A 57,671-nucleotide genomic window follows, 5' to 3' on the forward strand; every position below is an offset into this window, starting at 1 on the left:
ATTTTGAGGTGGGGGTCTTACTGCCCATTAAAGTGGGATAAAAAATCGTTACAGAAAAGTTACAAATCCATCTCGATAAAAAAAGATTGGCAAAGGCCAATCTTTTTTTATTATTCATTTCGAACTGGCTTTGGCGTTACACCTAAATGCTCATTTAATTTTTTTGAAATATCTTTTACATTTTTTTCGTTTGGAATGTAATAATAAATACCTCCGATACGTTTATCCGTACCTTCTATTTGCATTTTTTCCATTTCCAAATTAGATCCTGCCATATTTTTTGTAATAGCAAGCATATCATCAAAAGTTAAGTTCGTTTTCATATTTTTATCAACCGCATCAAGTAAAGAGCCCATTTTGCTAATAGATTGAACAGACATCGCTTTTTTAGCAATTGCTTCTATTACAAGTTGCTGTCTTTGACCACGCATTGCATCACTGTCAATTTTACGAGTTCTTGCAAGCGCAAGTGCTTGTTCTCCATTTAAATGTTGGTAGCCTTTCTCTAAATGAATCATACCCGCTTGGTCTTTACTATCTTGTTCAGTGAAAGTAACTGGTACATCAATATCAATACCACCAAGTGAATCGACGATTTGTACGAATGATTCAAAGTTAAACTTCACATAATAATCCACAGGAACATTTAAAAATCTTTCCACCGTATCTCGTGTACTTTCAACACCACCAAATACGTGTGCATGTGTAATTTTATCTAATTTCTTTCTAGATGGAATGTATACACGTGAATCACGTGGAATACTTACTAATTTAACTGATTTATCATCTTTATTAATTGTTGCTAATAAGAGTGCATCTGTGCGAACAGCTTCACCATATTGGCTTTTACGCATTTCGCTGCCGTCTACACCCATAATTAAAATAGAAATGTTATCCTTTAAAGGCTCAACTTCTTTATCTCGTTTTGATGATTTATCAATTTGTGCATACGCATCACTTACAACAGCTTTTGCTTTATTATATATTAATGATCCATATCCTACTCCTCCAAAAATAAGTAGGAAAAATGGAATTAAAATGAACCATTTTATTGACTTTCTTTTAGAACGTTTTTTACTGCTTCTCGTATTTTGTTCTAATTCAGAGCTCATTTTCATTCGCCTCTCTTTCTCTTTCCCTAGTATAATGTATGTCTAGCAATCTTCATATTGAATTTCCTTTCAATCACCTTACATTTTTGTAAGGTTACATGATAAATCCAATATGTATTCCATTTCACATTATACTCTCGTGCTTATTTTTGGCAAGTCACTATTTTTCAACTTCAAATATTTAGCATTTCGCATTTCCCAAAATTACCGATTTATAAATTCATTCATTTCAAATCGTTCAATTTCTCCATAAAGCGGAATAAAAAGGCAGCAAGAATAAAGAACAAAATTAGCAATACAATCCGTATGAGTATAGTAATGTACATTTCATATTATTTTTTCTCAAACGGTGTATACATTGTTTTCTTCCCATGATTATTAATGAAAGCGGATTTTGCTTTTAGTTTCGTCTTTTCTATTTCTATCTCTTCATTTGAGAAATTCACAATAATTTTAATATCTTTTCCATAAGAAGCAGATTGAACTAATTTATCTTCTGACAAATACGCAAAGTTCGTCATTTCTTCTTTTACTGCCTTTTCATGAACATCATTCCAAACTTTCAGGTGCTGCGTAATTTCTTGTTTATGCTTATTCCACTCTACTTCATCTAAGTGGTACAACGGAGGAACATTATACAATAATTCGTATAGCATACGGTTCCCGACCTCATCTTTTACTTTCAAACTTCCCCACTCCCAGTGGTGCGTTGTAATCACAGAATCATTGTATACTAATTTATATAATGGTACTGAATATACAGGATTTAAATACACTTGTTTATATTCTTCTTTTAACGGTACTTGTTTTGCATATTTTTCTGGAACATTTTGATTCGGTGACCAGTATCCCCCCACATAATACGGACTTGTTTTGTTTTTCCTCATATCTTCATCGTCCCATTTAATAACAGGTGTTTCAATGCCGTGCGCAAATGCAATCGTGCTACTTGCAAAGTCATTTCCACCTTCTGAGCCCACTACCATACCTTTTTCTTGCGCAATATAATCCATTCGTTGCAGTCTTGCTTTTAAATCTTGTTCTTGTGTTGTTATATGTTTTACCGAATAGTCATCATAAATTTCACCTGTCGCATCACAATCAATAAACCATGAATTATATTTAGGTCCATTTTGTAATATATCATTCATACGTTCCTTTACACTAGGCAGCGATAAAGTCGGGTTTAACTTGCGACCTCTTCCTAAAAATCCTTGCACCTTTTCTCCGTTTTTCTTCGTTACAGTAGCCTCTTCGTATAATGATGGGTCATTAAAGGATGCTGTGTTCCAATTTTTATCACTTTTTTCGTGAATGGAATGATATGAATCATACGGACCAACTAAATACCCCGTTTCCTTAGCTTTTGTCACGAAATTAGGTTGCATAAATCCTTGTTCCCAGTTCGGCAGACCAATCCACGCTTTTTCTATTCCTGCCTCTTTCATTTCCTTTAATATGTCCGTTCCATCTGCATTATCCCATTTACTTATCTCTTCAACCGCATCACCCAGTAGCGACTTTAATAAATGCTTATTTAAGCTATACAATTCTGTCTTCGTTAAGTGACCTACACCTTTTTTTATTAGCGCACTAGCTTCCTGATCAACGTTTTGGAAAATATCCTCTTTATAAAATCCCTTCATTGATAATACTTCATTTACATAACGCAAAATAACATTTTTTTGGTACTTATCAATGAAATCTTGTTTACCTACTTGATCAAATACATTCAATTCCCCAGGCTCCGAACTATTCTTTTGAATAAGTTCTTTTATATGGCTAAATACAGGACTATTTATTTGCTCTCTTATCTTTGGCCAATTTACATTACTGTCAGACAAACCATTTTGGTTCCAAAAATAAAAATAAGCCGCACCATAAAGTTTTTCAATCTCTTTATTTTTTCTAGCCTTTTCTTGTAATGTTTTAAATTCACCTTTTCCAGCAATATTATCCTTATACAGTTTAGCAATACTGACTGCATCATTATTTGTCACATATAATTGAAATCCATATGTTTTACTTTTATTTATACTCGGGAATTCATGTATAAAATCAAATCCTATTTTCGGATCCGAATGAAATTTTAATTCATTATTAAACATATTGTTTGCGATATATACAATGGAATATTTCGAACCATTTAACGCAAAAAACTTCATAGAAAATGATTCAGCAAATGAATATGCATCATCCTTTAAAAACTTCTTCCAATTTTCATCATTACTCGGAATTCTCTTCCCTTCCCATAACGGAAGTGTATAATTTTCAGCTTGTACTTTCGGCCATGTGAAGCTTTCTGCACCAATTGATTCCACTTCAATATTTAAGTGATCTTTTTTCTTTTCTACATTCACTTTTACTTTTTGATCTGGATATTCCCAAGATGTACGACCCTTGTCTTTTTTTACATTCGACACCTTCATTTTCGGTAACGGCTGTGACGCCTGTTCCTTTACACCATCATGTTCTACAGTTAACGTGAAAGTCTCTGGATTGACATCATAAGTAAACTCTTTATACGTCGCTTTCTTTATTTTAGACTCTTGAACAGTACTACTACCTTTTACATCACACCCGACTAAAGTCGAAAATGACATCGTTGTAAGAAGACATATTACTATCATTTTTTTCATCTTCTGCACCTCCACCACTGAATATACAGGGGCTTTGTTACAGGAATGTGGCAAAAAAATAGAACTAGCATAAACTAGCTCTATTTTACATATGGACAACTATAATTTGCATAAAGTATATGTAGTACAATAACCGTGTTTTTTTATACTCACTACTTATAAAAGCAAATCATTCTATATTATATACACCTATTNNAATAGGTGTATATAATATAGCCTAAAGCTAGCACTAAAATTACTAGCGCTGTGCCTTTCCAATTCATACCACCTGCCATATCAACTGGGCTACCTGTTTCAGCTCTGTTAAGTCCATCATGTAAAGAACCAGTAGGATTATTTTTCAATTCACTTTGCCTTATACGTTCTCTTTTTTCTTCCGGTGACTCTTGCTTCATAGGATCACCTCCAAATGAATACACACTTTACTAAATTATACATTATTACTTTTCTTTTATATGCCAACTAAAAAACTATTTACAACAAAAAAAGCTAGCAATGCTAGCTTTTTTATAGTTCTATATGTTCTTCTTTATTTACAGTAATTCCTTTATGATCGATTTCTAGCTCACACACTTTCATAGACGTAAATACTCTCGCTAATTGCTCAGCAATTTCTCGGCGCTTTTCATATGGTGTTAATATAAAAATGGATGGTCCTGCACCGCTAAGCGCTGTGCCGTATGCGCCAAACTCTTTTGCACATTTACGAATAGATGGTAATAACGGTACAAGCTCTAAACGATAGGGCTCGTGAAAATGATCTCTTTCCATCATTTCACCTACAACTTCCCATTTCTTTTGACAAAATGCCGCTACTAATACGTTACTAATCGCACTAGCCTTAACAGCTTCATGAAACGGAAACATATCTGGTAATACAGACCGGCTTTCATCTGTATTTAACTCTTCATTCGGAATAAGAGAAATTACGCCTAATTCCTTACTTTCAATTCTTACAACCGAAACATTCTTTCCATCAAGTGCTCCAATTACAGTCCCTCCTAATATAGAAGCAGCAACATTATCAGGATGTCCTTCAAAATTTGTAGCAATCTGTACTTTTTGATTCGTAGTTAAATTCAAATTGCCTAGTTGATTCGCAAGCTCTATCCCAGCTACAATTGCTGATGCACTACTTCCTAGACCTCTTGTTAGCGGAATGTTACTAGTAACTTCTATTATATGGGGTGATAAAGAAGGACATACTTTACATGCCGTACTAACAATTAAATTTTTATCATCTATCGGAATTGAATCATCAAAGGAATGGATTACTTGCCATTTATCAGCTTTCTCCTTTACTACTACATGTAAATATAATGACAACGCTATTCCTACTGAATCAAATCCAGGTCCAACATTCGCTGTACTAGCAGGAACACGAATACTGAATGGTATCACGACATAATCACCCCTTTAATATGCTCTTTAATTTGTTCTATATCATTTGAAACACTTGCAATATCCAATGTATTAGAAGAAATTGCGATATCAGGATCTTTTAAGCCATTTCCAGTTAAAACCGCCACAACTGTTTCTCCTTTTTTGATTTTTCCGGATTGAACATGTTTCATTACGCCAGCTAATGAAGCATTTGATCCCGGCTCAGCGAAAACTCCTTCCGATTTTGCTAATAATCTATACGCATGTAAAATTTCTTCATCTGATACCATATCTATTTCACCGTGAGACTGCTCAGCAGCCTCTACTGCATATGACCAACTTGCTGGGTTACCGATGCGAATCGCTGTTGCAATTGTTTCAGGTTCTTCAATGACATGTCCTTTTACAATAGCAGCTGCTCCTTCCGCTTCAAACCCGTGAATTCTTGGCTTCTTATAGCCTTTTTCTTTCTCATATTCACAGAATCCTTTCCAGTACGCTGTAATATTTCCAGCGTTCCCAACAGGAATCGCTAACACATCTGGTGCACTTTGTAACTGATCACAAATTTCAAACGCTGCTGTTTTTTGCCCTTCAATTCGATAAGGATTCACTGAGTTTACTAATGTAATCGGCTCTTCTGCAGCAATATTTCTTACAGCCTTAAGTGCATCATCAAAATTTCCTTCTATTGAAATGATTTCAGCTCCGTAAGCAACTGCTTGCGCTAATTTTCCATGTGCAATTTTCCCTTCTGGGATTACGATAATACATTTCATTCCAAGACGTGCCGCGTATGCTGCGGCCGATGCTGACGTATTACCTGTTGACGCACAAATGATTGCCTCTGAACCTTCTTCTTTCGCCTTTGCGACTGCCATTACCATACCACGATCTTTAAAAGAACCTGTCGGATTCGCTCCTTCATACTTACCGTATAACTGAATTCCTAATTGTTTTGATATATTTAATAACGGGATAAGCGGTGTATTCCCTTCCATTAAGCTCACATCAGGTGTATTTTCATTCACCGGTAAATAAGAAGCATACTGTTTTAATAATCCTTTATACATATTGTTTTTCCTCCTCAATAATGTAATAACTGTTTATTTCACTTGCGACATCTTCTATCGCTCCTAAAACTCGTTCAAATTGATACTTTGAAGTTTGATGTGTCACAACAACGACTTCTGCAAGTTCACGATTTAAAGGTAACTGAATCACTTCTTTTAAACTTACAGAATAATTAACGAAACATTCTGTTATTTTTTGCAACATCCCAGGTTCGTCTCGTAATGAAATACGTAAGAAATATTTCGAAACAACTTCTTCATCTCCCTGTAATTCATACGGTTCTGGCTCTTTTAACGCACTTTTATTTTTCGGAACTTGATTCATATTTTTAACGATTGAAATAATATCACTTACTACAGCAGAGCCAGTCGGTAACTTCCCAGCTCCAGGTCCGTAAAACATTACTTCCCCTACTGCTTGCCCGTGAACATATACTGCATTAAATTCATTATTTACATTTGATAATGGATGATGACTAGGTAAAAGAGTCGGTTCTACACTTAAATGGATAGCTGATCCTTGTTTCTCCGCTTTACCAATTAATTTCATAGTAAATCCTAACTTTTCAGCCATTTGTAAATCTTCTTTTTCGACCTTTCGAATCCCTCTTACTTGCACATCATCTAAAGAAACATTCATCGAAAAACCTAAGTTTGCAAGAATCGCTACCTTTCTCGCTGCATCTAGCCCATCTACATCCGCTGTTGGATCCGATTCTGCGAAACCTAATTTTTGCGCTTCCTGTAAAGCCTCTTCATACGACCATCCATTTTGACTCATCTTTGTTAACATGTAATTTGTTGTACCATTTACAATTCCCATTATTTTTTCAATTTGATCTGATGCTAATCCGTCTGTTAACCCTCTTAACACCGGAATACCGCCCGCTACACTTGCCTCATAACATAAATCACAATCATTATCGTTCGCCAGCTGGAGAAGCTCTGCACCGTATACAGCCATTAAATCTTTATTTGCTGTCACGACATGTTTCTTATTTCGTAAAGCCTTAACAATATGCTGCTTCGCTTCTTCAATTCCGCCCATTACCTCTACTACAATATCAATATTTGAATCATTTAGAACTTCATCGACATGACTTGTTACTACGATTCCATCAATGCAAACATCACGTTCTTTTTCTAAATCACGTACAACGACTGTCTTCACTTTCACTTCATACCCTGTATCAAGTGCAATTTTTTTATAATGTTCTTTCAAAATATGGACAACACCACTTCCGACCGTACCTAATCCTAACACCCCAACATTAATAACGTTATTCATCTTCTAATCTCCTCCTACAATTTTATTATTTATCTCTATCAATCACCTTGTTCTGCTTTTCAATCATGCAGGTGGTGGTTATTTCCGTACGTACAAATCGTTTCATGTTACTGCACCTCCCTTCAAAATAATAAAAAAACACACTCATCCCTAGGAAAGGGACGAATGTGTTTTCGTGGTTCCACCCTTGTTCCAACCTAGACGTATTTCTCCCTAGATTGCTCAAGTTCAGATAACGGCTGATTCCGTCAATAATTACTAGATTACTCGTTCACTATTGAAGTTCAAAGGTGGTAAAATCATTTCTCGTGTTAGGAAGCTCACACCCTTGGCTTCCCTCTCTGTAAACCGTAAAAATGATTCCGTGTCCTTATCGTTACTTTTTCGTTCATGTCTATTTGTTAACTTATTATAGTTATCAATTTTTTAAAAAGCAAGCCTATTTTTACTATCTATTTTCAAAATCATTTTTTATTATATTTTACAATAACATTATACCACTACCAATCAATTTACCTACTTTTTTGCTTTTACTCCTTATAAATCAATAGTTCATATAGAAATGTCCCATTCTAAAATGTTTACATATTCACCTTACAAAACTATATAAATAAAACTTTTTTAATACAATCTTTTCGTATAACTTTCTTCTAAAGAACGTGCAACATCCTCTTCTGAAGTATTTACTTTCGCATGCTCCAGCAACATTTTTGCTGCTGAAGGTAATTCTTTTTTATTCAACCAAGATTCTGGATCCCACATTTTCGAACGAATAAAAGCTTTTGCACAATGAATGTAACATTCCTCTATTTCAACAACAATTCCAAGTAGCGGATTGCGTCCATTTGCCTGCATTTCTTGCAAAATTTCTTCGTCGTTTGTTATATACGCTCGGCCATTTATTCGGAGTGTCTCCCCAAGACCTGGAATAAAAAAGAGTAACCCTACACATGGATTTGAAATAATATTCAAAATGGAGTCTATACGGCGGTTGCCTGGTCTTTCTGGAATAATAATTTTATTATTATTTAATACGTAAACAAATCCAGGTGCATCTCCTCTCGGCGAAGCATCGCACTCTCCTAATTTATTTGCAGTAGATAATACTAGAAAAGGAGATTTAGACAGAAAATCTACGCAATGATAGTCTAATGATGAAATAACCTTTTTCAAAGCTCTCTCACTTGGTTGCCCTAATATTTTCCGTAATTCTTCCTCTGTTGAAATAATTGATTTTATTTCCGCGCTCTCTATCCCCACTTATACCCTCTCCTTTTTCTTTATTTTTCCAAAATTCAATACAAATATTGTATAATAAAATTTGCAGAAAGGGGAATTTAAATGACAGAGTGGTTAACAATATTTGATACTGAAAAAAATATACTTGGGAAGAAATTACGTGATGAAGTGCATCGTGACGGTGATTGGCACGAAACATTTCATTGTTGGTTTGTAGAAAAAGATGATGAAGATATGTTTTTATATTTCCAATTACGCTCTAAAAATAAAAAAGAAGCTCCGAACATTTGGGATATTACTTCAGCCGGACATATTATGCATGATGAAGATGTACAAAGTGGTGGTCTTCGTGAAATTGAAGAGGAATTAGGCCTTTCTTTCCAAACGACTGATTTAGCATACAAGGGCATCTTTAAAATAGATTATGAAATTTCAAATCTTACGGATCGCGAGTTTTGTCATATGTATTTCCACAATGTCATCAATCCACTTCCATTCGCACCAGGTGAAGAAGTAGACGATGTGATGAAAGTACATGCCGCTTCATTTCTACAACTACTAAAAAGAGAGATTTCATCTTTTACAGCTACTTCTGTTTTGAACAATAAACCGATAACGATAACTTTTGATGATATTTATCCATATGATCTTGCATACTATGAATTTGTTGTTGAACAAGGAAAAGACTTACTAGAAAATAATAGTTTATAAATAAAATAGGACTCCTAGTATTATATTGCATGAAGTCCTATTTTTTCATTATTGTTCAAGTATTTTTAATCTACTCTCTACTCGTATAAATAAACGAATGATTAATAACAGCATAATCACCATAATCGCTATCATTGTATGTGGATATCTAAACAGTATACTAACAACACTTCCAATTAACATCATGATGAACCCGTTTTGCTTCATCACTTCTGCACTATACCTATTACCTGCATCCCATAATTCTTTATTTTTCATAGATCGTTTCGTACGATAACCATATGCCGCATTAATATCGATCGGTGGATTTTTTTGAAGGACAATCGCCGCAAGTATAAATATAATACCTATTAAAATACTCATCCCTATGTTTATTAGTGCATACATCAATTATATCCCCTCCTAACAACCTACAGCTTCATTATACGACATAATCCTGTTTTCTCCAATTTAACAACACATTCACTTCCGCTCTTTCGATGTTTGGAACATACTTGGCAGCGTTACAAAGCGCGCCCCTTTCGTTTTTAACTGCGGAATGATTTTGTCTAATGCATCTACAGATCCTTGTAAATGCCCACCTGGTGTTGAATGCTGAAGGATAACACTTCCAGGAAATGAATTCCCTAACACATTATTTGTAATTGTATCAGCGCTTACGCCTTTCCAATCAACTGTATCAACACTCCACTGTACAATCATAAAATTTTGCTCTGTTGCCCACTTCAATTGATCTTCAAGTATTTCACCATACGGAGGACGAATAAACTTCGGTGCATAACCAGCTAAACGATTTAATATTTCTTCTGTTTTTATAATTTGATTACGGTACTCAGCATCATTTACTCTCGCTAAATTCGGATGGCTATACGTATGATTGCCAATTACATGCCCTTCATTCGCAATACGCTTTACTACATTCGGAAACTTTTCTGCATTTTCACCAAGCAGGAAAAAAGTAGCTTTTACATTATGTTGTTTTAACTTATCTAATATTTTGGGCGTAAATTCTAAATCCGGCCCATCATCAAATGTAAGAGCAACTTCCGCTTTATTATACGGTCCTGAAAATGCGTACGCATATTTTTCGACCCAAGAAAATGGTGTCCACGATCCACGCTCATCTACTTTCATTTGTACTTCATAATTTTGAGGGATATATGCGTATGGTAATGAGCTTATATAGTCTCCATAATAAAATGAGTGATATGGCATATAAGCGTACAAAACATCTCGTTCTAGTCCCCATTGATATGGAGCAAACATTTTTGGTGAATAAAAATAAGACATAATAAAAACCTCCCTAAAGTTTCATATGTGATTCCTCTGCACTTTGTTAGAGAAATTCCTATTCATGAACAAAAATAAGACTGTCCGTCATTTGGACAGTCTTACTACTGACTATTATTAATAAATCGATGTACTATCTTTCGGTAAAGCTTTTACATGTTTTAAATAACTTGTCACTCTGTCATCATCACCTTGCGGGTACGAATATCCATAAGCGTTAGCAATTTTGTTCGCCACTTTCCTAAATAAATCACCCATGACAAAGAATGATTCCCATATGTTTTCATAATCTGCATTAGAAAATGTCTTTTTAAATTGCTCCCACATATCTTCTTCAAAATATTGCTCAAAATGCTTTCCAAATTTACCTGCATTAACTGTAAAGTCTGTTTTCATACCAATATGCCATTCTAGCATTACGATGAACATATCTCGCACTGGTCCTTCAAGCATTCCTTTTGCATAAGAAAGTTCCTCTCGCCATAACCCTTTTGCGATATTCGTACTACACCACCAAAATTCATTACAACAATCTAAAAACTCTTTTTCTGTAGGCTTTTTTACTAAGTAATCTTTATCACTTGCTGGTGGGAATGCTTCCAGAGAATTATCTTTATCTAGAAGCAGTTTACTTAAACTATCTTGTCCAACGAACTTTTTTATTAACTCAACTGGAACTAGCGTTAAATCAATCCGATTGCCATCCATGAACTGCATTAAATATGGAAACTTTCCGTCTTCATCTGGTGGAACTAACGACATTTCTTCTGGCATTTGTACAATCATTATTTCTCCAAATCTATGAATCCAATTATGATTAGACGTAAAAGAGCGTATACCTTTTACAACATAAATAATATCATAGTCTTGAAAACAATCTTTTTTTACATTTGGATTTACACGCGATCCATTCATGATGACAGCTCGAATTCTTTCATCCTCTATTGCTGTATTTATAATTAAATCTAACATTTCTTTTTCAGTTCTCATCTACTTATAGCCTCCAATTTTTTAATAGACAATATGGTGTTATGTATACTGGAGGTCCACGAGCTAATCTCGTTATACACGATACACGTTATAATTTTTGAAACTTCTTTTTCATCCCTTTTTCCTCCTTACATCACTCTTTTACAACTGCCATCCCTTTCAATTTCCCAATGCTTTCTACCATTCACTTTTAATTATACCGAAAATTCTGTCTCGAATACAAAAAATAAAGAAGGGACATCTACCCCTTACAGAATAGATATCCCTTCTTTTAAAGTTAAATTTAATTCCTATGGATTAGTAGACCAAAGCCCAGCAGATTTAATAAATGTACGTTTATTTAATTTCAGCTGCGCTACGATAAATTCTGCAATATCTTCTGCTTGCATTACTTTATCAGGGTTTCCATCAGTTAATCCTAAATCTACAGCCATATCAGTTGCTACTGTACTTGGAGTTAAAGCTGTTACACGAATGTTATGTTTGCGAACTTCCATCGCTAACGATTCTGTTAAGCCAAGGACACCAAATTTAGAAGCACTATATGCACTTGTTACAGGTGCACCTTTTTGTCCTGCTGTAGATGAAATGTTAATGATATCACCAGATTGTTGTTCAATCATGCTTGGTAAAGCTGCGCGAGTTGCATAGTATACACCCATTAAGTTTACTTGAATGATTTTTTCCCAATCAGCAACGTCTAGTTCTAAAAACTTACCGAATTTAGAAATACCAGCGTTATTAATTAAAATATCGATAGATCCTAAACCATTTTTTAACGTTTCAATCGCAGTCGTTACTTCTTCGTATGAAGAAACATCAGCAGTTGCAATAACAGCTTTTACACCTTCTGCTTCTACTTCTTTCGCTACAGCTTTTAAGTTTTCTTCTGAACGAGCTAATAAGCCTACATTTACGCCTTCTTTCGCTAATGCGATTGCTACAGCGCGACCAATCCCTCTACCTGCTCCTGTAATTAAAGCATTTTTACCTTGTAATAATTCTGCCAAGTATAACACTCCTTAATCATCTCAGTTATGTATTATATTAAAATTGTATCTATGTTTATGTAAAAAGGCAATGATGCACTTTCATGTGCGTAGGTTACTTGTAGGTAACTATAGAAATTTTTTATTTATAATTCTCATGTTTTTCCATAATTAATATAAAACAGAAATAAATCTCACGTAGGAGGGTGTATGTGTATGAAAAGAAAAAAGTGGTTCTTGTCACTAACTGCAGTCGGACTATGCATCATATTTTTGGCTATGTACTTTATATTTGGTAATCCACTACATTATAAAGTAATAGAAAAAGATACTAACGAATATCTCCATACTATAAAAGGATATAAGCAACAAGAAATACAAAGCATAACCGGAAAATATACTCCTCTTTATAATATCGGCTATTATGCAAAAGTCGTATTTAAAGACGAACCTTATTTTACATACTCTTATACATCCGATAATAATAAAAAAATAATACAAGACAACGGCATTTTAGGAAGACATACTGAGTCATTTGAACATCTTAATTTAAACTGGTCGTTGTTTGACCAGTTAGTAGATGGTATTCATACAAACTTGCAAGGAAGAGGTTTAAGAGAAAAGAAAGATTATTCTATACGACACGTTCAATTCATTGATATAGATGACGATAAAAACGGTGCGGAAGCATACGTTGACTTTAAGAAAGATAAAGAATCCGATTACTCATATCGTATGAATAGCGAAGGAAAAGCTTATCAATATAATTGCAGTAACGGTAAATGCATTTTTAAAGAGAAATAGTGTTAGAAGNNCTTCTAACACTATTTCTCTTCATGATTTGGCATACGCACAATGAATTCAGTACCTTTTCCTTCCTCACTCTCAACTTTTATTTCCCCATGATGAAGGTCGAGTACTTTCTTTACAATAGCTAAACCTAAACCACTTCCTCCATAGGCTCGATTTCGCGAAGAATCCGCTTTATAAAAACGCTCAAAAATATGTTGTTTCTGTTCTTCTGATATACCAATTCCTGAATCACGGATACGCACTTCCACTACTGTCTCATGTTCCTTTAACTGAATAGTAATCGTACCACCGCTTGGAGTAAATTTAATACTATTATGAATTAAATTAATCCAAACTTGACTCATACTTTCTTGGTCAGCAGTTATATGCACTTTTTCTAAATCAAGGTCTAATTCAATTTCTTTCTCAGCCCAAAGCGGTTCACTATTTAATACAACTTGTTTTAGCTGTTGATCTAATCGATAAGTTACTCTTTCTGGTATGTACTCTTCCGACTCTAAAAGAGTTAGTTTCAGTAAATTTTGACTTAGTTTAGATAATCTCGTCGTTTCTGTTTCAATAATGGTAAGATAATGATTTCTTTTTTCTTCGGAAAGATTATCGTCTTGTAGTGCTCTAGCAAATCCTTTTATAGACGTTAATGGTGACTGTATTTCATGAGAAACATTCGACACAAATTCCTGACGCATTTTCTCCATTGCGTTTAGTTCATCTGTCATATCATTTATACTTTTTACGAGTACACCAATTTCCCCATCATACTTTTCTTCATTTCGTATTTTTACGGAGAAGTCCCCTTTTGCAATTTTTTGTATCGGTTCAATAATTGTCCAAATCATTGCCTGTCGCTTCGGTCTCATTAATACTGCAATTAATATCCAAAGAAGAATCATAAATACAAAACTGAGTATGTCACTAATGAGATACGTAACAAAAGGAGATAGATTTATTTCAAGGGCTTCCAATATACTAGATGATACGTAAAAAGCTGTAGACCAAATGATAGTAAGAAAAGAAAAGAGTGCTACTATCGCTCCCGTTACTTTCAACACCTTCAACTTACTCATTTGTTTTCTTTTCCTCATTTACTTACCTCTAAGCGATATCCTAAACCCCTTATTGTTTTAATACTAAAATTCGACTTCTCTTCTTGAAACTTCTCACGTAACCGATTTATATGAACATCTAGTGTACGTTCATTTCCTTCAAAATCATATCCCCATACATCTTCAATTAATTGCTCTCTCGAACAAGTTCTTCCTACTTTAGAACTTAAAGTAAAGAGCAATTCGAATTCTTTTAGCGGCAACGTAACAGTTTGTTCTCCAATTGTAACTTCAAATGTTTTACGATTTAACAGTACATTTCCAACTTGAATTGATTGCGACACTGTAATTTGGTAACGTTTCAATAAAGCCTTAACTCTCACTACTAATTCCATCGGATCAAACGGTTTTACAAGATAATCATCCGTGCCCAGGTGGAATCCTTTTACTTTTTGAGACGTTTCCCCTTTAGCAGTTAACATCAAAATCGGAATATCATAGTACTTTCTTAATTCAAAACATAAATCAAATCCATCCATATTCGGCATCATGATATCAAGAATAACCATATCGACTTTCACTTCATCTATTTTCCGAAGTGCATCTAGTCCATCAATTGCTTCATATGTTTGAAATCCTTCCCGCTCTAAAAATACAGAAACGAGTTCTCTAATATGTGGATCGTCATCTACTATTAAAATTTTTGGTATCAAAGAAGCCATCTCCTTTCTACGTAGCATCTTTTATATAACTTTTAAAAATGAATCATCAGCGGAGTATAAGCTCCACTGATGATTCATTTTATAATGCACCCTCTTTAATTTTCAATTGTTGCGTTGCAAATTCACGATACATATCATGCGTTTGTAGTAATTCATCATGCGTACCACTTCCTGTAAGATTCCCTTTTTCAATAAAGATAATTTTATCTGCATCTACAACAGTAGAAAGTCTATGTGCAATAACTAACGTTGTTCTCCCTTTCATTAAGTTATTTAATGCTTTTTGAACGACGGACTCGGACTTACTATCTAAACTTGAAGTTGCCTCATCTAACATAAGAATTTGTGGGTTTCGAAGTAACGCTCGGGCTATCGCAATTCGCTGTCTTTGTCCTCCAGAAAGCTTCACACCACGTTCTCCGACTTCTGTTGCATATCCATTCGGTAAGTCATGAATAAACGCATCAACATATGCCATCGCTGCTACTTTTTCAATTTCTTCATCTGTCACCTCACCCTCAACACCGTAACAAATATTATCACGAATCGTTCCATCAATTAACGGACTATCTTGTGATACGTAACCGATTTGACGTCGCCATGATTGTAGTGAATAACTCTTAATTGAATCTTTTCCTAATTTAATGGCACCGCTAGTTGGTTCATAAAAACGTTCTAATAATGAGAATAACGTCGTTTTCCCGCTACCACTTGGTCCTACGATCGCTGTTACTTTTCCTGATTCAATTGTGAAATCAATATTCTTTAACACTTGCTCTTCTTCGTTATACTCGAAATGAACATTTTCAAGAACGATTGGCTGCTTAGCATTTGTGACTTTCACACCTGTTTCATGATCTTCTACTTCATATTCTAAAATTGTATTAATTCTTTCCGTTGCACCAATTGCCTTTTGGAATTGTGTAAAGAACATAGATAATTGACTCATCGGCATTATAATTTGAACTAAATATAAAATAAACGCTACAAGTTCACCTGTAGTTAATGCACCGCTAGAAACACGCATTCCACCATACCCTACGATAATAACAAGCAATGCCATTAAAACAAACGACATAACTGGTGAAATTAACGCTTGCACTTTTCCTTCTTTCAAACCAAATTGCAATAACTTTTCGATACCTTTATTTCCAGTTTCATATTCTCTTTTTTCTGTGTTCGAAGATTTCACTAAACGAATTTCTGATAACACTTGTGTTAATACACTAGTAAAAGAAGCCGTTTCATCTTGAAGTGCTTTTGAAATCTTATACATTTTTCGTCCAAGTGGAACTAAAATAAGTACTGATAATGGAATAACCGTTAAAAGTAAAAGTGTCATTTTCCAATCTAAAACAAATAGTACAATTAAAGATCCGACAATTGAAATACCACCTGTTAATAAGTTTGACAAATGCTCAGAAATTAACGTTTTCACAACGCCTGTATCATTTGTCATACGACTAATTGTATCGCCTGTTCTATTTTGATCATAATAAGTTACCGGTAAAATAAGCACCTTTTTCCACAAACGTTCTCTCAGTCCAGCTACAATCTTCTGCCCAATATAATTTAATAAATATATAGATAATCCTGCAGCTATAGTTTGCATGATAAAGAATGCAACTAGCCCAACAATTTGCCCTGTACTAATTGACGAAAGTGAAAAATTATCTACTAACCCTTTCGTTAACATCGGAATAAATAAACTTGCTCCTGTAGAAAGTAAACTCATGAATAACGCAAAAATTAATATCCCTTTCGGAGGATTTGTATCTTGAATAAGGCGTAAAAACTGCCTCCAGCTCCCTTTTTTCTTCATTTCATTTTTAACTTCCATTCCTGTTCATCTCCTCGTGTTAAACCAAACTGTTCTTTCTAAAAGTAGAATACAATACGAATGTAAACTGAATGTAAACACACTTTTTCTATTTTTACAAAATATACATACAAACGCATCTTTACAACAGATATAAATATCTGATATTATTACCTAGTGCTAAATGTTATTCTATGTGAATGATAAATAATCAATTTACAATACTATATAAATCTCCCGTTATTGAAAGGAGTATCCTTTTTGCAAACAAATATACATTCCGAAAAGGAAACAATTATTTTTATTCATGGATTAGTCGGCAATCGTCGTGCCTTCAAAAAAGAGCATAAACGATTTTCCGCCTCTTACAACGTTATTACTTATGACTTATTAGGTCACGGCGATGATAAAGGAGAAGCTATCGAATTTTCATTACAGCGTCTCGTAGATCAATTATTGAATTTATACGAAAAAGAAGGCATTCAAAAGGCTCATATTTGTGCTTTAAGCTACGGCTGTTATATTTCTACTATTTTTGCACAAATGCATCCAGAAAAAGTTTTGAGCATTTGTCATATTGGCGGACATTATAATAACCCTTCCATTTTATATAACGTATTTCAAAAATTTTGGGAGAAGCGAGGAGACGATTACTCTAAATGGCTCTCTCAATACGCAAATACCATTTTTCCAAGTGGCATACTAAAAGCAAATCCGTTCGCAGTCATTTCAAGAAATATTTATTACCGTTTCGGATTGCAATTACATTCATCAATTATTGCCCAATCATTACGACACCGATTAGAATTCGATTTGAAATCGAAATTAAAATCACTTCCCCATCCTATTCTATGGGTAATGGGTGAACATGATCATCTCTATAAATCTTGCCTTTTTGATTTAAAGTCTATTCTTCCAAACGTTTTATATAAAGAAATACCGCTTGCAGGACATGCAGCTAACTTGTTTCGTCCGAACTACTTTCATGACCTATACGCTCGATTTTTAAATGGGAAGTTACAGTAAAAACTACTACACTCCCAATTTATTCAACCATAAAAAGGCTTCCCAAGTTTCCCTGGAAAGCCTTTTCTCTATACGAAAAGTATATAAAACTACTTTTTCTTAGTATGCTTTTGTGTAACCTAATAGGTGCTTGCTCCAGTAAGAGTTGCTTACAGAACTAATACGTACACCAGTTGCATCAGTTTCTGCACTAATGAACTGACCGTTTCCTAAGTAAACGCCCATGTGAGAAGGACCTGATTTATAAGTATTTTGGAAGTATACTAAATCACCTGGTTGTGGATTGCTAGTTTTTGTTTTAGAGCTCCAGTATCCAGCAACTGTTTGACGAGCGCCTTTATGACCAGTTTGATTTAATACGTAGTGAATGAATCCACTGCAGTCAAAACCAGCAGGTGTTGTACCAGCAGTTCTGTATGGTGAACCATTTAAAGATCTAGCGAATCCAGCGATTGAAGATGTATCTCCACCTGTTGTTGGTTTTTGTACGTCTTTACCTGGTTGTTGAACGTTATTTGTAACGTTATTGTTATTTGTAACGTTGTTTACTCCGCCTTTTACAAACTTAACGAAGTCTGCACTTACGTAACCTGTACGGCCGTTATGGTTAATTTTGTACCAACCATTTTCAGCGCCAGTAACGTTTAATACTGTACCGTTTGTTACACCACCGATTACAGCGTTGTATGTAGCTGGGCCTGTACGTACTTTTAAAGCACCAGTGTTAACAACATAAGAACCACCAGTTTGAACTGTAGTAGTATTGTTGTTGTTTGTAGTTGGTTGTTGTGTTTGGTTAGATACAGCAGAACCACCTTTTGTTACGAAGTCTTTGCTTACGTATCCAGTTCCACCATTGAAGTTGATTTTAAACCAATCTTGTACTTCTCCAACAACTTGTACTGTTTTACCTTTATTTACAGAGCCTAATACTGTATGAGATGTACTTGGGCCTGTACGTACGTTTAGTGAAGAAACGTTTACTGTATAAGTACCAGTTCCTTGTTGAACAGTAGTTCCTGTTTTACCACCAGTCGTTACGAAGTCACCACTTACATAACCAGTTTGACCGTTTACAGTTACTTTGAACCAACCGTTTTCTTGTCCAATTACTTGTAGTACTTGACCTGATTTCACTTTAGAAATCACGCTATGTCCTGTACCAGCACCTGAACGAACATTTAATACATCAGCATTTACTGTGTATTTTAAATCAGATTTTGTTTCTACAGTTTTTGTTTCAGTTACAGTCGTTTGATTTTGAGTTTGATTTTGTCCATTAATTTCTTTTAGCGCCTCATTTGAAACTTGTGCCTGAGCAGAATCCATACCTGGAACTGCAACACCCACTACAGAAGCTGCTGCTAAACCTGCAATTACTTTTTTCATAAGTTGTCTTTACTTCCTTTCCCTACTATCCTCTTTAAAAAAATTATAAACTTAATACTTTACAATATTATTAAAGTAAAATATTCATTAAGTTCCATTTTTTAACAAGAGTTTTATTTTTCACACAGAGTTCATTTTAAATGAATGAAGTGAAATCCGTGTGAACTTCATGTGAACTTTACCATTAAACTTAATGTTTTTGCAATGTTTTTTTCAAATTTCTTATGTATTTCATTGAAAATTCGACATTCCATTTATTATCTTAATATGCATTCTCCTATCTCCCCGGAAAAACTCTATTAATCTAATACAATGCAAAGAGTCTATCTCCTAGTAAAGTCACCTCTATGAAGCATACTCTTATCATGACAAAAAATGCTTTTTTTATCAATAGCATAATATTTTTAGAAAACTATTTTCGATACTATCTATCGCTTTTAAAAGATTTGACGATTTGTAAGATTTATCTTCAAAAATTCTGTTCTAATTTGACGAAAGTACACATTCCGCTACCCATTTTTAACTGTCTATGGAATTTATAGGGTATTTATATTATCATATATATAGTAGCGTTTTAATCTATACACATTTTATTTACCCTACACGGAAAGCAATTGAATTTTAAGATGAGAGTTTTATTGCTTGCAAATAGTGGAATCAAAAGGGAGGTATATTTATGAAAAACATAATAGATGATCCTATAAATAAAAATATAGAACTGTACTATGCTTTTTTTCAATTCATTTCAATTATTACCTTACAAAAAATATCAACTATTGAAACACGTAAAAAAGAATTAAAAAATCAGATGAAAAATTCCTATCAAAAAAATCCTTACTACTTATAAAAAGGTGAACAGNNCTGTTCACCTTTTTATAAGTGGCAAAAACCCGATTGGTTCAACTAATAATTAGTGGAGGATAAACAATTCCCCCACTCGCTCCTACATTATTTATAAATTTTCACACGGTTTTCTAAAGGCTGGTATTCTTTTTCACCTGCAGGTACAACCGGTTTACCAAACGGCATTTGCGCAATAAGCTTCCAATTTTCTGGAACTCCCCATTCTTTTCTCACTTCTTCATCAATTAACGGATTGTAATGTTGCAATGTAGCACCAAATCCTTCAATTTCTAAAGCTGTCCAAATTGCAAATTGTAACATTCCAGAGGATTGCTGAGACCAAATTGGAAAGTTCTCTTTGTATAATGCAAATTTTTCTTGCAGTTCTTCCACCACTTCACTATCTTCGAAGTATAGAACTGTTCCATAACCACTTTTAAATGCATTCATTTTTTCTTCCGTAGAAGCGAAGTTATTTTCAGGTACAATTTTTCGTAACGTTTCTTTCGTAATATCCCATAACTTATCGTGTTGTTCTCCAAGCAAGACGACAACGCGAGCGCTCTGAGAGTTAAAAGCTGAAGGTGTATGTTTTACAGCATGATAAATCACTTCTTGAATTTTTTCATCAGAAACTACTTGTTCTTTACTAATTGCGTAAATAGATCTTCTGTCTTCAATTGCTGAGTAAAAATCTTTTGCCATCATAATTCCCTCCAATTTTCATTTGAGGCTTTTTCCTATGTACACATCATATGCCCCTCAAAACTTATCATTAATAAGTTTCTAACTTTATAATATAAACAAACAATAATAAACTCAAATAATAACACTCACATTTTTTACCTTTTTACTTTATTAGTGCTAAAAAATAAAAGGCAATTTGTTGTTACCGATAGTACGTAACAACAAATTGCCTTTCTTATATGATGATACAGCTCAATATTTTACTTAATTAACTAAGCCAAACGCATAAGACATTAGCTTATTCGTCTCTGTAAAACGCTTCGTTTTACCTTTTGTTCCCATAACAACTGTAATAATACGAGTATCACCTTGTTTTGCTGTACCCGTAAAACAATACCCTGCGCTATCTGTGAATCCTGTTTTTAATCCGTCTATTCCTTCTATATATAAAGCTTTATTATTTTTATTTAACATATCATTTGTACTTATAACATTAATATTATTAAATGCTAACTGACTTTGACGTAAGTGAGTCACTTCTAATATTTCCGGGTAATCTTTTATAAGATGATACGCCAAGTTTGCTACATCACCAGCCGTCATTTTTGTTTCACTTCCATCTGGCTCCTGTAATCCAGAAGCATTTGCAAATTTAGCATGTTCCGACATTTTTAACTGCTTTGCTTTTGCATCCATAAGCTGAACGAAATCTTTCTCCGATTTTGCCATATGTTCTGCTAAAGCCACAGCTGCATTATTAGCTGACTCAATCATTAATGCATGATATAAATCTTTAACAGTTAATGTGTCATTAACTTGTACTGGGATTCTCGCTCCCTCTGTTTGTGCCGCCTTCGCACTCATTTTCACTGGATCTTCCCAGCGAACTTTCCCGTTATGTATACTCTCTAGTAGGAGATACGCTGTCATCATCTTAGACATACTAGCCGGTGCAAAAGCTTCATTTTCATTATATTGATAAATAATATCTCCATCACTCGCATCGATAATCATAGCCGCTTTTGCGTCAATTTCTGGTGGGATGTACTTTGGCGGGACTACTTTTTCAGTAAATCCTGCTTTAGGTAGTTCTGCCACTTGCAAAGGTTTTCCCTCTACATTCGCTACGCTCTTTTGATTTCCTTGGAATAAGAACCAACATATCCCTAAAATAATGACTAATAGGACTGTAATCCTTCCCCATCTTAACCGATTCATTTCAAAACTCCTTTAGCAAACCTTTTATACACTCACATTTAACCTTAACAATAATTCCTTTATATAGTCAAGGTAAAAGGTATATTTATTCATATAAAGCAATGATTATTTTAATTTATTTATGTTAAACTTACAATATTGAAACGTAAGAATATTCAACAATAAAATCTCGTAAATAAAGCGAAACTTTAATCACCCTCACCAATCGGGATACCCGTCAAATAGCGAGATAAAGTGAAACTTTAATCAGTGGGGGTTTTCTTCATCCCNNCACCTAACTTCTTTGCTTTTGCTGAATTCTGAGGTGGGGGTCTTACTGCCCATTAAAGCGGGATAAATTATTTAATAGAAGGGATTCATACAAATGCTACTTCCAAAATCATTAAAATACGGAGACACAATTGGGATCTACTCCCCTTCTTCACCAGTAACCTACACTTCTCCAAAAAGATTTGAACGAGCAAAATCTTACTTACAACAGAAAGGGTTTCATATATTAGAAGGTTCATTAACAGGCCGATATGATTTCTATCGTTCGGGTAGTATACAAGAGCGTGCTGAGGAACTGAATGCTTTAATAAGAAATCCTAATGTTTCTTGTATCATGTCAACAATTGGTGGCATGAATTCAAATTCAATATTACCTTATATTGATTATGATGCTTATCTAAATAACCCTAAAATAATGATTGGGTATTCAGATGCAACTGCTTTATTACTAGGAATTCACGCCAAAACAGGCATCCCTACATTTTATGGACCAGCTCTCGTCCCTTCTTTTGGCGAATTTGAACCTTTTGTTGATTGCACATACAAATATTTTGCTGAAACTTTACTACATGATCATTCCCTTCCTTATCATATAAAACAACCATTATTTTGGTCAGATGAATTTATTAATTGGGAAGAAAAGACGAAGGAGAAAGAACTTCGACCAAACGATTGGATTTCAGTAATTGACGGAAAAGCTACTGGACGTATTATTGGTGGGAATTTAAACACGATACAAGGAATTTGGGGTAGCCCTTATATGCCACATATTCAAGAAGGTGACATTCTCTTTATTGAGGACAGTTCAAAAGATGCAGCTACTATTGAAAGAAGCTTTTCATTCCTTAAAATTAATGGTGTATTCGATAAAATTTCAGGGATCATTCTTGGAAAACATGAGCAATTTGATAATTGTGGTACAAATCGAAAACCTTTTGAAATACTATTAGAAGTACTTCAAAATCAAAGAATTCCTTTTCTAGCAGACTTCGATTGTTGCCATACACATCCAATGATCACCATGCCTATCGGTGTTCAAGTAGAGATGGATGCAACAAATAAAACGATACATATCGTAGAATCTTGGAAAAAATGAATACATGGCTTCTATTGTTTTACAATAAAAGCCATGATACTATATAATTCGGAATGTGAAAGATTAAACTAAATACGTTCCAATACCTATCATTAGAAAAATTAGGTATAAATATATATTTATATGTAAAAGAGAGTGAATAAATGAAACCAACTATTAAAAATTACTTATTTTTACATGTAGCTTTTTTGATATATTCTATCATTATGGTTTACATGAAATGGGCGGCTAAATTTCCCATTGCTTCAATCTCATTTTTTATTGCTTATTTCGGACTAGTTATACTTTTATTTGGTTATGCAATTTTATGGCAACAAGTAATTAAACATTTCGAAATATCAAAAGCATATTCACATCGCGGGATTATTATATTATGGTCAATGCTTTGGTCAGTATTTCTATTTGGAGATACGATTCAGTGGAATCATTTACTTGGTGCAGCTATTATTATCGTCGGAATTGTGGTGGTGACAAAAGATGAATAGTTATATATTATTATTTATTTTCGGGATAATTTTAGCTAATTATTCACAAATATTATTAAAAAAAGCTACTTTGCAACAATACGATTCTAGAATAAAAGAATATGTGAATCCTTATGTTATTATCGGCTACTCTTTATTTGTAATTAACGCTGGATTAAATGTTATTGCCATGAAGGGCATGGCATTAAAACAAGCATCAGCATTAGAATCCTTAAGTTATATCATCATATTAATTTTCGGTTGGTATTTCCTAGGAGAAAAAATAACAAAACGTAAACTCATCGGCAACATGATTATTATCGTTGGTGTAATCGTTTATTGTATCCAATAGTAAAAAGCTCCGTTNNAACGGAGCTTTTTACTATTGACCTAAATTTTGCACCTTATCTTTCAAATCTCGAACTTGATCTACCGTCTGCATAAGCTCAGAGTTTTTAAATTGCTCTACATCCACTTTTCCTTCTTCTATCTTTGTCATCGCCGTATCAATTAATGTATTTAACTTTTCGTTATATCCGACAATTTGCTGATGAAGATCCTTCGCTACATCAGGTGGCGTTAATTCATTGAATGCAGGTATGTCTTGTTTAATTTCACTAAGCTTCGTTTCTAATTCTTTTCGAGCCTCGCTATCATTAACAGCCTTTTCTGCTAATGCTGGTGCATCATTTGCAAATGCACTTATTTCATTTACATAGCCTGTCGCTTTTTGCGCATAATCTATGGAGTTCTTTCCTTGTTCTACTAGTGAACATCCCATTAATCCAATTGAGACTATACATGCTAATAAAATTGATTTTATTTTCATTGTAGGCTCCCTTCATTTTTATAATTGTCTGCAATTTTTTCTATCATAACTTCTAGCTAAATTACTTAAAACCTTTTTCAAATAGCTATCTATCCTCTTACATGCCCGATTACAGTTACAACATCTATTTCTATATGTACGCTAATAATATCTTCAATTATATCCATATATCCTTGTCCTATAGCTGTTCCATAGTGTAATGTAAGCCCCTTCTTTTCATACACTGACTTTGGCACTGAAAAAATAAATCTCCTCAAGTTCCTTTCATCAGCTGGTTCCATAATTAAAACAATCCCATCCTCATCAAACATATACGCTCGCCCTCCAACTTTACATTCACTATGGCTCAGTATTGCCTTGGTCAGCAAAATTTAAAACATAATAAATTAAGATACATTCTGCTTTATCATAAAGTGAAACTTTAATCAGCCCTCACCAATCGGTTTTTTACTGGCGGCGAGTCCCCAACCTAACTTCTTTGCTCTCGCTGAATTTTTGGGTGAGGTTTTACTGCCCGGCAAATAGCAGAATAAAAATAAAAAGCATTCATTCTTTTTTATTAAGAATGAATGCTTTTTAAAAAATCAATTTCTAACTCTAGCATCTTTTTTTGACGAGGTTTTACTTTTCTTACGGGAACTCCCGCATAAATATACCAATCATCTAAACTCTCTTTTACCATACTCATCGCACCGACTGCCGTTCCTTCTCCTATAGTTACATTTGGAAAAATAATAGAATTAGCACCAATAATCGCATGTTTTTTTTAAATAACTTTTTCTGTTTTCACATTCCTATATTGACTCGGAACAGTTGGTCCCATTAAAGTATTTCCACTGAAATCATCAAGTACTGCATATACGATTGTTTTAGCTGAGATATTTGCAAAATCATGCATTTCAATCCCAACTTCCCCTCCATATAACGCTGTATACGCTGATATATGCGAATAACTTCCAATTGTACTTTTGCCACTTAAAATGCAAAAATCATCAATCCTTACATGATTACCTACTGATATAACACCTGGATTATATATACTTGCTTTTTTACTAATCAATACATTCTTCCCAATTGATAAAAATCCAATTTTCTTTAGCTCTTCTTGGCTATAAAAACTATTCATCTGCCGACACCGCCCTCTGACCTAAACATCTTACAATTTGTTCTACTATTTCTTTCGTCATTCCTTCCCATAAAGGTAAACTTACTATTCGTTTTGCTATTTTATTCGTTTCTATTAAATCTGTAGACTTATAATTTCTAAAAAGAACTTGTTGATGGCAAGATGGCGAAAAGTATAATCTAGCTTCTATTTTCTGTTTTTTCAGGTCTTCTATTACTTGTTTGTTGCGAACTTCTTCTGGACAAAGAATAGGCATAAATTGTTGAATAACTGTGTCTGTCTTTTGGAGTTGCCACCCTTTTTTTATGAATCCATTACTTTGTAACAACTGTTTATACCATTCAGAAATACGGGTGCGTTCTTTTAATTTTTTATCCCATTTTTTCATAGTTGCAATCCCAATAGCGGCTGCATATTCAGACATTTTACAATTAAACCCCATCATCGTACATTCACGATTTTTATCAAATCCGAAATTACCCATCCTTTTAATACAGTGTATATCTTCTTCGTTTTTACTATATATAAGCCCTCCTTCACCAATTCCGAAAGGCTTTGTTGCATGAAAACTATATACGATCATTCCACTAAAACCCTGTCCATAATGCATACTTCCATTCATTAATCCGAATCCCGGTGCCGCATCTACGACAACCGGAACACCCCTCTTCTCTAATTCTTCATATTCTTCTAAGTTCATCCATGATCCAAACGTTGCGTACGGGACAACAATCGCAACCTCTTCTTTTAATTCTTCAATCTTATCCAAAAGTACTGTTTTATCCATATACCAATCATCTATTGAAATATCAATAAAATAAGGTTCCAATCCACACCAAATAGCTGCTAATGGAGTCGCAGGGAATGTAAAACTAGGCATGAGGGCATACTTTCCTTTTTTTCTTTTCTTAAGTTGAATGGCCGCCATTAACCCTAACGTTGCGTTTGCTACTGTTGTAACAGCTCCCCTGTTCTGAAAAAAATCCGACATAATCGTTTCCTCAAAACGTTGATTTATAGGTCCATAATTCGTATATATATGAGATGTATCAATTTCCTTCAATTCTTCCAAATAATCAATTACAGGTACAGTTGAAGCACGTAAAAAAGGAATATTCTCCATATCTATCTATTCCTTCCTATCATTTTCGGACAATATAGAGCATATCTGTTTCAGACAATCCAAATTTCCTAGCACTTTTCATTCCTTGTCTTTCAGCTATGTTATATAATTCCACCTTAAATCCTGCATTCATTAATCGTTGAATGAATCCCGATTGATTATATATTCTCACATGATCCTCTTGACCAAAAGCTAATTTCCTCAATTGTGGTGTTACAATTAATTCATTCTCTATAATAGAATCTACATTTATTACGATTGGTACTTGAATAATTCCCCATCCATTTGGCTTTAAAACTCTATATAACTCTCGCATTGCTTTGTCATCATCAAGAACGTGTTCTAATACGTGGCTACATAAAATTACATCAAAAGTATTACTATCATATGTAATGCTTGTAACATCAATTTCCTTCATTAATGGGTCCTTTGGTTCTAAATCCCCACATACATAAGTAATATTTCTATACTCGTTAAACCAATCTCTTACCTTTTCTTCAGGTGCAATATGAAGCATTGTATATTTTTTACTTAACAAGTCCGTTTCCGCTTCAATGTACGCACGATACAACCTTTCACGATCCATTGAACTACAAACTGGACATATCCCCGTATCTTTATTCCACATCTCAAATTTATATTTCGGAAAATCATAATGTGCTGGCCAAGGGGAAAATTTTTCAAATTGTTGATTGCAATATTGACAATAACAACATTCTTTCTCAAATATATGAGCAACTAGCTTGTTTAACCCTGTTTTTATCTTTTCATTATAAATTCGATCTAGCTCACCATTTCTTACTGCATCCTTAACTATAAATCCCGCATTTTCTAAACAATAAGATAAGCTCTCTTTATAATCTCTTTCAGAACTTAAAAATCCACTATTATACGCATCAATAATTAATTCAATCCATTCTTCAATTGTCATTAAAATAAAATGCATTTGTTTTTGATTTTGTCCAATATGTTGTCTAAAATAACTGAGAGGTTCTTGTATATAAACTACTTTTCCTTTCCTCATCATATCTAGCCATGTTGCAATATCGTTAATAGCAGAATACGCCTTTCCTTTAAAATACCCAAACTTCCCTTCAAACAATTCCCGATTAAACAAAACAGTTGTCGGCTCACCAACTACATTTTTCAATTTTTTCAACATATAATTCCCTAATTCTTTCCCTTCAAAAAGTGTAGTTTCTTTCGCGATTTTCATATTTAATGTTGAAGGTGGTAATATCTCTCCATTCTCATCAATCAGTTCACGATATGACGTCACAAATGAAATATTCTCTAACGTCAAAAAGTATTTCATCATTTTCTCGATCTTTTCATGATGAAATAAATCATCATCTAATAAAAAGTTTATATACTCACCGTTCGCAAGTTGTATACACTTATTAAAGTTTTCAGCAACTAACGGCGTTTCATTTTTAACATATGTAATACACTGATATTCACGTAAATACGGTTGAATCATAGCATTGACTTCATTATTTGTACTGTCGTCAGAAATAACAATTTCAATATTTTCATAAGTTTGATTTAGAGCGCTGTTGAGTGCCAATTCCAAGTAATAAGGTCTATTGTACGCAGGAATAAGTATACTTACTTTCGGTAAAAGAGAATTATTATTTATATGTTGTTTTTTCTTTTCTATGTTTATTTTCTTTTCTTTAATTTTTTGATAATAGTCTAATGTATATAATATCGATGATGGAACTATCCTTCTTGCGTAATCTAGAAAATTAGTTATCGCTTTGTCTAAATCTTTTTCGATGGATAAAAAACCATACTTTTCTCCTGCTAGAATACTATGTGAAAAATCTTCTAATCCATCCATCATTTTATTAGATTCATTTAACTGTTGATCTTGATGTAATCGAAAGTAACTAAGTGTCTCTGCTATATATACTGCTTTTCCTTTACTTAATAAAGATAACCATGAAGCTATATCTACGTTACATAGATACCTCCTCTTATCAAAGATTCCATACGGTTCTTGTAAATCACTTTTACGAAACAAAACTGTGGTCGGTTCTCCAATATAATTCTTTTGATCGACAATTACCCTATTCCCTAATTCTGTTCCCTCTATAATCATATCCTCTTCAAATAAACGAACAGTTGAATAAATATGACGTAGTTCTTCTCCTTTATCATCAATTACTTGACGATGAGATGTTACAAGCTTAATTTCATTATCTAGATCATTGAAAAAATACTTCATCATTCTTTCAATTTTATTCACATGAAATAAATCATCATCCATTAAAAAGTTTATATACTCACCGTTCGCTTCATTAAATAACATGAGCGCATTTTCAAACTGTCCGAGAGTTGACTTGTTTTTTATATAAATAATATTTGAGTGATCACATAAGTATTTTTGTAACACCTTTTCTGTTTCGTCATTCGTGCTATCATCTCCAACTATAATTTCTATATTAGGGTACGTTTGTTCTAACACACTACATAATGCCTCTTCAAAGTAGTGAGGACGATTATACGTAGGAATTAAAACACTTACCAAAGGAAGTTGATCTACGACCTCTTCAGTTCTTTCCATTCGAGTTCTCATTTTACTCTCTCACCTCTTCGCATATTATTTATATACGCGACACAAAAATCACATTACTTTAACTGTATGGAACCTATATACTTTTATGCAAACATGAAACAAAATATCATACTTTTCGTTCCTAAATAAACATATTTAATAACGCAGACATTTTATTAGCACCTGTTTTATTCATATGATCACTATCATAAAAATCATCATCGTAAAATAATGGTGAATCAAATAGGTCAATAATCCGAAAAGAATATTGAGTTTGAAAATCATTTATAACTTTATAAAAATCCTCTTTTAATTTCTTACTACTACAATTGAAATAATGTGAAGTAACAGGGAATACAACAATTAGTGGTTTTATATCATGTTTTAACAGTAGTTCTAAATATTTTTTGAAAATCGTTTTATATTCAACTAAAGTATGAGGATATGATAATTTAGCATGTGAAGCTGCTCTTATTTTTCCGTGTTCTTCAAAAGGAGTGTGGAGGGGAGTAATATTCCATTCAGCATTTATCCAGGGCAATATCAATGATTCATCTTTTAGTTCGTCTAATAAAATATATTCAAAATGCAAATTAAAAATAGAAGAAAGTGGTTTCGGGGTATCTAGATGTGAGAATCCATCAGTGGGTAGAGGAGAATGCACTACAGTATGATGACCGTCTTGAAACAATGGATAATATACTTTGTGAATTCTATATGCTTCAGATGATAACGACATGTCAAAGTAAAAAGAGAAATAGGCTATTCCTATCAAACAATATTGAAAGGAATGATCGTTTGATAGCAGTTGTGACGCTATTAAATAATCATAGTACAGGTCTTGCGATGGAAGTGTAAATTTTATTGACTTTTTTGAGAGGATCTCCGTACTTATACCACAATGCGGGTAAGATAAACCTGTCGCAAACAATTCATACGTTGGATCACTCTTTGCTTTTTTCATAGCAATATATAAAGACATAAGATCCGGATTTATTTGATAGATAGAAATTAATTTATTCCTCCATTCATACATGTATTTTGTTAAATTAATAATTTTTGAACTTTGCACGCCCCTGTTTATTAATTCATTTACAAGTTTTTCTGCATCCACTCTCCAAATAACTATATATTGAAAAGAACTCTCTATACGAACAATAGCTGAAACGTCTACAACATGAACTATTGTTTTACATTTATTTTTGTCTAATGCATTTTGAATCCTCCCCCCTGATAATTCATCACAGAAAACAATAATTTTATACTGCTCCTTCATGTATATCCCCTCCATTATATGTATAATATGAAATTCATTTTTCATTCGTAACAATCATATACATCTGCAATCCAACATGAAAGAAGAATAGAATATTCATTTCAAAACAAAAATAGCTGCACCATTAGGCGTAGCTATTTTACAATTATTACTTATTCAAACTATATTCCTTTATCTAATTCATAAAGCTTTCGATACTTCTCATTTTCTTTCAGAAGTTGTTCATGACTTCCTTGCATCACAATTTTACCACGATCAAGGAAGATAACTTCATCTACATGTTCAATTCCTACAAGATGGTGCGTAATCCAAATTACTGTCTTTTCTTCCGTTGCAGAAAACATTGTTTCTATTAAAGACAATTCTGTCTTTGGATCTAAGCCTATCGTCGGCTCATCAAGTACAATGATCGGTGCTTCTTGCATTAGCGTTCTAGCAAAAGCAACTCGTTGTCTCTCCCCGCCAGAAAACCTTTTTCCCATTTCATGCATTTTTGTTTGTAATCCATCTGGAAGAGTAGCAATATGCGAAGCTAATTGTGCTTTCTCTAAAGCTTTCCATATCTCTTCATCCGTAGCCTCTGGTTTGCCGATTCGCACATTATTTCCAATTGTCGTATCAAATAAATGCGGCTTTTGATTCAATACAGAAATATATTTTGATAAAAGATTCGTATGAGCATGTTCACTATTCAATAAAACTTCACCATGTAACGGGCTTAGCGCACCTGTTAACAATTTTAACAAAGTAGATTTTCCTGTTCCGCTTCTTCCTAAAATGGCAATTTTCTTTCCTGCCTTTATTTGTAGTGATACTTCTTTCAATACGAATTCATTACTATCCGGATAACTATACGATACATGATTTAATTCAATGTCTATATGTTTTGATGCAACATAATCTTTATGTTTAGGTAATTCCTTTTCATCCTGTAAAATATCATTACCTTCTACCTGATTTAGACGATGAGCAGATTCTACATATGATGGAATACGATCGATGGCATCTGAAAGAGGAATAAGCGCGTTTGTGACAGATAACGTCATTAAGACGAAAGCCGCAATAACGGTAGGTGCAATTTGTTCACTTGCCGCCTCATTTCCAGTCCATATGATCATTGAAATAACTACAATCCCCACTACCAATTGAATGATACTGTCTCGAATATGATTCCAGCGCTTCATTCTTTTTTCCGTTTTTAGCAATTGAGTATTTTGCTCTACATACTTATGAATGAATTCATCTTTTCTACCACTTGCTTGCCAATCAGATAATCCAAAAACAGCGTCTGTTAGTTGTTGGTACAAACGGCTTCTTCCTTGCTTTAAAATAACATGATGTTGCTTCATTAAAAGCAATGATACAAATGGAAGAAGAAAAACGATAATCGCTAGCATACACCCTGCAATAAGTGCAAACACTACGTCAAATGTACCAATAACAACTACGAATATGCTATATACAACTAATGCTAATATGCTAGGAAATATTGTACGTAAATATAGGTTTTGCAAATGCTCTATATCTTCGGATAATACGCCTAACATATCGCCCGTTTGAAATCGTGAACGAAAAAATAACGCCTGTGGTTCTACTATCCCATATAGTTTCGTTCTCATCTTTTCTAATATGCGCAATACAACATCGTGTCCAACTAAACGCTCTAAATAATGAAATACCGCTTGTCCTATACTAAACGCACGTGTTGCAACGATAGGTACATAAACTGCCATTACATTCTCTGGTCTAAGAGCAGATTTAGAGATTAAATAACCTGAAATGAAAAGTAACATCGCACCTGAACTAACTCCAAGAAGACCAAGGAAAATAGTTACAGTCATTCTACCTTTATTTTGCTGTATATACGGTTTAATCCAGTTACTCATCTCTATCCCCTCTCTTTCCTATGAAAATGTAATGCTTCATTCTTTAAAAGTTCTTCATACGTTCCGCTTTCTATCATTTCCCCTTTATTTAAAATAAGAATATGATCCATCTGCTTCATCCAGTGAAGACGATGTGTTGCAAGAAATACTAACTTACCTTCAAACAGACGTAACATCGCTTGCTTTATTTCAAATTCAGTTTCAATATCAAGATGGGCCGTAGGCTCGTCTAATAAAATAATTGGCTTTTTACTTAAAAGGGCTCGCGCCATTGCGACACGTTGTTCTTGTCCGCCACTAAGCATACGCCCACCTTCTCCAATTCTTTCATACATTCCATTTGGAAGCGATGTAACAAGTGAACGAAGACCGACTTCATTAATAACTCTTTCCACTTCTTCATCAGTTATATTTGTTTCATAGAAACAAATGTTATCTTTTAATGAAAGCGGGAAAATATAAGGTTGCTGCGGAATATAAGCAATATTCTTTTGCCACTCTTCACGAGTAGCCCCGTCAATTTCCACACCATTTACAATCATCTTTCCAGCTGAAGGAGTTAAAAATCCTGCTAATACGTCGATTAACGTTGATTTCCCTGCTCCACTTTCACCAATTACACCTATAGCGCCAGTGCCTTTCCAAGTAAAATCAATTCCCTCTAATATAGCTTTTTCAGATTCATCATTCTTTACTTTTACATCTTGTAATTTCAAGTTACTAGTTGAATTCCATATTAAGTCTACATTAGATTCTTTCTTCCCTATTTCTTTTTGTCGCTGTAAAATCTCTTCTATTTGCTCCATTGCAAGTTGTCCATCTAACGTAGCATGATAATTTGCTCCAACTTGTTTAATCGGCAAGAAGTATTCCGGAGCTAAAATTAAAATCGTAAGGGCTGGTAATAGTACAATTGTCCCATCTATTAAACGTATCCCTAATCCGACCGCTACAAATGCAATTGATAAACTCGTAAAGAAATCTAATGCAAATGAAGAAAGAAAAGCAACTCGCAAAGTACGCATCGTTGCTTTTCTATATCTTTTACTTACTTTTTCAATCTTTCCTTCGTGTTGTTTACTTTGACCTAAATACTTTAATGTTTCTAATCCTTTTAACGTATCTACAAAATGATTAGAAAGAACACGATATGTTTCATATTGGCTATCCGCCATTTTCTGCGCTGCTAATCCTAGTAGGATCATAAAAATAATTACGATAGGAATCGTTACAACTAAAATGATTCCAGACTCAATATCTAGTGTAAAAACATATAGTACAATTAGTCCCGGTACGATACTACTTCTAATCATTTTAGGAATTGTTAATTCAATATATGTTTTAAATTTCTCAATACCTTCTATCGATAAGGTAACCAGATGACCTGTTCCAGCAGTTTGAACATATCGTGGACCTAATGTGAAATACGCCTCTATTAATTGTTTTCTCAGTAGCGATCCTGTTTTTTCAGCGAAACGTTCCACTAATATTTGCGATACTCGAACTAGCATGTGACGTACTGCAAACGTGATTCCCAAATAAATCGTTTCATTTAATACAGATTGCACTGTTTCTCCCTGAAATAAAAACGTAATAGCCCTCGCTAAAAACACTGTTTGTGCAATAATACTAAAAGCTTCTAACATGCTAATGAGTGTTAACACTACATATAAAACTCGGCTACCAGGATACGACGGAAGTCCTCTTTTTCTTTTCATTAGTACTCCAAATCTTTATCTGACTTAACAGGTTGTCTAAACACATAGAAACTCCATATTTGACTTCCCAATACAAATGGCAATATAGCAATTGAAAAATACGTCATCAGTTTTAGTGCATAATCTCCTGATGCTGCATTATAAATTGTCAAATCGTATATTGACCCTAACGAGCTAATTAAAACACGTGGGAACATGCCAGCAAACACGCTCGCACTTAGTAAAATGATTGTTAAACTTGTCATAAAGAAAGCCCAACCATCTCTTCTTCTTTTATTTAATAATGTTGACGCACATAACGCTACAAAAGCTCCAATCGGAACCATAATCCACTCTGTACCATGACCAGTGAAAATATCTGTTTTCCATAACCCTACACCGGCAAAAATAAGAAGTGCTATAATTGCAAGTGGTGCAATTTTCAACGCAGCAATACGTGCACGTTCTCTTAACTTACCTGTTGTACGTATAGTAAGGAATTGCAATCCGTGAACAATACATAACAGAAGGAACATAACTCCTCCAAGTAACGCAAATGGATGAAGTAATTGTAAGAATCCACCTACAGCATTTTTCGTCTCATCAATTGGAATACCTACCATAAAGTTAGCAATGGCAACTCCCCAAAGGATAGGAGGTAGTAAACTCCCTAAAAACATACCCCAATCCCAAAAACCTTTCCATTTATGATTATCTATTTTCGCACGGAATTTAAAAGAAACACCTCTTATAATTAAAGCGACAAGCATAAATACAAACGGAATGTAAAACCCGCTAAATAAAGTTGCATACCAGTGCGGGAATGCCGCGAACATAGCGCCACCTGCACAAACAAGCCATACTTCATTCGCATGCCAAAATGGGCCAATTGTATTTAAGTAAATCCTTTTCTCTAAATCGTTTTCTCCTAAAAACCTTGAAACTATACCTACACCGAAATCGAAACCTTCAAGTACAAAGAAGCCTACGAATAAAATTGCAATAATGATAAACCACAACTCATTAAGAGATAACATACTCATCCTCCTTATCAAATGGATCATGGCTTTGAGAATCCTGTTTCGCTTTCTTATTCTCATGTCCTTTAATAATACGAACGAATAAGTAAACAGTAATTCCTCCTATAATTAAATATAGTGATGTGAACGAAACTAAAGAGAATAATACTTCTCCGAACGTAACATTTGGAGATACAGCATCTTCCGTTTTCATAACACCGAAGACTACCCAAGGCTGACGTCCCATTTCAGTCATAATCCATCCTACTGTATTACCGATAAACGGTAGTGAAATTGCATACACCATTAATTTTAAATACCAAGTTTTTTCAGCTAAACGGTCTTTTCTTGATAAGAACCAACCGTACGCTCCCAGAAGAAGCATAAATGTTCCACTCATTACCATAGCTCTAAAACTCCAAAACATCGTGTGTACTGGCGGAATATAATCTCCAGGCCCATATTTTTCTTCATATTGCTTTTGAATTTGATTCATCCCTTCTACTTGACCGCTAAATTTATCAAATGATAATAGACTTAGCATATAAGGGATTTGAATTTCAAACGAGTTTTCTTTCTTCTCTGCATCAATTTTCGCAAATACTGTAAATGGCGCTGGGTCTTCACTCGTATTCCATAACGCTTCAGCAGCCGCCATTTTCATTGGGTGTGTTTTGATTAATTGTTGCGCTTGTGCATGACCGAAGAATAATACTAGCGCCGTTGTAAGTGTTCCAACAATGATAGAAATGCGGAATGATTTTTTAAACACTTCCGTTTCTTGAGCTTTCGTTATTTTCCATGCACTCACACCTGCAATAAAGAATGCACCCGTTGCAATTGCCGCTGTAATTGTATGCGGGAATTGTACCCATAATTGTGGATTTTGAATGATCGCTAAGAAATCATTCATTTGTGCACGTCCATCTGCTGCCATTTCATATCCTACCGGTGATTGCATAAATGCACTTGCAGTTAAAATCCAAAATGCTGATAACATTGTTCCAATTGAAAGGAGCCAAATACATAAAAGGTGAATGCGCTTCGGTAATTTATCCTCACCGAATACCCATAAACCTAAAAATGTAGACTCAATGAAAAATGCTAATAAACCTTCAATCGCAAGTGATGGACCAAACACATCACCTACGAAACGTGAATAGGTTGACCAGTTCATACCAAACTGGAATTCTTGTAAAATACCAGTTACTACACCTACCGCAAAGTTAACAAGGAATATTTGTGTCCAAAACTTCGTCATCTTCTTATAAATTTCTTGTCCCTTTACCACATATAACGTTTGCATTAACGCAATGATAAAAGCTAAACCAATAGACAGCGGAACAAAAAAGTAATGGAAAATCGTTGTTGATGCGAATTGTATTCGTGCCAATTCGAGCGTTTCCATACTACAATCACTTCCTTCATAATTTTTTATATCGTAATTTCAATTGAGTTGTATGAATAAAACAACTCAAATCTTAGAAATGTAGAAAGATAAATTTGTTTATGTACTTTTAGAAAATATAAATTTTCAGTTTTCAAGATAATTACAAAAGAACTTTCTCATAAAATTTACCTTTTCACTATTTCAGTAGTGTTTTATTCGTTAATCGAATTGTATAATATACCTGCATAGTAAATTCAGGTTATTTTTGACGTATTATTGACATCATTTTGTCTGAAATATGTCTTTTGTCATTTTCTTGAATTAGATTTTTCTCATTAATAAAATGTATTTTTTTAATATAAGACTTACTTTCATATCAATAAAATAATCATTTTTCTCTTTATACACTTGACTTTCACGTAAAAAAATGTCCTCTGAACCAACGAAGGAATCAGTGAGTTTTTTGTCAAGAGAAAAATGTATTTTAAAAATTCAAACACATAATAATATTATTCAAAAATAGAAAACACCCTCCCTCTTTCTAGAATAAAAATTCATTTTATTGTCACTTTTTCAAACTACATTCATACATAAAAAATACCGAGAATCGATTAGACTCTCGGTATTTTTTAAATTAATTTGCTGTATGTTTTCTAATAGCCGGTAAAATCTCAGTTGCAACTAGTTCGATATTTTTCTCAATTTTATTAAGTGGTACACCACCAAAATCAATTTGTGCCATAAAACGTTGTTGTCCAAACAATTCATATTGGTAAAGCATTTTTTCAATAATTTGTTGCGGGCTACCAACCATTAATGCATCACGATAATCTACTGCATTTGTAAATTGTTGTTTTGGATACCCACCACCACGCAGTGTAAGCATACCAGCATTAATATGAGGATAGTATTCATTAAATGCATCTTGTGAATTTTTTGCTGTATAAAATAAACTCGTTGTTGCAACTGGTAAACTTGCTGGATTGAACCCACTTTGCGCAGCAGCCTCACGGTAAGCATCTACTGACCCTTTAAAGTTAATAGCTGGACCACCTAGTGTTGTTATCATCATTGGCACACCCGCCCGTCCTGCTTTAATCGCACTAGCTGGTGGGCCACCAACTGCGCGCCAAATTGGTAAGTTATTATTTTTCGCTCTTGGAATAACCGATGCATGTGCGAGCGGTGCTCTGAACTGCCCATTCCACGTTACATGTTCCTCGTTATTAATTTTTAATAAAAGATCCATCTTCTCTTCAAATAACTCTTCATAATCATTCACGTCATAACCAAGTAAACTATATCCCCCAATACGAGATCCACGACCAGCCACAATTTCTGCACGTCCATTAGAAATTAAGTCAATTGTAGCAAAGTCCTCATATACTCGTACCGGATCAGATGTACTTATTATCGTAGCTGAACTCGCAATTTTTATATTTTTCGTTGCTTGTGCAATAGCTCCTAAAATAACTGTATGAGCTTGCGTTGTAAAATGTGTTTGATGACTTTCACCGACAGCAAATACATCAAGTCCAGCTTCATCCGCTAACTTTGCTGTTTCAATTAATTCATGAATTCTTTGTTCTGCGCTAATTTTATCTCCGTTATGTGGATTTAAAACATGATCCCCAATTGAATATAATCCAAACTCCATTCCTTTACTTGTATCCATACGGTATTTTTCCATAGTTGATCTCTCCTTTAATGAAATGTTATTCGTTTCTCTTTTTAAAACGTTGGTAAGTCAAATGTATCTCCCTATTACCTACATCTTCACTTGATTAGTCAATTGATACTGTAAAAAAAATTACTCTTGAGGTAATTCTTTTTTTTCACTGTGTTTATGCACTTTCGTCATTAGCTCGTATAATATTTTCTGCTCTTTTTCATTTAATACATCATCAAAAAACGAAGATTGAAATGCAAGCTGCTCTGGCAGTGCTTTTTCTAAAGCGGCTTCCCCTTGCTCTGTAAGACTAATTGTTTTCGTTTTCCAATCTTGTTTTCGTACTATATATCCTTCTTTTTCAAGACGAGTTAACATTCGAGAAATACCACCTTGAGTAACAGTTACCTTTTCAGCTAACTCCATTTGCGTTAGTGGTTGATACGTACGTATTTGTAAAAGCACATCAAATTGAGCAGTCGTTAAATCAAAACGTTTTAAAAACTCGTTTGACATCTGATTACTTTGATTCGTAAATCGTATTAAACGTAACCATATTAATGATCCTATCGTATTATCACGCATGTTTAATCACTTCCTATCGTGAATCTTACTATCACTTTACTACGCAAGTGATAAAAAAGCAAGAGAAAACGCGAAAAATATCTCATTAGAGTATTGCATAAATAACGATAAGAAAGAATTNNAATTCTTTCTTATCGTTATTCTTAACTTTCCATGTCATTCATTGCTATATGTAAAGCGCCTACTGCTTTGGGCCAACCAACATAAAAAGCCATATGTGTTAGTAATGCAATCATTTCATTTTCTTTCATTCCATTTTGTTTGGCCAGTCGCAAATGAAATGGTAATTGTTCTGTATTACCAAGATTGATTAATACCGACACTGTACATAAACTCCTTTCTCTTAATGTTAAAGTGTCATCCCGCCACACTTCCTCGAACAATATTTTTTCACTATAATGAGCAAATGCAGGTGCCATTCCTTGACCAAATGACCAATTTTCTGCAGATGTCTCATTTACCGTAATAAAAATATTTGCACTTTTTATACTAGAACATTCAGAAACCTTCGAGGATATCGATTGATACAGATCACTTTTCTGTTTTATCGTTCTTCCCGGTCCACATGTAATAGAAACATACATCATATTCTCTGTTCTCTTTTCTCCTCTTTCTAATAAATAATATGGATTATATAAAAAGTGATTTTGCGAGTAAGATAAAAACAGTTGAAAATAATCATTTTCAGGGATGTTAAAATGTTCAATTAATGAAAGATGAATACATTCACCTATCTTTTTGATTTCTTCTTTATTTAATTTATTTTCATGATAATAAACGTTCACAAAAGGCATACATTTTCAGTCCTTTTCTTAAACTTCAACAAATTTTCATCGTGAAATGTACAAAATCTCATATGCTGTAACATCTTTATTCGTTACCATGTCAGGCTTTTCTTCATAAAAATTAAACTGACTATACCTCCATTTATCCGGATTATAAACTATTACCTGGCCTAAACACTTTTCTATATTTTGTATATATTCATTCGTAGTTTTTAATTGAGTCTCCCTCAGTGAATTCTTTTGAGAAATACTCCCCACGTATTCAATAACATACTTACATTTCTTAAAATCATCACTTAGATTAACAACTAATGGAACACCTATATTTATTTGTTGCCACCCAAAAGATTGTAAAATATTATCGTAATACCCTTCAAAGATAAATTTGTTCATTCCTTCATGGCCATTCCAAACATATAAAGGGGCATAACAGTTATAGAAATTCCCGTCCTTACCTGCCTCATTAATTAAATATGCTTTAAAATTTAGTTCTTGAAAACCATCCGTTTTATGCCCATTATCCTTTACTCTTTTTTTTATAATCTCCATGTCATAATCCTTTGGCAAAATGACCTTATATTGCATTCCAATCATGTTTATCACTCACTTTCTAACTTATATACACAATGATAAACCGATGATTGACTACCGTAAAATAGGTATAAATTATGTTTGATATCATTTATAATGATACCGTATAAGGGGCTGTGATACATGGAAATAAATGATCTTATTATATTCAAAACTGTAGCTAGTGAAGGTTCTATTAGTAAAGCTGCGAAAGAGTTAGGATATGTTCAGCCAAACGTAACTGAGCGTATTAAAAAATTAGAACAAGAATTAGAAACTCCTTTACTACATAGAGATAACAAAGGCGTTTCCTTGTTACCTTCTGGGGACATTTTATTAGACTACACGAATCAAATATTAACTTTAGTAGAAGAAGCAAAAGATAAAATTAAAACGAGTGGTTCTTCTTATATAATCGCGACGTCACAATCTATTTTGACTACTTATGTAAGCAAGCGTATTAAAGAAAATTTCAGGAATTATCAAATATATGTAGAAAATAGTAGTCATTTGCAAAAATTACTGCAGCAACAAAAAGTTGATATGGTCATTACTTACGAGGATGATCCCGACGCAGCTTTTAAAAAAGTATTTACTACTTCAATTTCTATAGGCTTATTGAAAACGAAAGAAACACGTACCATTGACTATTCAAAAGAACTCTTCTTCGTTAGTAATGACAAAAAGTGCCCTTTTAGAAATAAGACGATACAATTTCTAAAAGAAAATAATTTATCTCAGCGTCAACTTCAACAATTAGATTCTTATTCACTTATGGAAGAGTTTATTCAGGACGGAAAAGGGATAGCCTTTTTACCGATTAAAAATGATAAATTGGTACCAATTGAAAATGTTCCAAGTGAGAAATTAGCTGTTCATTTCTTTACGAATCAAAACTCTTTAAAACAAATACCTAATGAACTATTTGATTAGTATAATAGCTATAAATTAACTAATTACATACATCAATAAAAATCCCTCCTTTACGAATCTAAAAGAGGGATTTTCATATTTTATACAATTGATTTTTCACACGTTTTGCTCCACTTCTGCACTTTTCTCCTTCTTATTCCGTTTCATACTCTTCAATCTCTTAACCGTTCCAACTAATCCTTTCGGGAAAACTAGCAATACAATAATGTACAATAAACCGAGAATAATCGTCCATCGTTCAAAAATCGGATACGTTGTAGCTAGTTCTGATAAATAGTATTTCAGTGATTCAATAATTCCTGCTCCAGCAATTGCTCCAATTAACGTTCCGACGCCTCCAATCATTGTCATCAATAATGCATTTAATGTCATTTCAATTGAAAATACAGTCGTATTTACAAAGCGCAATGTGATAACAAATAATCCACCACTAATCGCAGCTACTACTCCTGCCACAATACTAGCGATAATTTTGTAATGAAGAACTTTATATCCTAGTGCTTCGACACGTTGCTCATTTTGTGAAATTGCCTTTAATACTTTTCCAATAGAAGATTTAGTGAAAAGACGTAACAGAATAAAAATGACAATTAAACATATAAGTGTTACATAATAAAAGGTAAAACGATCCCGGAATAAGTCTGGTACACCAAATGTAAAACCATCTCCCCCGTGAGTGAGCCAACGCCATTTTTCAGCAAGTACGAAAAACAATTGTGAAATAGCAAGTGTTAACATTGCATAAAAATGACTTTTCAATCGTAAAGAAAGCAAACCGATTATATAACTAACCATTGCTGAAATGATAATTGCAGCTATTATCCCTATTAAAAAGTTCGTTATGGATACTCCTTGCCGATCAAATAAAAGCGCTACGCCATATGCTCCTATTCCAAAGAACATACAATGACCAAACGATACAATTCCGGTATATCCAAGCAATATATCAAAACTCATTGCAAAAATAGCAAAGATGAAGATTTGAGTGAACAAAATTAACAAGCTCCGTGAATCATTTACGAATGGAAATACACTTAAACAAATGAGCATAATTACTCCGAAGTATACTTTAATTCGATTTGATGTGCTGCTCACCATTTCACCCCTTTTCACTAACAAGTCCGTTTGGCTTCACTATTAGGAAAAATAGTAACATTAACATATTGATTGCAAGTGATAAATCCGGTATAAAATACGCTGTAAAAGCACCAGCTAATCCGACAATTAAAGACGCGATTGCTGAACCTTGTACGCTCCCTAACCCTCCAATAATTACTACTATGAACGCTAAAATTGCATACTGCATACCCATCTCGGCAAAAATAACGCCTGAGTATGGTGCTAATAAGAAGCCACCTAAGGCAGCCATCCCTGCTCCTAATAAAAAGACGAAAGAAAATATCGCTTTTACATTAATACCGAGCGCTTGAACCATCTCTTTATCCATTACACCAGCTCGTATCATAAGACCTATCTTTGTTTTTTTAAGTAATAATAGTAAGGCGATGTATATGATGATCCCAATTATAATAACGAATAGACGATATTTTATTAATATAACACCTCCGAATGTAAAACTTCCCTGTAGCCATAACGGTAATTTTGCACCAATTGGATTAGGGCCCCAAAATACTTTAATGCATTCACTTAGTACAAGCATTCCTCCAAGTGTCACAAGAAGCTGGCGAACATGATTTCCATACACCGGTCTAATAAGGAATCTTTCTAAAATGAAGCCAAGAAACATCCCCATAGCTATTGCTCCAGTTAACGCTAATACATAACTACCTGTCATATTAAATAGCCAAACACCTGTAAACGCTCCCCACGCAAATAAACCACCATGTGCGAAGTTTAGAACACTCATTAAACCGAAAATAAGTGAAAGACCTGATGCTAATAAAAAAATGAGCATCCCTGTTGAAATCCCATTTACAAATAAATTGATTAACACATCCATCCTTCTCACCTCGGATCCATGTTAAGAGATTCCTAAATATTTATGACACATTTCCTTATCCTCTTTTAATTCATGCATAAAACCGTTATGAACAATTTTTCCGTTATCCATAATATAAAAGTAATCACCAATTTGACTAGCCATCATAAAATTTTGTTCAACGAGTAAAACTGTTGTTTTCTCTTTCATTTTTAAAATGGCTATCATTAACTTTTCTATCATAATGGGGGACAAGCCTTTACTCGGCTCATCAATAAGTAATAAACCATCACTATTAATAAACGCTCTTGAAATTGCTAGCATTTGCTTTTGTCCTCCGCTTAAGAGCCCGCTTTTTTTGTGCCAAAACTGCTTTAAATCTGGAAATAATTCAAGCATCCACTCGATTTTCTCTTCTGCTTCTTCGCCCTTTCCTCTAGCAAGAGCGAATGTTTCTTCTACTGTCAGATCGTGAAAAATACCCTGATTTTCTGGTACATACCCTATTCCTTTTCTTGAAATTAAATGTGTAGATAGTCCATTTACTTGTGTATGATCATAATAAATTTCACCATGTGCGATATGGTGAAATCCCATAACCGAACGTAATGTCGTAGTCTTTCCTGCCCCATTTCTCCCAAACAGTATAGTAATCGTCCCTTTCTCAACAGTAAGCGATACCCCTTGTAAAATATGAAACTGATCTAAATACGTCTCTATATTATTCACTTGTAATAGTGCCACTATATAATCCCCCTAAATAAGCACTTTGTACACGCTCATCTTTCATAATCTCTTCGGGTAATCCTTCAGCCAATAGTTCTCCATGGAATAAAACGATAAGATGGTCTGACAAACCTAGTACCATATCCATTTTGTGTTCAATCAGTACAATCGTACTCTCTGGATGTTTTTTAATATTTTCAATCACTTGTAAAATAGCCGGTACCTCCTCAACCGATATACCTGCAGTCGGCTCATCAAGTAGTAACACATCCGTTTTTAAAGCTAATAACATCGCAAGCTCTAACTTTCGTTTTTCTCCATGCGCTAAATCTTTCGCTAATACATGTTCCTTCTCCTGAAGTAATACTGTTTTTAAAAAACGTCTTGCCTCTCCAACTTGTTGCTTATATTTTGCCGAACTCGGAAAGAAGCTATAATAATCTTGCACGAATGATTGAACACTTAAACGAACATTTTCAAGTACCGTTAACTCTGGGAATATATTTGTAAGTTGAAAAGAACGACCAATTCCTAATCGAGTTCGATCTGAAATTGATAACTTTGTAATGTCTTGTCCTTTAAAATATACTTCACCCTTTGTTGGAGGAATTTGTCCACTAAGTAAATTAAATAATGTTGTCTTTCCTGCACCGTTTGGTCCAATAATGGAAATAAGCTTTCCTTTTTGTACTGTTACATTCACATCCTTAATAACGTGATGTTCACCAAAAGATACGCTAAGATTTTTCGTTTCAAGCAAATGCGTCATGAAATCCCCCCTTTAAAGCTTTAAGTATGAAAAAAATACGTATAAAGAGGGGATCCCCTCTTTATACAAAAACAACAGAAAATTCAGTCTATTTGTTTTGAACTGGTGGCTCTGTCTCTTTCATCGTTAATTCTCGCTCTAATACTGGCACTGGATAGTCAACACCATCTTGCTTTTTCAACGTGATAGAATAAAGTGTCTGCATCGCTTGGTGATCCTTTTCTCTAAACTTCATCTTTCCTTTCGGTGTATCAAATTCCATTCCTTCCATTTTCTTAATCAACGTATCTACATCTGTATCTCCTTTTGATTTCTTTAAAGCTTCTACAATAGAAATTGCCGCTGACATTCCACCTGCTGTAAATAAATCTGGCACCGTACCATTAAATCGTTTTTTATGTTCTTCCACTAACCAATCATTCACCTTATTTTTCGGGAGTGTATGATAATAAACAGAAAAGCCTTGCATTCCTACTAATGCATCCATCGTTTTTAATGCTGGTATATCTGGTGCGCCGGTAGAGATTTTAATACCTTGCGCTTCCACATTCATATCTTTCAACTGTTTCCAAGGTGAATTCGCCCCTGCCCAAACGATAAATAAATAATCTGGTTTTGAGCTAATAATATTTTGAATATTAGCAGTGAAATCAGTTGAATTTGTATCAGCATATTGCTCGTTTACAATATTCGCACCTAATTTCTTCGCTCCAGCTTTAAATGCAGCAATCCCTTCACGGCCGTAAGCATTATCTTGTGCTAACGTTGCTATTTTCACATCTTTTTTAGCAATTGCTGCAGCACCAGCGACTGCATCTTGAGATGAATTTCTACCCGTTCTAAAAATATATTTATTCCAGTTCTTCCCGGTAATACTATCAGCTACTGCCGGTTCTACAATCATTATTTTTTCATATTCTTCAGCTAATGGTAAAACCGCTAATGTATCACTTGAACTAGACGATCCGACTAAAAAATCAACTTTCTCTTCTTCTAATAACTTCGTAGCTTTTTTAACCGCTACATCAGCTTTTGTTTCTGTATCTTCTACAACAAACTTAATCTTCTTCCCTTCCACTTTCCCAGTTCCACCGGTTGCATAGTCTAACCCCAATTCAAATCCGTTCACTGTTTGTTTTCCATAGGATTCTAACGGACCTGTTAATGAAGCAAGAACCCCTACCTTAATCGTCTTTTCATCCTCTGTACTCGTTTTCTTTCCTGAACAAGCTGCAGTTATGAATAACGAACCTAAAACACAACCAGTAGCCATCATTCTTAGCCATTTACGTTTTTTCATCGACATTGTGATCCTCCCCATATTTTTCTTTCTGATAGAATCAAACACGCCAAAGTTCTCCATCCGTAATTATGACTTTTTCTTTAAATCATATAAATGAGGTTGTTTAGAAAATTAATGAAGTACCTTTACATTCGCCGCCTCTTTCCAAATACCTCCATTTCTCGTGTATTCATTTAGTATTTTTCACCACCTAATCACAGTCGCTGCCCACGTATACCCAGTCCCTGCACTAACTACTACTGCAATATCTCCAGGCTGTAATTTTCCCTGTTCATTTGCAAAGTGCAGACCAATGCAAGGATCAAGCGCTGACATATGTCCATAATGATCTAAATATACAACTTGTTCTTCTTCTAGCCCTAACCCCTGTATCAATTCTATTAACATAGAACGTTTTGTATGCAATGGTAATAATACTTTAATATCTTTAGGAGTTAACCCACTTTTTCTTAATGACTCTCGAATCACCTTGTCAAAATTAGGGATTGAAACCCGGTCTAGACGCTCTTTCATACTATTAGGATCTATTACATCAATATAATGTTGTCGATTCTCAACTGTATCATAGCTCGCAACCTGCTTTGATCCACCTGCTGGAATACGTACATCTTCATGAAATGAACCATCTGTTATAATCGCACTTCCTAATATTTCACCGTTGCTAGCATCTTTTTTCACTAAAGCTGCGCTTCCGCCATCAGCGAAATTAAACATAAAACGTGAGCGTGGATTATCATAATCTACAATTTGAGATTCTTTACATCCACCTACTAATAATATATTTTCAATTGAGTTATCGGAGTAGAGCATATCTTTTGCGACTTTGAGAGCAATAGGAAAGCAAGAACTAACATTCATAATTTCAAAAGCATAAGCATTTTTCAATCCAAGTTCATGCTGAATTTTTGGGGCACTTGACCATACGTGGTAATCTTTATGTGGACTGCCAAAATAAATTACTATATCAATAGATTGAGGATCTATTTGTAATAAGATTGGCTTTGCAGCAGCAATAGCTAAATCTGATGCATGCATCGTTTCGTCTGCGACATGTTTTTCATATAAACCAAACTTTTCTATAATAATTTTCTCAGGGATACCTGTTTTCTTAGATAGATCTGCAGCCGTCTCTACGTCTTTTGGGAAGAAAACACCAGTTGTTTCAACCCCAATATTCATTAGACTACCCCTCCTTCTTTTGGCACCATCATCGTCGCTACACCTGTCAATACTAAATCTCCTTTTTGATTATGACATTCAGTTAACAATTTCAAAACTTTCTTTTCTATCATAAATTCTTGCACTGTAGCCGTAGCTGTAATTGTATCTCCTATAAAAACTGGTGCTGTAAATTTAATAGTTTGTTCCATATAAAAGGATCCTTTTCCAGGTAAATGAATCCCAAGCAATTGTGATAATAAACTAGAAGTTAGTAAACCATGTGCTATCCTTTGATTAAATCTAGTTTGTTTCGCATACTCATGATCAATATGAATTGGATTAAAATCCCCACTCAAACCTGCAAATAATACAAAATCTGTTTCTGTTATTGTTTTACTACATGATGCCTGTTGACCAGTGCTATACATCGTCATCTCTTCACCTGCTTTTCAATTGATTTGCTAACTGTACTTTTTGAATTTTACCAGTTGCATTTTTGGGCAATTCCTCTAGAAAAACAATTTCTTTCGGTATTTTATATTTTGCTAGAAATAAACGACAATGTTCAATGACTTCCTTTTCAGTTAATTCACTGCTACTCTTTTTCACAATAAAAGCGATTGGAATCTCCCCCCACTTTACATGTTGCCTGCCAACGACCGCTACCTCATATACCTCCGAAATCTTATTAATGACCTGCTCTACCTCAAGTGGATAAATATTTTCACCACCGGAAATTATCATTTCTTTTTTTCTACCGACAATGTATACAAAACCATCTTCATCAACTTTAGCTAAATCTCCCGTATATAACCAACCATCTTGAATTGTTTCTTTTGTTGCATCTGGTCGATTCCAATACTCTTTCATTACATTCGGCCCTCTTATAAGTAACTCCCCAACTTCGCCGATTCCAACCTTATTTTTGTTTTCATCAATAAGTACATAATCACAAAACAGAACAGGTTTTCCAATTGAACCTACTTTACGTCTTGCATCTTCTTCTGAAAGCATAAATACGGTTGGTGATGTTTCAGTCATGCCAAAGCCTTGCCCAAATAAAAATCCTCTATCTATAAATTCTCTCATCAACTCTTCTGGACATGGAGCACCACCGTTATAAAACCAGCGAACAGATTGTAATTTTGTAGTTTCAAACTTTGGGCAATTAATCAATGCTTGATGAATTGTAGGTACTCCCATCACGACAGTCACTTTATGTTTTTCTATCATGGAAAGGGCTGTTGTTGGTTCGAATTTTCTTGGAATAATGATTACACCACCTACAAATAAAGTTGGAAATGCAAATAAACCAATTCCACCAATATGAAATAAAGGTAATAATACAATAGAGCGGTCGTGCATAGTTAAGTCAATCGCAAATGTATTGTTAAGCGCATTCCAAAACATATTTTCTTGTGTAAGTACGGCTCCTTTCGGTTTTCCTGTTGTACCTGATGTATAACATATAATAAAGGATGCGCTTTCATTTATCTCTTCAAAGTTGTCACTTTTTCTATCTTCTATTTCTTTTAAACTTTTAATTAAAATAACTCTTTGAACATACGATACCTTATGCATTGTCATTGCCATATTTTGAAATGGCTCCTCTACAAATAAAACTGTAGTTCCACTATCCTTTAACTGAAAGATAAGTTCATTTTCTGTTAACCGTATATTAAGTGGAACAGCAATACATTCTACCTTTGCTATAGCAAACAAAAGTACAATATATTCCAAGCTGTTTTGTGATAAAATGGCTATCCTTTCTCCTTTTTGCACATTTAAGTCGTAAATTAAATAGGCTGCTACTTTACTTACATACTCATGTAACTGTTTATATGTTATTTCCTCCTCTTCTGTAATAATGGCAATGCGATCTGGATGTAAATAGGAACGTTTTTCAATCCAATAAGCAATGCCTTGCATATTCTCTCCACTCCCTTATCTCTTTCTCAACCCTTCAAATATTAATGACATCGCTGCTTCAAATACATCTTCCGGAACATCTTTCTCTTCCCAATAACCCCATCGCATTCCTAAAAATTGCCCAATTGACATAAGACAATACGCAATTGTTTCTTTATCAAGTTGTTTAAACTCTCCCGCTTCCATACCAGCCGATAAACTTTTTAAAAATCCATTTGCGAGCTTTGCATAGTACCATCTATATAAGTTATCATCAACAACTACTGCCTGTTGTACAATGTTATACAGATTAGGTCGATTCTTCACCCACCGAAAAAAAGCCTGAAAACCTCTTCTTTGCGCCTCTTCATAACTTGATATTCCCTTCATTTCTTCTTTAATAATTAAGCGTAACTCACGGTTTAATCTGCGAATCAATTCATCAAATATATCTTTTTTAGATGGAAAGTAATTATAGAAAGTTCCGTGTGCTACCTTTGCTTCTTGTGTAATATTCACGATAGAAGCCTCGTAATATCCTTTACTGCCAAACACCTTTTCTGCAGCACACAATAATTTCTCTCTCGTTTCTAGCCCTTTTGTTGTTAGGTTTTTTACATCCATTATTATTTTTTCTGACACCTGAATCACCTCTTAGATTTGATTATAAATATTTTTCTGAATTTTACAATTTTTATAGTTAGACAAAATCTGCAAGTGTTTTTCTACATACAAAAAGGCCTAACTTAAAAATAAGTTAGGCCTTTCATCTTAATTAGAATTATTTTCTACTTTCTCTAACCCTTCAGCTAATTGTTTCTTATCTAGCCCTTCCCCTATCACTACCAAGTTCGTCGGGAAACCGAAGTCTTGTTCCAGTAAAGTAGGTACCCCAAATGAATATTGGAATAAGTGCGGGTATTTATCTCCATGGAATTTCACAAATCCTTTTACACGATAAATACTGTCTGGTAACTTTGAAAGCCATTCATATAAATTGTCTTGATCAATTGATTTCGTAAATTGATATGTCATCGTTTGTATATGTAAATGCTGTTTTACATGTAGTGTCTCATGTTCCGCGTCATTCGTAAATTCAGCTTCTTCTATGTCTTCTAAAGATATATTACAATATTTTGTTTCAAACAATTTCGCATGATTATTTATCACTTTCACTTCTTCTATTACTTTGTTCTTATCCGCATCTGTTAGTAAATCTGATTTATTAATTAAAATGTGGCTACCAAACTTCAGTTGCTCATGCAATAATTGTTGAACGTTTGCACTCAATACACTTCTATTTAACCATCTTACTGCATCCAAAACGACTACAATTGATTTCACTTCTAAGAAAGGTGCTAAAATTGGTGATACACATGCATCTAACACTTCAATTGGATGCGCAACACCTGTTGTTTCTATATAAATGACATCTGGCCTTTCTTGCTGATATAACGAATGCAACTGTATTTCAAGCTCTTCTTTTAGCGTACAACAAATACATCCTTTCAGAAGTTCTCTTAAAACATTCTCTTTTCCAATAATATCCGTGTCTACCGAGTATTCACCAATTTCATTCATTAATACTGCAACTTTTCTATTCTTCTTTTTCTCCGCTAACAATAGATTTTGTAATAATGTTGATTTTCCACTTCCTAAAAAACCACCTAATATATGAATTTCTACTTTATTCATGTGATCGACCATCCATTTCTTTATTTCAAACGTATTCAAAGCGTAATAATTACGATTTATATTTATTATTTTATTAAAAGAGTAGTGATTTGTAAATATATCTTCACTGTTCATTTACATCATACGCAACTCTAATTCCAGACTCTATTGCTCCTTGCATCCACCCATGTGTTAATGTCGTATGCTCTCCTGCAAAGTGTACTTTTCCAGCTGGTGATGTAATATACGGAAATAACTCGAGCTCTTGCCCCGGTTCGAAAGCTGTAAATGCGCCGCAAGAATACGGATTTTTACTCCAGCTAAAAGATGAGCCAGTAACAAACTCACTATAGACAATGTCACCGTATATTTCCGCTAAATTTTTTAATGCGTAACGAATACGATCTCTTTGCGAGAGACTATCCCATGTTAATGCCTCATCTGCCCACGTATAACTTGCTATAACGATTGCTGGTCCTGGAGTATGAATGCTATAACTCGGATAGTATGTAAACCGTATCGGTAAATCAGTAATAGATTTACCTCCACACTGTCCCGCTTTCTCCCAAAATCTACTTTTAAACTCTATTGCAATTTTAGTTGCAGCAATATAATTTAATTCACGAATTGCTCTTTTTTTAAAATAAGAAAATAAATAGTCTGGCTGAACTTCTACAAATCTTAACGCTGAAAATGGAATTGTAATAATAGCAAAATCACTTGTTATTGTAAATTTCTCTAACGTTTGTTCATGATTTCCTTGTAACATTACTTTATTACCTTCTTGTATGATTTTCTCTACTTTATATGACATAAAAAGATTATCTTTTAACTCCGGTAAAAATGAATTTGGTAATGCATCCATTCCGCCCATTATCTCGTAATATTTTGTCGTTGAAGTAAAAAAGATCATTTCACGTAATACTTCAATTAAAGACATTCCCATATATGCTTCCATATCAAGAAGTACACCGATCATATCGATTGCTCCGTCTGAATAATACTCCATTAAAAAGGAGCCAAGCGAATATGCTTTATACTTTTTTTCAATGATAATCCAGTTTATATTAGGATCTTTTTTTATAAAATTAAGTATTGGTTCTAATACTACTAACATTAACTCTTCTGCCGTTTTTCCTTTTTCATTCTCTAAAATGGGATATCCAAGTATACTTGGGTTTGTTTCAAACAAGCTCAATCTCGTTTTAATATTATTTGTATAAATAATATCTGAAGCGGTTTTATTTATAAACAGATTTAACGGTAATTTAAATTTGCGAATGTATGCTAAAGTTAACTCATGTGTTTCAGGAATTCGCATTGGCCCTGCATTAAAATATAAACCTCTGCTAAACGGTTCGCGCATCGTATATATTCTTCCGCCTGTTCGGTTATTCGCTTCTAAGATTGTTATGTCATGCCCTGCTTCTTTCAATAAAGACGCTGCAACTAACCCTGAAATTCCTGCACCAGCAATAACAACCTGCTTTGGGTTATTCGTTTTAACGAGCCCCACATTAATAATATGAAGCATTCTTTCCATCGTTAATGGCTGTATCATGCATTTTTCCCCTTCAATAAAGGATTTTATTGCATTATATTCGGTTAACTTGCTTCCTATGTTTCATGCAAAGAATTGCACGGATACATTTTCAATTACTTGAATATCTTTTATAAAATGTAATAAACTAGATATGACTCTATAGAAGTAAGACGTATTATCTTACATAATAAAATCAATGAAATTGCGAGGAATTTTGAAATGAAAAAAGGTATTAACCGAGTTGTATTAGTAGGAACAGGAGCGGTGGGATGTAGTTATGCTTACTGCATGATTAACCAAGCTGTAGCTGAAGAATTTGTTTTAGTAGATGTAAACGAGGCAAAAGCTGAAGGAGAAGCGATGGATTTAAGTCATGCTGTTCCTTTTGCACCAGCTCCAACTAGAGTATGGAAAGGTAGCTACGAAGATTGTAAAGATGCAGATCTTGTAGTCATTACAGCTGGATTACCACAAAAACCAGGCGAAACACGTTTAGATTTAGTTGAGAAAAACGCAAAAATCTTTAAACAAATCGTTCGCAGTATTATGGATAGCGGCTTCGATGGTATCTTCTTAATAGCAACTAACCCTGTCGATATTTTAACTTACGTAACTTGGAAAGAATCTGGTTTACCGAAAGAACGTGTAATCGGTTCTGGTACAACGCTTGATTCTGCTCGTTTCCGCTATATGTTAGGTGAGTACTTCAATATTGGTCCGCATAACATTCATGCTTATATTATCGGTGAACATGGTGATACAGAACTTCCTGTTTGGAGTCACGTATCAGTCGGTGTTCAAAAACTACAAACGCTTCTTGATAAAGACAACACATACACGCAAGAAGATTTAGACAAAATCTTCATAAACGTTCGTGATGCAGCTTACCATATTATTGAGCGAAAAGGTGCAACTTACTATGGTATCGGTATGTCCCTTCTACGTGTTACTAAGGCCATTTTAAACGACGAAAATAGTGTATTAACTGTTTCGGCATATTTAGAAGGTCAATACGGTCAAAAAGATGTTTATATCGGTGTCCCTGCTGTTTTAAATCGCAGCGGTGTTCGTGAAATTTTAGAAGTGGAATTAAGTGAAGAAGAAGAATTAAAATTCGATCACTCTGTTCAAGTGTTGAAAGAAACTATGGCTCCAGTTCTTTAATATGTATAGTAAAAAAGCAATCCATTTTATTTTGGATTGCTTTTTCATTGTTCGCTCATATAAAATATTCATTATTTTCTAATTGATTCCTCATTGTTTACATTAAGTACATCTAATAAGAAGATAAAGATTGGTATACCGATAATAAGCCCCCATATTCCGAGGAAATGCTCTGAGAAGATAAGAATCATAAATGTGTAGAATATTGGTAAATTTGTTTTTGCAGACATAAACTTCGGATTTAAAAAATAACTTTCAAGAGCATGGATTACTGTTATGAATACGAGTATGTATACTACGTACATAACTCCGCCTACGTTGTAAGCAATGATACAAAGTGGAAACAAAGAAATAATCACACCTGCAACAGGAATCAACCCTAGTAAGAAAATCATAACAGCTAATACAAGTAGCTGTGGAAATCCTAAAACGATTAATGCAATGACAGTAAGAATACAATTTACAACGGCAATTAAAAACTGAGCTTCAATTACTTTGCCGAACGACCTTGCAAATCTTTCACCAAAATATGCAATTTCCTCATAAAAGATTTTTAACTTACTATCTTTAAACTTAGATGTAAATGCAATAATACGTTCTTTTTCTAATAAGAAAAATAAGCTTAAAATTAGAGATAATAATATTTGTAAACTTACCTTCCCTATATTTGCTATTGATTGATAGATGACATCTACACCTTGTTCTATATATTTTGATACTTCCATCCCATTAATTGTCGAAAGTGCATATTTAACGATTTCATTATCAGGTGGATTTTGAAAAAATAGTTTAAATTGATAAATTAATTGTGAAATTTGTATCGTCAGCACAGGTAAATATTTATATAATGTTGTGGCGATAAAAGTTACTAATATTATATACAAACATGCGATAACAATTTTCCGATTCACTTTCAACTTCTTTGAAATAAAACGTTGAAACCGATCCATTAAAAACGTCAGTATAAACGTAATCAATATTAAATTAATCATACTTTTTAATCCATATAATAGAAGCGCTACTATTATTAAAACGAGAAACCGTTGGAACCCTCTGCTTCGAAAGAAATTTTTCACTTCATTCATTAAAATTTAACCTCCCCCTTCAATGGATGGAAATTGAATATATTACATTTTATGAACTTCTATAGACAATCTTTCTTACTAATTGAGAAGAATCCTTTTTTTCTTTTTATATTGTTAGATTCTTTTCATATTAGGCAACCAACATATTTTATTGGAGTCGTTTACCTTTTTACAGTTTTGGTGCTTTTCTTTTTGATTGAACAGTTTCTTTTCACCAAATTGCTTCCCAACAAACACCGCACCTACTGGCTCTCCATTGTTATCATATCCTACCGGAACAGCTGATTATGTATCGGTTTTAATACTCTATCTTTATCATATACGATACGCTCAGGTTCCTTTGGAAAATAATTTTTATACACGTAATATCCTCCGGCACATGCCAATAGAACAATACCTCCAGCAATAGACAGCGTTACCTTTACCCAATTCTTCATGTTGTTTCCTCCACTCTAAAAGTTGCTCCATTGTATTAAAAAAGAGAGTTATCCTTATAACTCTCTAATTAAAATGCTAAATGAAAAAATGAAGAATTTCAATTTCATTACTTCTTTTTTTGAATTTGCTTCGCTAATAATTCTTTCACTTGATTATATGATAATCCCGAATTTTCATTTAAACGTTTTACTTCTTCAACATCCGTACCTACCACTGTATACTTTTTCTCATCATTCATTTTCCCACTTCCCTTTCCATTATTTCTTATATTTTCCCCTAATCTCTTATTAATTAACACAAATACAAATACGGAAACTGGACGAAATTCAATAGCTAAAGGGAATTCAGTTACATAAGAGGAAAAGATAAAAAAATGTCGAATGTATATACTTGTTAAATTTAAGGGCTTGGAGGATACATTTTGAAAACATATGAGTTTAAACATAACACCCCAACATTAGAAGAGTATAAATATTTGTGTGATTCTGTTGGATGGACTGATTATATGAATTTTGAAGTGGCGGAAACTTCACTAAAAAATTCTATCCACTGCATCACAGTCAATGATAATGAAAAAATTATCGGCATGGGAAGAATTGTTGGTGATGGATCTATCTATTTCTATATTCAAGATATAGTAGTTCATCCGGATTATCAGAAACATAGTATCGGGAAAGAAATCATGCATCGTTTAGTTACATACTTGCATGAAAATGCCCCTGATAAGGCCTTTGTCGGTTTGTTTGCATCAGAAGGTAAAAAATCGTTCTATGAGAAATTTGATTTTAAAGATTATTCACCAAACATGACGGGAATGTTTACTGTCATTTCAAAAACATAATAGATTTTTAATTGTAAGGAAAGACTTCGGTTCATATGAAGGAATTTGTTCTTGCAATAAGAGTTTAACATTACATACGAAAAGAGAGTACATATATGACTAATACGTACTCTCCTTTTATTTCACTCTTTATATATTAAATTTCTTAATAAAATTTCACTACATCTTCAGTAGATAAGAATGTTCTTTCTCCTGGTTGTTCATTTGGCTCACCAAATGGCATTTGTCCCACTAAGCTCCACTCAGCTGGAATGTTCCAAGTTTCTTTCACTTCAGCATCTACGATTGGATTGTAGTGTTGCAGAGACGCACCAATTCCTTCAGCTGATAATAACATCCATACAGTATGTTGTAACATTGCATTTCCTTGATGAGACCAGAATGGGAACTGTTCTTTATATAATGGTGCATTTTCTTGCATTTTTTCTACTGTTGCTTGATCTTCAAAGAATAATACAGTCCCAACACCTGTATGGAAACCTTTTAATCTTTCTACAGTCGCTTCAAAGTTTTCTGCTGGTACGCGGGCTCTTAGTGTTTCTTTAACAATATCCCAAAACTTTTCATGCTCTCCATCCATTAATACAACCATACGGCCACTTTGCATATTGAAAGATGTTGGTGCGTGTAAAGCTGTTATTAAAACTTCTTCAATTCTTTCTTTCGTAATTGCATCGTTTTTTGTTACTTTACGAATAGAACGACGGTTCACGATTGCTTCTTTTAAGTTTGTTGTAGTTGCTGACATTTTTACTCCTCCAAATATTTGTTTTATAATTTATTTTGTTATTTCATAACAAGTGAATTAGCAATATCCATCTGTATTACATTGCATACCTTCAAATGAATTTGTTTTATCCTTTTTAATTTCTTTATCAATGACTCTTTGTAGCGTTTCTTTACTAGCAAGCCCTTGAATGACTTCATCACCAATCATGACAGTTGGAACAGCCATAATATTCGCTTCCTCATATGCGTGCTGAATCGCTTCTTCATGCTTTTCTTTATATTTACGAGTTACTAAAGCATCTTTAAATTCGGCTTCAGGAAGACCTACTTCTACCGCTAATTTTGTTAAAACATCGATATCTTCAATGTTTTGCTCTTCTTGGAAAAATGCTGTGAATACGCGGTGATGATACTCATTTCCAAGTCCACGTTCTTTCGCAAATTGACATCCTTCGAAAGCTAAATGTGTATATGGATGCGGAGAAACACGCGGCAAACGCATATCAATTCCTAACTTCTTCGCAGTTGGAAGAATGAAAGCATCCCATGAGCCTAATTTTTCTGGCTCATTCCATGGATCTATTTTTGAATATGGGCTTGGACGTAATTCAAATGGCATCCATTCAATCTCCACATCATTCTCTTTCGCTACTTCATCTAATGGACCTTTTGCTAAAAAACAAAATGGACATATAAAATCTGAGTATACTTTCATTTTTACAGTCATAACTTTTACACCTTACCTTTATTGTTGTAATCATTTCAGTTACATTAATTATAAAAAAATATAAATATGCTTTAAGCATTCATTTTTTCTTGCAAAGTTTCAAACAACT

The 57,671-nt window shown here is 33.9% G+C and carries 57 protein-coding genes, 1 pseudogene and 1 other annotated feature (1 of these 59 running past the window's edge); of the genes and pseudogenes, 10 read left to right on the forward strand and 48 right to left on the reverse strand.

Annotated elements, in window-relative coordinates:
• Positions 1–110 precede the first annotated feature (110 nt).
• The 7 genes from COL05_RS03165 to COL05_RS03195 form a co-directional block, all read right to left on the reverse strand.
• Positions 111–1,112, reverse strand: a complete 1,002-nt coding sequence (locus COL05_RS03165) for an LCP family protein (RefSeq protein ID WP_098667538.1) — start codon at positions 1,110–1,112, stop codon at positions 111–113.
• A 332-nt stretch (positions 1,113–1,444) separates the two neighbouring features.
• The gene (locus COL05_RS03170; RefSeq protein ID WP_098667539.1) at positions 1,445–3,751 is read right to left on the reverse strand and encodes a glycoside hydrolase; all 2,307 of its coding nucleotides are present in this window, start codon (positions 3,749–3,751) and stop codon (positions 1,445–1,447) included.
• 179 nt (positions 3,752–3,930) lie between these two features.
• A complete protein-coding gene (locus tag COL05_RS03175) occupies positions 3,931–4,146 on the reverse strand; it encodes a DUF6366 family protein (RefSeq protein ID WP_098667540.1) in 216 nt (71 codons plus the stop codon).
• Positions 4,147–4,258: 112 nt separating this feature from the next.
• Entirely contained in the window at positions 4,259–5,152 is an 894-nt protein-coding gene (thrB, locus tag COL05_RS03180; RefSeq protein WP_098667541.1) for a homoserine kinase, read from the reverse strand.
• On the reverse strand, positions 5,149–6,207 hold the full coding sequence (thrC, locus tag COL05_RS03185) for a threonine synthase (protein WP_098667542.1): 1,059 nt from the start codon (positions 6,205–6,207) through the stop codon (positions 5,149–5,151). Before thrC ends, thrB begins: the two co-directional genes overlap by 4 nt.
• On the reverse strand, positions 6,200–7,495 hold the full coding sequence (locus COL05_RS03190) for a homoserine dehydrogenase (RefSeq protein ID WP_098667543.1): 1,296 nt from the start codon (positions 7,493–7,495) through the stop codon (positions 6,200–6,202). Before COL05_RS03190 ends, thrC begins: the two co-directional genes overlap by 8 nt.
• Positions 7,496–7,649: 154 nt before the next feature.
• Positions 7,650–7,881 (reverse strand) — a binding site (T-box leader).
• A gap of 235 nt (positions 7,882–8,116) precedes the next feature.
• Complete coding sequence (locus COL05_RS03195; RefSeq protein WP_098667544.1) at positions 8,117–8,755, reverse strand: pyridoxamine 5'-phosphate oxidase family protein; 639 nt, start codon at positions 8,753–8,755, stop codon at positions 8,117–8,119.
• A gap of 81 nt (positions 8,756–8,836) precedes the next feature.
• Between COL05_RS03195 and COL05_RS03200 the strand changes: the two genes are divergently transcribed.
• Positions 8,837–9,445 (forward strand): NUDIX hydrolase, encoded by a 609-nt coding sequence (locus COL05_RS03200; RefSeq protein WP_098667545.1) that lies wholly within the window; start codon positions 8,837–8,839, stop codon positions 9,443–9,445.
• Between the two features lie 48 nt (positions 9,446–9,493).
• On the opposite strand, the gene COL05_RS03205 is transcribed toward COL05_RS03200, so the two are convergent.
• The 4 genes from COL05_RS03205 to COL05_RS03220 all read right to left on the reverse strand — a co-directional run bounded on the left by COL05_RS03205 (position 9,494) and on the right by COL05_RS03220 (position 12,735).
• Complete coding sequence (locus COL05_RS03205) at positions 9,494–9,832, reverse strand: SdpI family protein (protein WP_142337342.1); 339 nt, start codon at positions 9,830–9,832, stop codon at positions 9,494–9,496.
• 75 nt (positions 9,833–9,907) lie between these two features.
• The gene (locus tag COL05_RS03210; RefSeq protein ID WP_098667547.1) at positions 9,908–10,735 is read right to left on the reverse strand and encodes a peptidoglycan-N-acetylglucosamine deacetylase; all 828 of its coding nucleotides are present in this window, start codon (positions 10,733–10,735) and stop codon (positions 9,908–9,910) included.
• A gap of 117 nt (positions 10,736–10,852) precedes the next feature.
• The gene (locus tag COL05_RS03215; protein ID WP_098667548.1) at positions 10,853–11,725 is read right to left on the reverse strand and encodes an aminoglycoside 6-adenylyltransferase; all 873 of its coding nucleotides are present in this window, start codon (positions 11,723–11,725) and stop codon (positions 10,853–10,855) included.
• A gap of 290 nt (positions 11,726–12,015) precedes the next feature.
• Positions 12,016–12,735 carry a 3-ketoacyl-ACP reductase gene (locus COL05_RS03220; RefSeq protein WP_000818985.1) on the reverse strand — a complete coding sequence of 240 codons (720 nt, stop codon included), beginning with the start codon at positions 12,733–12,735 and terminating at the stop codon, positions 12,016–12,018.
• Between the two features lie 195 nt (positions 12,736–12,930).
• Here COL05_RS03220 and COL05_RS03225 point away from each other — a divergent pair, with 195 nt between their 5' ends.
• Positions 12,931–13,518, forward strand: coding sequence for a DUF3139 domain-containing protein (locus COL05_RS03225; protein WP_142337330.1), 588 nt, complete (start codon positions 12,931–12,933; stop codon positions 13,516–13,518).
• A gap of 20 nt (positions 13,519–13,538) precedes the next feature.
• On the opposite strand, the gene hitS is transcribed toward COL05_RS03225, so the two are convergent.
• From hitS to COL05_RS03240, 3 genes are all read right to left on the reverse strand, one after another.
• Entirely contained in the window at positions 13,539–14,612 is a 1,074-nt protein-coding gene (gene hitS, locus COL05_RS03230; protein WP_142337331.1) for an envelope stress sensor histidine kinase HitS, read from the reverse strand.
• Positions 14,609–15,286, reverse strand: coding sequence for an envelope stress response regulator transcription factor HitR (gene hitR, locus COL05_RS03235; protein WP_218937596.1), 678 nt, complete (start codon positions 15,284–15,286; stop codon positions 14,609–14,611). The genes hitS and hitR overlap by 4 nt, the downstream gene beginning before the upstream one ends.
• A gap of 88 nt (positions 15,287–15,374) precedes the next feature.
• Entirely contained in the window at positions 15,375–17,135 is a 1,761-nt protein-coding gene (locus COL05_RS03240) for an ABC transporter ATP-binding protein (RefSeq protein WP_098667551.1), read from the reverse strand.
• 240 nt (positions 17,136–17,375) lie between these two features.
• Here COL05_RS03240 and COL05_RS03245 point away from each other — a divergent pair, with 240 nt between their 5' ends.
• The gene (locus COL05_RS03245; RefSeq protein WP_046197642.1) at positions 17,376–18,140 is read left to right on the forward strand and encodes an alpha/beta fold hydrolase; all 765 of its coding nucleotides are present in this window, start codon (positions 17,376–17,378) and stop codon (positions 18,138–18,140) included.
• Positions 18,141–18,239: 99 nt separating this feature from the next.
• Here COL05_RS03245 and entFM read toward each other — a convergent pair whose 3' ends face one another.
• Positions 18,240–19,529 (reverse strand): enterotoxin EntFM, encoded by a 1,290-nt coding sequence (gene entFM, locus COL05_RS03250; protein WP_098667552.1) that lies wholly within the window; start codon positions 19,527–19,529, stop codon positions 18,240–18,242.
• 676 nt (positions 19,530–20,205) lie between these two features.
• On the opposite strand from entFM, the gene COL05_RS03255 reads away from it, so the two are divergent.
• A complete protein-coding gene (locus COL05_RS03255) occupies positions 20,206–20,376 on the forward strand; it encodes a DNA mismatch repair protein MutT (RefSeq protein ID WP_098667553.1) in 171 nt (56 codons plus the stop codon).
• A 101-nt stretch (positions 20,377–20,477) separates the two neighbouring features.
• Here COL05_RS03255 and COL05_RS03260 read toward each other — a convergent pair whose 3' ends face one another.
• Both COL05_RS03260 and COL05_RS03265 read right to left on the reverse strand, forming a co-directional pair.
• Complete coding sequence (locus COL05_RS03260; protein ID WP_001993708.1) at positions 20,478–21,080, reverse strand: nitroreductase family protein; 603 nt, start codon at positions 21,078–21,080, stop codon at positions 20,478–20,480.
• Between the two features lie 243 nt (positions 21,081–21,323).
• Entirely contained in the window at positions 21,324–22,277 is a 954-nt protein-coding gene (locus COL05_RS03265; RefSeq protein WP_098667554.1) for a D-alanyl-D-alanine carboxypeptidase family protein, read from the reverse strand.
• A gap of 364 nt (positions 22,278–22,641) precedes the next feature.
• Here COL05_RS03265 and COL05_RS03270 point away from each other — a divergent pair, with 364 nt between their 5' ends.
• The 3 genes from COL05_RS03270 (at position 22,642) to COL05_RS03280 (ending at position 24,459) form a co-directional block, all read left to right on the forward strand.
• Entirely contained in the window at positions 22,642–23,643 is a 1,002-nt protein-coding gene (locus COL05_RS03270) for a S66 family peptidase (RefSeq protein WP_098667555.1), read from the forward strand.
• A gap of 143 nt (positions 23,644–23,786) precedes the next feature.
• Positions 23,787–24,128: an EamA family transporter gene (locus COL05_RS03275; RefSeq protein ID WP_000805122.1), complete on the forward strand. Its 342-nt coding sequence runs from the start codon at positions 23,787–23,789 to the stop codon at positions 24,126–24,128.
• On the forward strand, positions 24,121–24,459 hold the full coding sequence (locus COL05_RS03280; RefSeq protein WP_076868155.1) for an EamA family transporter: 339 nt from the start codon (positions 24,121–24,123) through the stop codon (positions 24,457–24,459). Before COL05_RS03275 ends, COL05_RS03280 begins: the two co-directional genes overlap by 8 nt.
• 30 nt (positions 24,460–24,489) lie before the next feature.
• On the opposite strand, the gene COL05_RS03285 is transcribed toward COL05_RS03280, so the two are convergent.
• The 14 genes and pseudogenes from COL05_RS03285 to COL05_RS03350 all read right to left on the reverse strand — a co-directional run bounded on the left by COL05_RS03285 (position 24,490) and on the right by COL05_RS03350 (position 40,646).
• Positions 24,490–24,936, reverse strand: coding sequence for a DUF6376 family protein (locus COL05_RS03285; RefSeq protein WP_098667556.1), 447 nt, complete (start codon positions 24,934–24,936; stop codon positions 24,490–24,492).
• Positions 24,937–25,025: 89 nt separating this feature from the next.
• Positions 25,026–25,247, reverse strand: a complete 222-nt coding sequence (locus tag COL05_RS03290; protein WP_063224199.1) for a hypothetical protein — start codon at positions 25,245–25,247, stop codon at positions 25,026–25,028.
• 248 nt (positions 25,248–25,495) lie between these two features.
• A pseudogene (locus COL05_RS03295) lies at positions 25,496–26,062 on the reverse strand (acyltransferase).
• A complete protein-coding gene (locus tag COL05_RS03300; protein ID WP_098667557.1) occupies positions 26,055–27,185 on the reverse strand; it encodes a DegT/DnrJ/EryC1/StrS aminotransferase family protein in 1,131 nt (376 codons plus the stop codon). The pseudogene COL05_RS03295 and the gene COL05_RS03300 overlap by 8 nt, the downstream one beginning before the upstream one ends.
• Before the next feature lie 19 nt (positions 27,186–27,204).
• Positions 27,205–29,766 carry a glycosyltransferase gene (locus COL05_RS03305; protein ID WP_098667558.1) on the reverse strand — a complete coding sequence of 854 codons (2,562 nt, stop codon included), beginning with the start codon at positions 29,764–29,766 and terminating at the stop codon, positions 27,205–27,207.
• A gap of 121 nt (positions 29,767–29,887) precedes the next feature.
• Positions 29,888–31,021, reverse strand: coding sequence for a hypothetical protein (locus tag COL05_RS03310; RefSeq protein WP_142337333.1), 1,134 nt, complete (start codon positions 31,019–31,021; stop codon positions 29,888–29,890).
• A gap of 161 nt (positions 31,022–31,182) precedes the next feature.
• The gene (gene cydC, locus COL05_RS03315; RefSeq protein WP_098667560.1) at positions 31,183–32,907 is read right to left on the reverse strand and encodes a thiol reductant ABC exporter subunit CydC; all 1,725 of its coding nucleotides are present in this window, start codon (positions 32,905–32,907) and stop codon (positions 31,183–31,185) included.
• A 2-nt stretch (positions 32,908–32,909) separates the two neighbouring features.
• Positions 32,910–34,625, reverse strand: a complete 1,716-nt coding sequence (cydD, locus tag COL05_RS03320; protein WP_098667561.1) for a thiol reductant ABC exporter subunit CydD — start codon at positions 34,623–34,625, stop codon at positions 32,910–32,912.
• Entirely contained in the window at positions 34,625–35,641 is a 1,017-nt protein-coding gene (cydB, locus tag COL05_RS03325) for a cytochrome d ubiquinol oxidase subunit II (RefSeq protein ID WP_098667562.1), read from the reverse strand. Before cydB ends, cydD begins: the two co-directional genes overlap by 1 nt.
• Entirely contained in the window at positions 35,628–37,031 is a 1,404-nt protein-coding gene (gene cydA, locus COL05_RS03330; protein WP_098667563.1) for a cytochrome ubiquinol oxidase subunit I, read from the reverse strand. Before cydA ends, cydB begins: the two co-directional genes overlap by 14 nt.
• 616 nt (positions 37,032–37,647) lie before the next feature.
• Complete coding sequence (locus tag COL05_RS03335) at positions 37,648–38,703, reverse strand: LLM class flavin-dependent oxidoreductase (protein ID WP_098667564.1); 1,056 nt, start codon at positions 38,701–38,703, stop codon at positions 37,648–37,650.
• Positions 38,704–38,823: 120 nt separating this feature from the next.
• Positions 38,824–39,267 carry a MarR family winged helix-turn-helix transcriptional regulator gene (locus tag COL05_RS03340; RefSeq protein WP_098667565.1) on the reverse strand — a complete coding sequence of 148 codons (444 nt, stop codon included), beginning with the start codon at positions 39,265–39,267 and terminating at the stop codon, positions 38,824–38,826.
• Between the two features lie 143 nt (positions 39,268–39,410).
• Entirely contained in the window at positions 39,411–40,061 is a 651-nt protein-coding gene (locus COL05_RS32255) for a tautomerase family protein (RefSeq protein WP_098667566.1), read from the reverse strand.
• Positions 40,062–40,097: 36 nt separating this feature from the next.
• The gene (locus COL05_RS03350) at positions 40,098–40,646 is read right to left on the reverse strand and encodes a DUF4865 family protein (protein ID WP_098667567.1); all 549 of its coding nucleotides are present in this window, start codon (positions 40,644–40,646) and stop codon (positions 40,098–40,100) included.
• A gap of 120 nt (positions 40,647–40,766) precedes the next feature.
• Between COL05_RS03350 and COL05_RS03355 the strand changes: the two genes are divergently transcribed.
• The gene (locus tag COL05_RS03355; protein WP_098667568.1) at positions 40,767–41,555 is read left to right on the forward strand and encodes a LysR family transcriptional regulator; all 789 of its coding nucleotides are present in this window, start codon (positions 40,767–40,769) and stop codon (positions 41,553–41,555) included.
• Positions 41,556–41,651: 96 nt separating this feature from the next.
• On the opposite strand, the gene COL05_RS03360 is transcribed toward COL05_RS03355, so the two are convergent.
• From COL05_RS03360 to COL05_RS03410, 11 genes are all read right to left on the reverse strand, one after another.
• A complete protein-coding gene (locus COL05_RS03360; protein WP_142337343.1) occupies positions 41,652–42,605 on the reverse strand; it encodes a branched-chain amino acid ABC transporter permease in 954 nt (317 codons plus the stop codon).
• 49 nt (positions 42,606–42,654) lie between these two features.
• On the reverse strand, positions 42,655–43,515 hold the full coding sequence (locus COL05_RS03365) for a branched-chain amino acid ABC transporter permease (protein ID WP_098667570.1): 861 nt from the start codon (positions 43,513–43,515) through the stop codon (positions 42,655–42,657).
• A 21-nt stretch (positions 43,516–43,536) separates the two neighbouring features.
• Positions 43,537–44,238, reverse strand: coding sequence for a branched-chain amino acid ABC transporter ATP-binding protein (locus tag COL05_RS03370; RefSeq protein WP_098667571.1), 702 nt, complete (start codon positions 44,236–44,238; stop codon positions 43,537–43,539).
• Complete coding sequence (locus COL05_RS03375; RefSeq protein WP_098667572.1) at positions 44,216–44,989, reverse strand: ABC transporter ATP-binding protein; 774 nt, start codon at positions 44,987–44,989, stop codon at positions 44,216–44,218. Before COL05_RS03375 ends, COL05_RS03370 begins: the two co-directional genes overlap by 23 nt.
• Before the next feature lie 88 nt (positions 44,990–45,077).
• Positions 45,078–46,295, reverse strand: a complete 1,218-nt coding sequence (locus COL05_RS03380) for a substrate-binding domain-containing protein (protein ID WP_098667573.1) — start codon at positions 46,293–46,295, stop codon at positions 45,078–45,080.
• Between the two features lie 180 nt (positions 46,296–46,475).
• Positions 46,476–47,471: a 3-oxoacyl-ACP synthase gene (locus COL05_RS03385; protein ID WP_098667574.1), complete on the reverse strand. Its 996-nt coding sequence runs from the start codon at positions 47,469–47,471 to the stop codon at positions 46,476–46,478.
• Positions 47,471–47,887: a MaoC family dehydratase gene (locus COL05_RS03390; RefSeq protein WP_098667575.1), complete on the reverse strand. Its 417-nt coding sequence runs from the start codon at positions 47,885–47,887 to the stop codon at positions 47,471–47,473. The genes COL05_RS03385 and COL05_RS03390 overlap by 1 nt, the downstream gene beginning before the upstream one ends.
• Positions 47,888–47,891: 4 nt before the next feature.
• Positions 47,892–49,382 (reverse strand): o-succinylbenzoate--CoA ligase, encoded by a 1,491-nt coding sequence (locus COL05_RS03395; RefSeq protein ID WP_098667576.1) that lies wholly within the window; start codon positions 49,380–49,382, stop codon positions 47,892–47,894.
• A gap of 15 nt (positions 49,383–49,397) precedes the next feature.
• Entirely contained in the window at positions 49,398–50,003 is a 606-nt protein-coding gene (locus COL05_RS03400; RefSeq protein WP_142337334.1) for a TetR/AcrR family transcriptional regulator, read from the reverse strand.
• 129 nt (positions 50,004–50,132) lie between these two features.
• Positions 50,133–51,056 (reverse strand): CobW family GTP-binding protein, encoded by a 924-nt coding sequence (locus tag COL05_RS03405; RefSeq protein WP_098667577.1) that lies wholly within the window; start codon positions 51,054–51,056, stop codon positions 50,133–50,135.
• A gap of 103 nt (positions 51,057–51,159) precedes the next feature.
• Positions 51,160–52,596 (reverse strand): flavin monoamine oxidase family protein, encoded by a 1,437-nt coding sequence (locus COL05_RS03410; protein WP_098667578.1) that lies wholly within the window; start codon positions 52,594–52,596, stop codon positions 51,160–51,162.
• Between the two features lie 201 nt (positions 52,597–52,797).
• On the opposite strand from COL05_RS03410, the gene COL05_RS03415 reads away from it, so the two are divergent.
• Positions 52,798–53,742: an L-lactate dehydrogenase gene (locus tag COL05_RS03415; protein WP_098667579.1), complete on the forward strand. Its 945-nt coding sequence runs from the start codon at positions 52,798–52,800 to the stop codon at positions 53,740–53,742.
• A 71-nt stretch (positions 53,743–53,813) separates the two neighbouring features.
• On the opposite strand, the gene COL05_RS03420 is transcribed toward COL05_RS03415, so the two are convergent.
• The 3 genes from COL05_RS03420 to COL05_RS31680 form a co-directional block, all read right to left on the reverse strand.
• Positions 53,814–54,827, reverse strand: a complete 1,014-nt coding sequence (locus COL05_RS03420) for an AI-2E family transporter (RefSeq protein WP_098667580.1) — start codon at positions 54,825–54,827, stop codon at positions 53,814–53,816.
• Positions 54,828–55,096: 269 nt separating this feature from the next.
• Positions 55,097–55,264 carry a hypothetical protein gene (locus COL05_RS31165; RefSeq protein WP_180233420.1) on the reverse strand — a complete coding sequence of 56 codons (168 nt, stop codon included), beginning with the start codon at positions 55,262–55,264 and terminating at the stop codon, positions 55,097–55,099.
• Positions 55,265–55,371: 107 nt separating this feature from the next.
• On the reverse strand, positions 55,372–55,503 hold the full coding sequence (locus COL05_RS31680; RefSeq protein ID WP_098667581.1) for a hypothetical protein: 132 nt from the start codon (positions 55,501–55,503) through the stop codon (positions 55,372–55,374).
• 183 nt (positions 55,504–55,686) lie between these two features.
• Between COL05_RS31680 and COL05_RS03430 the strand changes: the two genes are divergently transcribed.
• Entirely contained in the window at positions 55,687–56,106 is a 420-nt protein-coding gene (locus tag COL05_RS03430) for a GNAT family N-acetyltransferase (protein ID WP_098667582.1), read from the forward strand.
• A gap of 145 nt (positions 56,107–56,251) precedes the next feature.
• Here the strand turns inward: COL05_RS03430 and COL05_RS03435 are convergent, their stop codons facing one another.
• From COL05_RS03435 to COL05_RS03445, 3 genes are all read right to left on the reverse strand, one after another.
• Positions 56,252–56,854, reverse strand: coding sequence for a nitroreductase family protein (locus COL05_RS03435; RefSeq protein WP_098667583.1), 603 nt, complete (start codon positions 56,852–56,854; stop codon positions 56,252–56,254).
• A 57-nt stretch (positions 56,855–56,911) separates the two neighbouring features.
• On the reverse strand, positions 56,912–57,562 hold the full coding sequence (locus tag COL05_RS03440) for a DsbA family oxidoreductase (protein ID WP_098667584.1): 651 nt from the start codon (positions 57,560–57,562) through the stop codon (positions 56,912–56,914).
• Between the two features lie 71 nt (positions 57,563–57,633).
• Positions 57,634–57,671, reverse strand: partial view of an Rrf2 family transcriptional regulator gene (locus COL05_RS03445; RefSeq protein WP_000704076.1) — the 3' end only. The gene runs 394 nt beyond the window's last position; 38 of the gene's 432 nt are visible here — the last part of the coding sequence; its start codon lies beyond the right edge, outside the window — the gene reads right to left on this strand; its stop codon occupies positions 57,634–57,636.

This window comes from Bacillus sp. AFS059628, assembly GCF_002571225.1.
Taxonomy (GTDB): Bacteria; Bacillota; Bacilli; order Bacillales; family Bacillaceae_G; genus Bacillus_A.

Excerpts from the sequence above, each read along its gene's own strand:
- COL05_RS03165 (WP_098667538.1), bottom strand. The coding sequence starts at position 1,112 with ATGAGCTCTGAATTAGAACAAAATACGAGAAGCAGTAAAAAACGTTCT.
- COL05_RS03170 (WP_098667539.1), bottom strand. The coding sequence starts at position 3,751 with ATGAAAAAAATGATAGTAATATGTCTTCTTACAACGATGTCATTTTCG.
- thrC (WP_098667542.1), bottom strand. The coding sequence starts at position 6,207 with ATGTATAAAGGATTATTAAAACAGTATGCTTCTTATTTACCGGTGAAT.
- COL05_RS03190 (WP_098667543.1), bottom strand. The coding sequence starts at position 7,495 with ATGAATAACGTTATTAATGTTGGGGTGTTAGGATTAGGTACGGTCGGA.
- COL05_RS03200 (WP_098667545.1), top strand. The coding sequence starts at position 8,837 with ATGACAGAGTGGTTAACAATATTTGATACTGAAAAAAATATACTTGGG.
- COL05_RS03205 (WP_142337342.1), bottom strand. The coding sequence starts at position 9,832 with ATGTATGCACTAATAAACATAGGGATGAGTATTTTAATAGGTATTATA.
- COL05_RS03210 (WP_098667547.1), bottom strand. The coding sequence starts at position 10,735 with ATGTCTTATTTTTATTCACCAAAAATGTTTGCTCCATATCAATGGGGA.
- COL05_RS03215 (WP_098667548.1), bottom strand. The coding sequence starts at position 11,725 with ATGAGAACTGAAAAAGAAATGTTAGATTTAATTATAAATACAGCAATA.
- COL05_RS03225 (WP_142337330.1), top strand. The coding sequence starts at position 12,931 with ATGAAAAGAAAAAAGTGGTTCTTGTCACTAACTGCAGTCGGACTATGC.
- hitS (WP_142337331.1), bottom strand. The coding sequence starts at position 14,612 with ATGAGGAAAAGAAAACAAATGAGTAAGTTGAAGGTGTTGAAAGTAACG.
- COL05_RS03240 (WP_098667551.1), bottom strand. The coding sequence starts at position 17,135 with ATGGAAGTTAAAAATGAAATGAAGAAAAAAGGGAGCTGGAGGCAGTTT.
- entFM (WP_098667552.1), bottom strand. The coding sequence starts at position 19,529 with ATGAAAAAAGTAATTGCAGGTTTAGCAGCAGCTTCTGTAGTGGGTGTT.
- COL05_RS03255 (WP_098667553.1), top strand. The coding sequence starts at position 20,206 with ATGAAAAACATAATAGATGATCCTATAAATAAAAATATAGAACTGTAC.
- COL05_RS03260 (WP_001993708.1), bottom strand. The coding sequence starts at position 21,080 with ATGATGGCAAAAGATTTTTACTCAGCAATTGAAGACAGAAGATCTATT.
- COL05_RS03265 (WP_098667554.1), bottom strand. The coding sequence starts at position 22,277 with ATGAATCGGTTAAGATGGGGAAGGATTACAGTCCTATTAGTCATTATT.
- COL05_RS03270 (WP_098667555.1), top strand. The coding sequence starts at position 22,642 with ATGCTACTTCCAAAATCATTAAAATACGGAGACACAATTGGGATCTAC.
- COL05_RS03275 (WP_000805122.1), top strand. The coding sequence starts at position 23,787 with ATGAAACCAACTATTAAAAATTACTTATTTTTACATGTAGCTTTTTTG.
- COL05_RS03280 (WP_076868155.1), top strand. The coding sequence starts at position 24,121 with ATGAATAGTTATATATTATTATTTATTTTCGGGATAATTTTAGCTAAT.
- COL05_RS03285 (WP_098667556.1), bottom strand. The coding sequence starts at position 24,936 with ATGAAAATAAAATCAATTTTATTAGCATGTATAGTCTCAATTGGATTA.
- COL05_RS03290 (WP_063224199.1), bottom strand. The coding sequence starts at position 25,247 with ATGTTTGATGAGGATGGGATTGTTTTAATTATGGAACCAGCTGATGAA.
- COL05_RS03300 (WP_098667557.1), bottom strand. The coding sequence starts at position 27,185 with ATGGAGAATATTCCTTTTTTACGTGCTTCAACTGTACCTGTAATTGAT.
- COL05_RS03305 (WP_098667558.1), bottom strand. The coding sequence starts at position 29,766 with ATGAGAACTCGAATGGAAAGAACTGAAGAGGTCGTAGATCAACTTCCT.
- COL05_RS03310 (WP_142337333.1), bottom strand. The coding sequence starts at position 31,021 with ATGAAGGAGCAGTATAAAATTATTGTTTTCTGTGATGAATTATCAGGG.
- cydC (WP_098667560.1), bottom strand. The coding sequence starts at position 32,907 with ATGAGTAACTGGATTAAACCGTATATACAGCAAAATAAAGGTAGAATG.
- cydD (WP_098667561.1), bottom strand. The coding sequence starts at position 34,625 with ATGAAAAGAAAAAGAGGACTTCCGTCGTATCCTGGTAGCCGAGTTTTA.
- cydB (WP_098667562.1), bottom strand. The coding sequence starts at position 35,641 with ATGTTATCTCTTAATGAGTTGTGGTTTATCATTATTGCAATTTTATTC.
- cydA (WP_098667563.1), bottom strand. The coding sequence starts at position 37,031 with ATGGAAACGCTCGAATTGGCACGAATACAATTCGCATCAACAACGATT.
- COL05_RS03335 (WP_098667564.1), bottom strand. The coding sequence starts at position 38,703 with ATGGAAAAATACCGTATGGATACAAGTAAAGGAATGGAGTTTGGATTA.
- COL05_RS03340 (WP_098667565.1), bottom strand. The coding sequence starts at position 39,267 with ATGCGTGATAATACGATAGGATCATTAATATGGTTACGTTTAATACGA.
- COL05_RS32255 (WP_098667566.1), bottom strand. The coding sequence starts at position 40,061 with ATGCCTTTTGTGAACGTTTATTATCATGAAAATAAATTAAATAAAGAA.
- COL05_RS03350 (WP_098667567.1), bottom strand. The coding sequence starts at position 40,646 with ATGATTGGAATGCAATATAAGGTCATTTTGCCAAAGGATTATGACATG.
- COL05_RS03355 (WP_098667568.1), top strand. The coding sequence starts at position 40,767 with ATGGAAATAAATGATCTTATTATATTCAAAACTGTAGCTAGTGAAGGT.
- COL05_RS03360 (WP_142337343.1), bottom strand. The coding sequence starts at position 42,605 with ATGCTCATTTGTTTAAGTGTATTTCCATTCGTAAATGATTCACGGAGC.
- COL05_RS03365 (WP_098667570.1), bottom strand. The coding sequence starts at position 43,515 with ATGGATGTGTTAATCAATTTATTTGTAAATGGGATTTCAACAGGGATG.
- COL05_RS03375 (WP_098667572.1), bottom strand. The coding sequence starts at position 44,989 with ATGACGCATTTGCTTGAAACGAAAAATCTTAGCGTATCTTTTGGTGAA.
- COL05_RS03380 (WP_098667573.1), bottom strand. The coding sequence starts at position 46,295 with ATGTCGATGAAAAAACGTAAATGGCTAAGAATGATGGCTACTGGTTGT.
- COL05_RS03385 (WP_098667574.1), bottom strand. The coding sequence starts at position 47,471 with ATGAATATTGGGGTTGAAACAACTGGTGTTTTCTTCCCAAAAGACGTA.
- COL05_RS03390 (WP_098667575.1), bottom strand. The coding sequence starts at position 47,887 with ATGACGATGTATAGCACTGGTCAACAGGCATCATGTAGTAAAACAATA.
- COL05_RS03395 (WP_098667576.1), bottom strand. The coding sequence starts at position 49,382 with ATGCAAGGCATTGCTTATTGGATTGAAAAACGTTCCTATTTACATCCA.
- COL05_RS03405 (WP_098667577.1), bottom strand. The coding sequence starts at position 51,056 with ATGAATAAAGTAGAAATTCATATATTAGGTGGTTTTTTAGGAAGTGGA.
- COL05_RS03410 (WP_098667578.1), bottom strand. The coding sequence starts at position 52,596 with ATGATACAGCCATTAACGATGGAAAGAATGCTTCATATTATTAATGTG.
- COL05_RS03415 (WP_098667579.1), top strand. The coding sequence starts at position 52,798 with ATGAAAAAAGGTATTAACCGAGTTGTATTAGTAGGAACAGGAGCGGTG.
- COL05_RS03420 (WP_098667580.1), bottom strand. The coding sequence starts at position 54,827 with ATGAATGAAGTGAAAAATTTCTTTCGAAGCAGAGGGTTCCAACGGTTT.
- COL05_RS31165 (WP_180233420.1), bottom strand. The coding sequence starts at position 55,264 with ATGAAGAATTGGGTAAAGGTAACGCTGTCTATTGCTGGAGGTATTGTT.
- COL05_RS31680 (WP_098667581.1), bottom strand. The coding sequence starts at position 55,503 with ATGAATGATGAGAAAAAGTATACAGTGGTAGGTACGGATGTTGAAGAA.
- COL05_RS03435 (WP_098667583.1), bottom strand. The coding sequence starts at position 56,854 with ATGTCAGCAACTACAACAAACTTAAAAGAAGCAATCGTGAACCGTCGT.
- COL05_RS03440 (WP_098667584.1), bottom strand. The coding sequence starts at position 57,562 with ATGACTGTAAAAATGAAAGTATACTCAGATTTTATATGTCCATTTTGT.